This is a genomic window from Actinomadura sediminis, from assembly GCF_042675525.1.
GTDB lineage: Bacteria > Actinomycetota > Actinomycetes > Streptosporangiales > Streptosporangiaceae > Spirillospora > Spirillospora sediminis.
Genome location: NZ_JBHTJA010000047.1, coordinates 1 through 52,955, shown reverse-complemented (window position 1 = coordinate 52,955; position 52,955 = coordinate 1). Strand labels below are relative to the sequence as shown.

Below are 52,955 nucleotides of genomic sequence, written 5' to 3'. Positions count from 1 at the left end.
CTTCGACCGGCCCCAGCACCACCAGCGCGAGGACGAACAGCAGCGCGCCGGCGGCCGCGAGGGACGTCCGCCCGGCCGCCGCGCCGGCCGCGCCCGCGCCCGCCGCGACCGTCCGGAACACGCCGCCGATGATCACGCGGGCCTCCGCGGGGCCGCCCGGCGCGGCCGCCGCCTCCCGCAGGGCCGTCACCGGCGCCGACCGCGACGCGCGCAGCGCGGGGCCGAGCGCGGCGGCGAGCGTCAGCAGCACCCCGGCCGGCGCCGCGATCAGCGGCGTGGTCGCCGCGACGGTGAGGCCGTCCAGCGCGACCCCGATGCGGTACTCGGCGAGCACCCGCCGCAGCAGCGCGGCGAAACCGAGGCCGCCGGCCAGTCCGGCCGCCGTGCCGGTGACCCCGACGATGAGCGCCTCGACACCGGCGATCGCGAGGACCTGCCGGGGTTCCGCGCCGAGCGCGCGCAGCAGCGCCCACTCGCGGGTCCGCCGCGCCGCCGTGATCGCGAACGCGGAGTGGACGGTGAACGCCGCGACGAGCAGCGCGACACCGCCGAACGCGGCGATCACGACGCGGAACGTGCCGAGGACCGGGCCCGATCCCTGGACGAGCGGTGCCGCGTGCGCCACGTCGTCCACGGCCTTCGCCCGGTCGAGGGTCGCCGCGCCGCTCTCGCCGCGCGAACCCCGCGGGGAGTCGCTCGCGTCCGCCGCGTTCGGCACGATGACGTCCGTCCGGCCGTGGGAGCCGGAGTGGGAGGAGTCGAGGCCGCTCGCGAGGGTGTCGCCGAGGACGAGCGTCCCGGTGAGGAACGCGACGCCGAGGAACACCGCGGTCAGCGTGCCCGCCAGGCGGCGCGGGCGGCCCCGGATCTCCCTGAGCGCGAGCCCGATCACGGCCGTCCTCCCGGTTCCCGCGTCCGGTCGAGGACCCGGCGGGGCGGGACCGCCCCGGACGGTTTCCGTGCCGCCGCCGTCGCGCTCATGCCGCGATACTTCCGGGACGTGCGCGGCCCGTCGTCGGGCCGGGAGATGCATCGCTTCTGCATCCTGGGGCGCATCCGGGCGCGTCCGTCTACGTCCCGGGGCGTACGTGCGGCGGGCGGGGCCCGGGCGACCTGCGCGAAGATCAATAAGACGCGTCGTCCAATTGTGATGCGGGCAACATACAAGCAGGCTTGATTGCTTGTTGGTGCGCTCGTACGGTCGAGGTGTGTCAGTAAGCGCTCGCCGACGATCCGGGACGCAGCGCCGCCACGGCGGCGGCCGCCGCACCCAGGAGGAACGCCGGTCGCGGACCAGGACACGGCTCCTGGAGGCGACCATGGAGTGCCTCGTCGACCTCGGCTGGTCCGGGACGTCCACGACCGAGGTCGCCCGCCGCGCCGGCGTCTCGCGCGGCGCCCAGCAGCACCACTATCCGACGAAGATGGTCCTGGTCGCGGCGGCACTGGAGCATCTGCTGGAGGCGCAGCGGCTGGCGTACGAGACGGCCTTCGCGGTGCTGCCCGCCGGGCGGCGCAACGTCGAGGGCGCTCTCGACCTGCTCTGGGAGGTGTTCCGCGGCCGTCCGGCCAAGGCCCTCACCGAGCTGGCCGTCGCCGCCCGCACCGACGACGAGCTGCGGCCCCTCTGCCAGGACCTCAACGAGCGGATCCTGCAGGTCATCCTGGAGACGTTCGAGCGGCTCTTCCCCGCCAACACGCTCCCCGCCGACTTCGTCCCGACGATGCTGCGCGGCGTGTTCGCGATGTTCATCGGCCTGTCCATCCAGAACGCGCTGGACGACGACGCGGACGGTCACCAGGCCGCCGTGCTGCGCCAGATCAAGGACGTCGCCCGGCTCATCGTGCCGGAACCCGGAGCACCCGAGGCCGGCGCGTCCCCCACAACCGCATAGCCCCACCCCCCGAAGTGCCGGCCGGTCCGCCGGCGCGTCACCCCCCAGGGAGCGTCACCATGCCCAAAGCCCCCACCGGCCTCGCCGACGAACTCCGCGAGCAGGTCAAGGACAAGAAGGCGTACCTCGGCGTCATCGACCGCCTGAACAAGGCGTCCGTGGAGAAGCACTGGGAGGCCTACGCCGACATCCCGTGGGACGACCCCGAGTTCAAGGTCGACAAGAACGACCCGCGCTGGGTGCTGCCCCAGTTCGACCGGCTCGGCGAGACCGAGTGGTACCGCTCGCAGCCGCCGGAGATCCAGGCGCAGATCGGGCTGTTCCGGGTCGCGACCGCGATGAAGATCGGCCTGCAGTTCGAGAACCTGCTCAAGCGCGGGCTGCTCAACTACGCGTACTGGCTGCCGAACGGCCGCCCCGAGTTCCGGTACGTCTACCACGAGACGACCGAGGAATGTCACCACGGCATGATGTTCCAGGAGTTCGTGAACCGGACGAAGATGCCGATCCGCGGCATGCCGAAGTCGCTGACGTTCGTCGCGCAGGCCGCGCCGTGGATCCCGCTCATCAGCACCGAGATGTTCTTCGTGTTCGTGCTCGGCGGCGAGGACCCGATCGACTACGTGCAGCGCAAGTCGCTCAAGAACGGGCACATCAAGCACCCGCTCGAAGAGACGATCATGAAGATCCACATCGCGGAGGAGGCCCGGCACATCTCCTTCGCCCGGCACTACCTCAAGCACCGGATCCCGCGCATGCACCCGATGCGGCGCCGCGTCCTCGGCCTGTTCACCCCGGTCGTCCTCGGCGTGATGGCCCGGATCATGCTGGCCCCGCCCGGTCCGATGGTCCGCCACTTCAACATCCCGAAGGACGTCGTGCGCGAGGCCTACCGCAGCGAGGCGTCCCAGGCCGAGATCGCCAACTCGGTCGGCAAGATCCGCGACCTGATGGCCGAGCTGGGCGTCATCGACCCCGTCGGCAAGCAGGTCTGGAAGGCGTTCGGGATCTGGGACGAGCCGAAGAAGCGCCGCCCCGTCCCGTCCGCCGAGGCCGCCTGAGCACGGGCGCGCCGACATGACGCACGAGACGCGCCCCGCCGTGGTCACGCCCGCGGCGGGGCCGGGCGGACCGTACCGGGTCGCCATCATCGGGACGGGCTTCTCCGGGCTCGGGATGGCGATCGGGCTGAAGAAGGCCGGCGTCCACGACTTCGTGATCCTGGAGAAGGCCGGCGAGGTGGGCGGGACCTGGCGCGAGAACACCTATCCCGGCTGCGCCTGCGACATCATGTCGCTGCTGTACTCGTTCTCCTTCGAACCCAAGAACGACTGGTCCCGGATGTTCCCGAAGCAGGGCGAGCTCCTGCAGTACATCAAGGACGTCGTCGAGAAGTACGATCTCGCGCAGCACATCCGGTTCCGCGCGGAGGTGACGGGCGCCGAGTACGACGACGCCACGGGCACCTGGCTCGTCACCGTCGCGGACGGTAACGGGCCGGACGGCGGCGGCCGCGGGGACGAGGTCGTCCGGGCGCGGGCCGTCGTGGCGGGCATGGGGCCGCTGCACAAGCCGAACATCCCGGAACTGCCGGGGCTGGAGTCGTTCGAGGGGGCCGTGTTCCACTCCGCCGAGTGGGACCACGACCACGACCTGACCGGCGAGCGCGTCGCCGTCATCGGGACGGGCGCGTCCGCGATCCAGTTCGTCCCGCAGATCGCGAAGAACGTCGCGTCCCTCACGGTGTTCCAGCGGACGCCGCCGTGGATCATCCCCAAGCCCGATCGCCGCGTCACCGGCCTGGAGAAGACGCTCTTCCGGCGCGTCCCGGGAGTGCAGCGCGGCTACCGCAACGGCATTTACCTGATGCAGGAGAGCTTCGTCGTCGGCTTCAAGAACCCGAAGCTGCTCAAGCTCGCCAGCGGCCTGGCCCAATGGCACCTCGCGCGCCAGGTGCCGGACCGGGAGTTGCGCCGCAAGCTCACTCCCGACTACACGATGGGCTGCAAGCGGACGCTCGTGTCCAGCGACTACTACCCGGCGCTGATGCGGCCCAACGTCGAGCTGACCACCGAGGGCATCGCCGAGGTGCGCCCGAGGTCGATCGTGACCCGGGACGGCCGCGAGCACGACGTCGACACGATCATCTTCGGCACCGGTTTCCACGTCACCGACGCGTTCGACGACGCTCGCATCACCGGTCGCGACGGGCTGAAGATCCAGGACGCGTGGAAGGACGGCATCGAGGCCCACCTCGGCGTCACCGTCGCGGGGTTCCCGAACCTGTTCCTGCTGCTCGGGCCCAACTCCGGGCTCGGCCACAACTCGATGATCTTCATCATCGAGGCGCAGGTCCGGTACGTCCTGCAGTGCCTGGCGATGCTCGACGCGTCCGGCGGGGCCCGCATCTCCGTCCGCCCGTCCGTCCAGGACCGGTTCAACGCCTGGGTGCAGCGCAAGTCCGAGGGCGCCGTGTGGGTGGCCGGGGGCTGCACCAGCTGGTACCTCGACCGCGACGGCGTCAACCGCGCCGCGTGGCCCGCGTCCACCGTCAGCTACTGGCTGCGGACGCGCCGCCTCGACCCGGCCGACTTCGAGATAGAGCCGGACGTGCGGGCGCGCGGAGCGGCGGTTTCGTGACGGGGCGCATATCGGCGGGCGGCGCCCGCCGATACAATCTCCTGCAATTGAACACACCATCTAATTAATCGAGCGGAGCGCGCAATGAGCATCGCGATCGTGACCGGAGGCGCATCCGGCATCGGCCGTGCGATCGCCACGTCCCTGGTGGCGCGCGGCGACACCGTCGTGGTCGCCGACATCAACGAGGCCGGGGCCAAGACCGTCGCCGACCGGCTGAACGGCCTCGGCCGCGGCAAGGCCGCCGCCGCCCGGCTCGACGTCACCGACGCCGACGCGGTCACCGAGCTGTACAAGGGCGTCAAGGACGAACACGGACGCCTCGACCGCGTCTTCAACAACGCCGGCATCGCCGTCGGCGGCCTGGCCGAGGAACTCACCCTCGACCACTGGAACCGCGCCATCGACATCAACCTCAAGGGCGTCGTCCACGGCGTCAACGCCGCCTACCCGATCATGCTCGAGCAGGGGAACGGCCACATCGTCAACACCGCGTCCCTCGCCGGGCTCGTCCCCATGCCCGTCGGGATCCCCTACACCGCCACCAAGCACGCCGTCGTCGGGCTCTCCCTCGGCCTGCGCGCCGAGGCCGCCGGGCGCGGCGTCAAGGTCAGCGTCGTCTGCCCCAGCTTCATCAACACCCCGCTGCTCACCAACGTCAACCCCGACCTGCCCGAGACCGCGCTCAGCGGCGACGCCACCGGCGACATCAAGAAGGCGTCGCCGTTCCTCTACACCGCCGAGAAGCTCGCCCGCGACATCATGCGCGGCGTCGACCGCAACCAGGCGCTGATCGTCGCCCCCCGGCACGGCCGCGCCGCGTGGCGGGGCGTCCGCCTCAGCCCGTCCGGTGCCGTGCGCGTCGCGCAGATCGCCGTCGGCCGCATCCGCGCGGGCAAGTAGCGCGCCCCGCGTAGGCTGGAGCGCGTGGAACGGATCCTGGTCAGCTCCTGCCTCGCCGGGCGGCCCGTCCGCTACGACGGCGCGGCCAAACCGGTCGGCGACGCCCTCTTCGAGCGCTGGCGCGCCGAAGGCCGCCTCGTCCCCTTCTGCCCGGAGGTGGCGGGCGGGCTCGCGGTGCCGCGCCCGCCCGCCGAGATCGTCGGCGGCGACGGCCGGGCCGTCCTCGCCGGCGCCGCCGCCGTCCGCACCGGCACCGGCGAGGACGTGACGGACGCCTTCCTGCGCGGCGCCCGCCTCGCCCTCGACGCCGCCCGCCGCGCCGGCGCCCGCATCGCCGTCCTCAAGGAGGGCAGCCCCTCCTGCGGCAGCGACCGGGTCTACGACGGCACCTTCACCGGCACCGCCGCGCCCGGCGAGGGCGTCACCACCGCCCTCCTCGAACGCGAGGGCGTCCGCGTCTTCGGCGAGGACGACCTCGCGGCCGTCCAGGCGCTCCTGACCGACCTCGAATCCCGCTAGCGCGCCTTCGCCGGCACACCTGCGCGGTACACGCCGGCGGCCGGTACACGCCGGCCGCTAGTACACCTCGGCGCGGCCGTACACGCCCGTCCCCGGCTCGTCGCACTGCGCGATGAACTCGGCCGGGAAGCCGGGCTCGAAGCCCGTCGCCGCCTCCAGCCGCGCCACCGCCTCCGCCGGCAGGACGACGTCCACGGCGCCGAGGTTCTCGGCGAGCTGCGCCGCGCTGCTCGCCCCGACGATCGGATGCACCCGCGGCCACCGCGCCCGCGTCCAGGCCAGCGCCACCTGCGACGCCGGCACGCCCAGCTCCCCGGCGACCTCCACCACCGCCCGCGCCACCGCGTGATCGCGTTCGCCCAGCGTGGCAGCGTCCACCCGGGTGGGGCCGGCCGGCGGCCGCGGTCCGGAGAACTTCCCCGCCAGGACGCCCCGGGCCAGCGGCGCCCCACGCGGCCACGCTCAACCCCAGCTCGTCCGCCATCGGCAGCAGCTCCCGCTCGACGTCCCGGTTCAGCAGGTTGTACGGAACCTGCAGGCCCGCGAACGGCGTCCACCCCCGCCACTCCGCGAGCGTGTTCGCGCGCGCCACCACCCACGCCGGCGCGTCCGAGATCCCGACGTACAGGACCTTCCCCGAACGGACGGCGTCGTCCAGCGCCCGCATCGTCTCCTCGATCGGCGTGCGGCGATCCCACACGTGCACCCACAGCAGATCGACGTAGTCGGTCCGCAGCCTCCGCAGGCTCCGCTCCAGCGACAGCACCAGGTTCTTGCGGTGGTTGCCGCCGCCGTTCGGATCGTCCGGATCACGGGACACCGTGTACTTGGTCGCCAGCACGAACCGGTCGCGGCGCCCCGCGAGCAGCCCGCCCAGCACGTTCTCGCTCTCCCCGTACGCCGACGCCGTGTCGATGACGTTCCCGCCCGCGTCGGCGTACGCGTCGAGCATGGGCCCGCACTCGGGACCGTCCTCGAAGAAGCTCATCGCGCCGAAGAACATCTCGGACACGCGCAGGCCGGTTCGTCCCAGCACTCGGTAACGCAAAAGACCCCTCTCGGTACGCGACGGGCGCACCGCCCGGCCGCGAACCGATTCTGGTGGCCGCCGCCCGGAAGGGGAAGCCGCTTCGCCGCCGACCGGCCGGCGGATCCGGCGACGCGCCGGCCGTACAGGGGTCAGGCGCCCGGAAGACGCCAGGTCATCGAACGTTCTGATGCGTTCCATCGGCAGGACGGATCGCCGCCGGACGGTGCCGCCCCGCGGGCCCTAACCGGCCGCCGCGTCCAGCCGGCGCAGCGCGCCCCGCACGACCTCCGGATCGGTCGTCGCCCAGAACGGCGGCAGCGAGTTCTTCAGGAAGGCGCCGTACCGCGCGGTCGCCAGCCGCGGATCGAGGACCGCGACGACGCCGCGATCGTCCATCGACCGCAGCAGCCGGCCCGCGCCCTGCGCCAGCAGCAGCGCCGCGTGCGTCGCCGCGACCGACATGAACCCGTTGCCGCCCGCCGCCGCCACCGCCCGCGACCGCGCCGACGACACCGGATCGTCCGGGCGCGGGAACGGGATCCGGTCCATGATCACGAGCTGTAGCGACGGGCCGGGCACGTCCACCCCCTGCCACAGCGACAGCGTGCCGAACAGGCACGTCCGCTCGTCTTCCGCGAACCGCGCGACGAGCTGGCTCGTCGAGTCCTCGCCCTGGCACAGCAGCGGATGCGACAGGTGGTCCTTCAGTTCGTCCGCCGCCTGCCGCGCGGCCCGCATCGAGGAGAACAGGCCGAGCGTCCGCCCGCCCGCCGCCTCGATCAGCTCGGTGATCTCGGTGAGGTAGGCGTCGGCGAGCCCGTCCCGGCCCGGCTGCGGCAGGTGCCGCGCGACGTACAGGATGCCCGACTTCGGATGGTCGAACGGGGACCCCACGTCCAGGCCCGTCCAGGCGACCTTGCTCTCCTTCTCGTCCTTGCCCGTCGCGGTGACCGCGAGCCCCTCCGCGGCCGTCCGCGCGTCCCGCGGGGCGCCGCCCTCCAGCGGCGGCAGCCCCCACTGGCGGGCGAGCGGCTCGAACGACCCGCCCAGCGTCAGCGTCGCCGACGTCAGCACCGTCGTGCGCTGCTCGAACAGCGTCGTCCGCAGCAGGCCGCCCACGCCGATCGGCGCCACGTGCAGCGCCGGCGGCCGCCTCGGGCGCCCCTCCGGCACGAACGGCTTCTCCAGCCACACCACGTCGAACCGCTGCGCGATCTCCGGCTGGAACGCCTCCAGGAGCCGCACGGCCGTGTCGTGCACGTCCTCCAGCGACGTCCGCGCCGCCTTCCGCGCGGCCATGTCCCCGGGGTCGTTCTCCTTCTTCTCCGGGCCGAGCGCGGTGACCGCGGCGTGCGCCGCGTCCCGCACGACGGCCAGCGTGTTCCCGAGCGCCGGCGACAGGACGTCCATCCGCCCGCCCGACATGTCCTCCAGCAGGACGCCGAGCCCCTCGCCCGCCTCCTTCAGCCGGTCGGCGAGGCCCTCCTCGATGAGCCGCCCGCAGCGCCGCGCCGCCGTCTCGACGGCCGCCGCGCTCAGCTCGCCCGTCGCCACCGACGTGACCCGGTCGACCAGCTCGTGCGCCTCGTCCACGATCACCACGTCGTGCTCGGGCAGGACCTGGTACTCCTCCAGCGCGTCGATCGCCAGCAGCGCGTGGTTGGTGACGACGATGTGCGCGTCCCCGGCCTGCGCGCGCGCCAGCTCCGCGAAGCACTCCGTCCCGTGCGGGCAGCGCTGGGCCCCCAGGCACTCCTTCGCGCTGACCGCGACCTGCCGCCACGCCTGCTCGCTCACCCCGGGCACCAGCTCGTCCCGGTCGCCCGTCGTGGTCTCCTCGACCCATTCGTTCAGCCGCTTGACCTGGCGTCCCAGCGACGACAGCTGCTGCGGGTCGAACAGCCCGGCGCCGCCCTCCTCCTCGTCCGGTGCGCCCGTCTGCACACGGTGCAGGCACAGGTAGTTGCGGCGCCCCTTGAGGATCGCGAACCTCAGCTCCGTCCCCAGGAGCGGCCCCAGCGCCTCCGCGAGCCGCGGCAGGTCACGGTCGACGAGCTGCCGCTGCAGCGCGATCGTCGCCGTCGACACCACCACCGTGGTCTGCTTCTCCACCGCGTGCCGGATCGCCGGGACCAGGTACGCCAGCGACTTGCCGGTGCCGGTGCCCGCCTGGGCCGCGACGTGCTCGCCCGACTCGATGGCCTCGCGGACGGCCTCCGCCATCCTCGTCTGGCCGGGACGCTCGGCGCCCCCGATGGCCTCGACGGCGGCGGCGAGCAGGGTCGCCATGTCCGGGATCTGGGTATCCAACAACTCTGGGGCGGGCACGTCGCCCGACACTACCGTCCGCCGCGGACAACCGCGTCCCGGTCGGACACCGGGACGTCCCCTTTGCGGGGGCTCGCGTTCAACGCACGGCCAGGGTCGGCCAAGATGGTGGCGTGTCTGCTGAAAGAGAAGTCCTGACCTGGGAGTTGTTCGGCGCCGCGAGCCGGGAGCTGGCGCAGGCGGTCGCCGACAGCGGCTACCGCCCCGACCTCATCCTGTCGATCGCCCGCGGCGGCCTGTTCGTCGCCGGATCCCTCGGCTACGCGCTGGACGTGAAGAACCTGCACGTGATGAACGTCGAGTTCTACACCGGCGTCGACGAGCGCCTCGACCTGCCCGTCATGCTCCCGCCCGTCCCCAACGCCGTGGACCTGTCCGGCGCCAAGGTCCTCGTCGCCGACGACGTCGCCGACACCGGCGCGACCCTCAAGCTGGTCCGCGACTTCTGCGCCGACCACGTCGCGGACGTCCGGTGCGCGGTGGTCTACGAGAAGCCCGCGTCCTCGGTCAAGTGCGAGTACGTGTGGCGGTACACCGACCGCTGGATCAACTTCCCCTGGTCCACCGAGCCCCCGGTCGTCACCAAGCCCCGCCAAGTGCTCGACGCCTGAGTTATCCACAGGCCGCGGATTCCCGACCGGCCCGCGCGCCCGGCTGCGAGGGTCGGTGGCATGAGTCCACTGGTCATCCGCTCGGCCCGAGACGCCATCGCCGCCGTCCCGTACATGCTCGGCTTCCACCCGTCCCGAAGCCTCGTCGTGATCGGCTTCGACGGCCCGCCGAACACCTGCGCCGTCCGCCTGGATTTACCGGTGGACGGCGCCGCCGGCCAGGCGTCCGGGATACTCGCCGCGAACGGCTTCCGCAGGGCCCTCCTGCTCGGATACGGCGGCCCCGACGAGGTCGCCGCCGCCGCCGTCGCCATGCGCGCGGCCCTCGCCGCCGCGGGCGTCGACACCGTCGAGGCCATCCGCGTCGACGCCCACCGGTGGTGGTCGCTGACCTGCGACGACGACTGCTGCCCCGCCGAGGGCACGCCCTACGACAGCAGCGGCAGCGTCGTCGCCGCCCAGGCGACCTTCGCCGGGCACGTCGTCCTCGCCGACCGGGACGAGCTGGTCCGCTCCGTCCGGCCCGTCCCGGACACCCCCTCCCTCCGCGCCGCCACCGAACGCGCCGAGAAACGGTTCCTCGCCAGAGCCCGCGAACCTTCCGCCCGTTTCCGCTCCAGGGCCACGGAAGAGGGAGTGGCGTTCGTCGCCGCCGCCCCCGCGGACCTCACCGACGACGAGGTCGCCTGGCTCGGCGTGCTGCTCACCGACCGCCGCGTCCGCGACGAGGCGTGGATCCGCATCGACGAGGACGCGCCGGGCGACGACATCCGGTTCTGGCGCGACGTCGTCCGCCGCGTCCGCGACCCGTACGCCGCCGGCCCCGCCGCCCTCCTCGCCTACGCGGCCTACGCCGCGGGCGACGGCGGCCTCGCCAACATCGCCCTCGACCGGGCCCTGGACGCCGACCCCGGCTACTCCATGGCGGTCCTCCTGCGCCAGATCATCAACTCCGGCATCCCGCCCTCCAAGGCCAAGATGCGCATGACGCCCCGCCAGCTCGCCGCCGCCTACGAAGAGAAGGAAGCCGGATGATCACCGCAGCCCCCGCCACACGGCCACCACGACGGCGCCCGTCGCGACCGCCGCCACCCAGAACGGAGCCGTCAGCCCGAACGCCCCGGCGATCAGCCCGCCCATGACCATGCCACCGCCCGCACCGGCGGCGTCGAGCAACGCGTGAGCACTGCCGACCCGCCCCATCAGCCGGTCCGGAGTGGCCCGCTGGCGTACGGTCGCCGCGATCGCCCCCCACACCATCGTGTGGACGCCGAACACCACCAGCACGATCGCGGCGACCCACGCCCGCTCCGTCAAGGCCAGCCCGGCATGAGTGAGGGCCTCCACCACGAGCCCGCCCCGCAGCAACGCGGCCGTCCCCACCCGTTTCCGCAGCGCCCGCGCCATCGACGCGCCCGCCAGCCCTCCGACACCGAAGGTGGTGAGCAGCCATCCGTACCCGGCCTCCGACAAGCCCAGCTGCTCCTGCGCGTACAGCACGAACACCGAGAACGCCGAACAGAACGCCAGGTTCGCCAAACCCATCGACACCGCGAGCGTCCGCAGCAGCCGGTGCGACCACAGGAACCGCACCCCCTCCGCGATCTCCGCGCGCAGGTTCCGTTCCCGGGGTTCCACAGGAGCCGGCCGCATCCGCGCCACCAGCGCCGCCGCCACCACGAACGTCGCGGCGTCGAACGCGAACGGCACGGCCGCCGCCAACCCGAACAACGCCGCTCCCAGCGGCTTGGCCAGGAACTGGTTCCCGACCGTGAACGTCGCCATGAACAGCGCGTTCGCCGACGGGAGGTGCCGCGCGGGCACCACCGACGGCAACCGCGCCACCGCCGCCGTGTCCGCGAGCGTCTCACCCGTCCCGAGCAGGAAGAAGACCACGTACAGCAGCGGAATCCCGACCGAATCCGCGGCCACGAGCACGGCCAGCCCCGCCAGCACGCCTCCGCGCAGCAGATCGACCACCAGGATGAGCCGCTGCCGATCCACCCGGTCGACGAGCGCCCCGCTCACCAGCGAGAACAGCAACCACGGCAACGTCTGGACGAACGCCGCCCCCGCCACGAGCACCGGATCCCGCGTCAGCGTCGCCGTCAGCAACGGCCCCGCGACCGCGGTGACCCCGTCACCGACATTGGACACGGCCGAAGCCGCCCAGAGCTTGATGAAGTCCGCGGACCAATAGGCACGCAAGACGAACTCCCATCGAAGAAGGAAAGGACCACGAGAGCCCCACCCACTCCGCGAACACCCGCGCCGACGCCGCGCCCCTGGACACCGGCACGTGACCACAGACGCACAACCGCCGCGCAAACCGGCTCCTGATGCAGGCCCGCGTTCGGCGCCGGTTCCGTGGCGTCCGGACGCCCGCAACAGCCGGAACCAGCACGTCCCGACCACCGCGGCCGGCCCAACCAGCGTCAGCGGGCCCACGAGGCGCGAGCAACCCGGACGGAAACGAGAGGACGCGCGGCTGCCCACGACAAGCCCCGGCCGACGACGCACTACGACACGAGCAGCCGCCGCCCCCTCACGGAGCCGCCGCCCCCACGCACACTCACGCCCGTGCTCCCGCACGGCGTTCGGCGCGCCCGCCGGCGACCGGCGGCAAGGGCCGAGGCACAGTCGCGGCCGTGCTTCCGCTCGGGTGTCGACACGTTCACCGGCAACCCGCCGTGCAGACCGAAAGGACACGCCGCCTGGACGATCATTCGCTCGGCCCCCTGCAACAGGCGGCCAGCCGTCCGTGCCCACCCGTGCCTGGTCGCGCGGCGTCGTGCTTCGCAAAGCAAGCAGAGCGTTGCGCCGCTCTCCCGAACGAACACACACCGGCTGCCAGATCGCGCGCCAGGCATGACCCAGTCGCGAATACTGCGTCCGGTGGTGGCAGCGTGCGCGGCCGGTTGCCATGCGTCTGCCGGGCTGGGGTGCTGGCGGACTTGTGCGGCGTGGCGTCCGTGCTCGGCGCCGTGCGCGTTGGGGCGGGCCGGGTTCGCGCCTGCCGCTCCAGGCGGGCGGCCGTTCGGGGCACCGCGCTTGGACGGGCGCCGCTCGTGGGGCGCTGTGGTGACGGGTGCGGCCGCGGGGCCTACGTGGTGGCGGACCGGGGGCTCGGGGGTGGGCCTGGATCGCGCCTGGGGGGCGCGGAGGACCGTGCCCGGGCGGGGCTCAGCGCGTGGCGCAGGTGTTCAGTTGTGGGCGGAGGCGGTGCCGTGGGTCTCGGTGCGCATGCGGGTCCCCTTCTCCTGGGCGGAGGTGCGAGGGGACGGTAACCCGCGGGGGCGGGCGGCGCAACGGGGTTTCCTCAGGAGGAGACGGCCTCGCCGGGCTTGCCCGGGTCGATGCGGCGGTCGGGGTTGCGGGCGTTCCAGGCGCGCATCCGCGGGGGGTAGCCGACGATCTGGACGTCGTAGACGGGTGCGCCGAGGTCGCGGGCGACCTTGCCGATGACCTCGGGGGCGCCGACGCGGCGGCGGGTCCATTCGCCGTCGTGGGCGACGGCGACCGCGGTGGTGTCGGTGGCGAAGGTCTCCGGCTCGACGAAGAACTCGACGCCGCGGCGGGACCGCGCGAAGGCGATCAGCGCCTCGATGTCGGCGTCGGTGGCCTCGCGGTCGAGCCTTGTCAGCGAGGACCCGCGATGCTTGCGGATCCCGAACCGGTCCCGGAACCTCATGATCTGCCCTGTCGGTGGGTGATGCCCCTTTTCCGGGGCTGGTCTGACGATAAACGATCGCTTGCTCGCGGCGGTTCCCGACACGGCGGTCGCGTCCCGGACGGGCGCGGCTCCGCGATCTAGACTGGCGGGGCTCGAAGATCGGGGGGAGCGGATGGACGGGCCTGGCCTGGTCCGGCGCGGGGCCGCGGCCGTGCTCGCGGCCGCGCTGTGCGGGTGGCTCAGCACGCTGGCGCCGCCCGCCGGACGGGTGGAGCTCGTGGCCGTGCAGGCGGCGCGGGAGGAGCCGAAGCCGCAGCCGAAACGGGAGCCGCCGAAGCCGCCGCCGGCGCCGGACGTCGACTGCGCGCGGGAGAAGTGCGTGGCGTTGACGTTCGACGACGGGCCGGTGCCGGGGACGGCGGAGCTGCTCGACATGCTCGACGCCAGGGGCGTCCGGGCGACGTTCTTCCTGGTGGGGGAGAAGGCCGCGGAGCACCCGGAACTGGTCCGGCGCGAACACCTGGCGGGACACGAACTCGGGAACCACGGCTACACCCACGCGGACCTGGGGGCGGCCTCGCGGGAGCGGGTGCTGTCGGAGCTGCGGAGGACGCAGGACGTCATCCGGGACGTCACCGGGTTCACGCCCGTGCTGCTGCGGCCGCCGTACGGTTCGATGTCGAAGACGCTGACGCGGGAGGCGCGGCGGCTGGGGCTGTCGCAGGTGCTGTGGTCGGTGGACCCGCAGGACTGGAGCGAACGCGACACCGGGTCGGTCGAGGAGCGGGTCGTCGAGGGGACGCGGCCGGGCGCGGTCGTGCTGATGCACGACATCCACGGTTCGACGGTGGACGCGGTTCCGGAGATCATCGACCGGCTGCGGGACGACGGGTACGTGTTCGTGACGGTGTCGCAGCTTTTCGGCGGGCGGCTCGCCCCCGGGGAGGAGTACGTCGAACGGGAATCAGGGCCGCCTCAGGGACGTCCCTGATGGTTCGGCGGGCGGTTCGCGCGGATGATGGGGGCATGAGCACTCATGGCCACCTGCGGGTGTCGGACGCCGAACGGGAACCCGCCCTCGGGCGCCTGAAGGACGCGTTCGCCGAGGGGCGGATCGACCACGACGAGTTCGACATGCGCGCGCACCTGGTGCTGACGGCGAAGACGCGGGACGACCTCGCCGCGGCGACCGGGGACCTGGTGCCCGCGCCCGCGGGGCCGGTGGCGTCCCCGGCGGGCGGGGACCGGATGGCGGCGGCGGTGGCGCACGGGCTGGGCGCGTGGACGCTGTTCGTCGGGCCGCTGGTGGTGATGCTGACGCGGGGCCGCCGGTCGGAGTACGTGCGCCGGCAGGCCGCGGAGGCCGTGAACCTGCAGTTGACGCTCCTGCTGATCACGATCGTGACGTTCGGGGTCGGCGGCATGCTGTACGCCGTGGCGTGGATCGCGTCGATCGTCGGGGCGATCTACGCGCTGGCGGGGGAGCCGTTCCGGTACCCGTGGATCCTCCGGCCGTTGAAGTAGCGCTCGGGTTTGTGGGCGCGCCCCCACGGGGAAAGGTTGACCGACCGCCTCGTAGGGAGATGGATCAGCATGCCCATGCCTTTATTCCCCTCCCTGCCTGTGATGACTTTAACGTCCGGGTTATGTGGACCGTACATGGGATGATCGATTAACTATGTTCGGGAGGGGTACATGACGGAGCTTGGGATCAAAGATGATCATCAGCGGGCGGTAGAGGCGCTCAGGCGGTCCTACGCGGCGATCCCGGCGGGCACGCCGGTGCGGCTGGCGAAGAAGACCTCGAACCTGTTCAGGTGGCGCGACCCCTCGGCGGCCCCGGGCCTGGACGTGTCCGGGTTCGACAGGGTGCTGAGCGTGGACCCGGACGAGCGGACCGCGCAGGTCCAGGGCATGACGACCTACGAGGACCTGGTCGACGCGACGCTCCCGCACGGGCTGATGCCGACGGTAGTCCCGCAGCTGAAGACGATCACGCTGGGCGGCGCGGTGACCGGCCTGGGCATCGAGTCGACGTCGTTCCGCGACGGGCTCCCGCACGAGTCGGTGCTGGAGATGGAGATCCTCACCGGCGACGGCCAGATCGTCACGGCGACGCGCGACAACGAGCACGCGGACCTGTTCTACGGGTTCCCGAACTCCTACGGGACGCTCGGTTACTCGCTGCGGCTGAAGATCGAACTGCGGCCGGTGAGGCCGTACGTCCGGCTGCGGCACCTGCGTTTCGGCGACGCGGCGTCGCTCGCGAAGGCGATGGCGGACATCACCGAGTCGCGGACGTACGAGGGCGAGGCCGTCGACTTCATGGACGGCACGGTGTTCGGCCCGTCGGAGCAGTACATCACGCTGGGGTTCTTCACGGACGAGGCGCCGTACACGTCCGACTACACCGGTCAGGACATCTACTACCGGTCGATCCAGCGGCGTTCCGTCGACTTCCTGACGATCCGCGACTACATCTGGCGCTGGGACACCGACTGGTTCTGGTGCTCGGGCGCGTTCGGGGTGCAGAACCCGCTCGTGCGGCGGGTGTGGCCGGACAAGGCCAAGCGCTCGGACGTGTACCGGAAGCTGGTCGCGTACGACCGGCGGTACCACGTCATCGCCCGGATCGACCGGTGGCGGGGTCTGCGGCCGCGCGAGGACGTCATCCAGGACATCGAGGTTCCGGTGGAGCGGCTGCCGGAGTTCCTGGAGTTCTTCCACGAGAAGGTCGGGATGAGGCCGGTCTGGCTGTGCCCGCTGCGCGCGAAGGAGCAGTGGCCGCTGTACCCGCTGGAGCAGGACCGCACGTACGTGAACGTCGGGTTCTGGGGGACGGTGCGGATCCCGCCGGGGCAGATCCCCGAGTACCACAACCGGCTGATCGAGCGCGAGGTCGCCGCACTGGACGGGCACAAGTCGCTGTACTCGACGGCGTTCTACGGCCGGGACGAGTTCTGGCGCTACTACGACGGGGAGACCTACCGGCGGCTCAAGGGTTCCTACGACCCGGACGGGCGGCTGCTGGACCTCTACGACAAGTGCGTGCGCGGGCGCTGACCTGGCGCCCGCCGTTTTCGGGGGGCCCGGCGGCGAACGGCGGCCGCCCGCGTCGGCGGCCGGCGGCCTCGCCCGTCCGGGTGGAGAGACAGGAGGGAACAAGATGACGCTGGCCAAGGTCTTCGAGCAGCTCGCCGGGCCGCAGGCGCCAGTGGAGTTCACGGCGTACGACGGATCGCGGGCGGGGGCGCCCGGCGCCGACATCCGGGTCCACGTGCGTTCGCCGTACGCGGTGTCCTACCTGGTGCATTCGCCGGGGGCGCTCGGTCTCGCCCGCGCCTACGTGACCGGGATGATCGACGTCTCCGGGGACATGATCACGGCACTGTCCACGATGCAGGCGCTGTTCGGCGAGGTGACGCCGCGGCAGAAGGCGGGGATCCTCACCGAGGTGATGCGCGACCCGCTGCTGCGCGGCGCGGTGTCCCGCCGGCTGGACCCGCCGCCGCAGGAGGCGCCGTTCAGCCGGATCCCGTCGTGGCTGCGGCACTCCAAGCGGCGCGACGCGCGGGCGATCTCGCACCACTACGACGTGTCGAACACCTTCTACGAGTGGGTGCTGGGCCCGTCGATGGCGTACACGTGCGCGTGCTTCCCGAGGGAGGACGCGACGCTGGAGGAGGCGCAGTTCCACAAGTTCGACCTGGTGGCCAAGAAGATCGGGCTGAAGCCCGGGATGCGGCTGCTGGACGTGGGCTGCGGCTGGGGCGGCATGGTGATGCACGCCGCGCAGGAGTACGGCGTGAAGGCGCTGGGCGTGACGCTGTCGAAGCAGCAGGCGGAGTGGGCGCAGAAGGCGATCGCCGACCGCGGCCTCTCCGAGCTGGCGGAGGTGCGGCACCTGGACTACCGGGACGTGACCGAGACCGGCTTCGACGCGGTCAGCTCGATCGGGCTCACCGAGCACATCGGGAAGGCGAACCTGCCGGCGTACTTCTCGTTCCTGTACGGGAAGCTGAAGCCGGGCGGGCGGATGCTGAACCACACCATCACGCGCCCGGACAACCTGGCTCCGCCGCGCAAGGAGAACGGGTTCATCAACCGGTACGTGTTCCCGGACGGCGAGCTCGAAGGTCCGGGGTACATCCAGACGCAGATGAACGACGCCGGGTTCGAGATCCGGCACCAGGAGAACCTGCGGGAGCACTACGCCCGCACGCTCACCGGCTGGTGCCGCAACCTGGACGAGCACTGGGACGAGGCCGTCGCGGAGGTGGGCGAGGGCACGGCCCGCGTGTGGCGCGTCTACATGGCCGGGTGCGTGCTCGGCTTCAACCAGAACTGGATCCAGCTGCACCAGACGCTCGGCGTGAAGCTGGACGAGAAGGGGAACTCCTCCATGCCGCTGCGTCCCGACTGGGGCGTGTGACGGCGGCGACGCTCCCGCGGGATCGACGGGCCGACCGGGTGACCGGCCGGCTCGTCGCGTTCCCGGGGGACGCGGACGGGCGTGCGCGTGTACACGCCGTCTGCCGGGGGACGGGCGTGGCGTGGAGCGTCGCAGAGGGGTAGCGGAGGTCGCCGGGGATCTGCTGGGCGTCCGGGAGCTGCGTCCGGGCCAGCGGGAGGCGATGGAGGCGCTCGCCGGCGGGCGGGACGCGCTCGTCGTGATGCCGACGGGGTCGGGGAAGTCGGCGGTGTACGAGGTGGCGGGGGTGCTGCTGGGCGGCCCGGTCGTGGTGGTGTCGCCGCTCGTGTCGCTGCAGCGGGACCAGGCGCTGGGGCTGCGGGAGAACGGTCTGGAGACGCACGTCCTGAACGCGACGGCGGGACGGGCTCGGCGTGAGCGGGCGCACGCGGCGCTCGCCGCGGACCGTCCGGCGTTCGTGTTCATGGCGCCCGAGCAGCTGCTGCGCGACGACGTGCGGGCGCGCCTGGGGGAGTCGCCGCCGCGGCTGCTGGTCGTGGACGAGGCGCACTGCATCTCCGCGTGGGGCCACGATTTCCGCCCGGACTACCTGCGGCTCGGCGCGGTCGTCGCGGCGCTGCGGGACCGTCCGGTGGTGGCGGCGCTGACGGCGACGGCCGCGCCGCCGGTCCGCGCGGAGATCGTCGAGCGGCTCGGGATGCGCGATCCGGCGGAGATCGTCAAGGGGTTCGACCGGCCGGAGATCCGGCTGTCGGTGCGCCGCTTCGGGGACGCGGACGATCGGGCCGACGCCGTCGTGCGGACCGCGGAGGAGCTGGACGGCCCGGGCATCGTCTACGCGGCGACGCGCAAGGACACGACCCGGTACGCGGAGCGGCTGCGGAGCGCGCGCGCCTACCACGCGGGGCTGCGCAAGAAGGAGCGGGACGCGGTCCAAGCGGAGTTCATGGACGGACGTACGCGCATCGTCGTCGCGACGAGCGCGTTCGGCATGGGGATCGACAAACCCGACATCAGGTTCGTGCTGCACTCGCACGTCACCGGGTCGCCGGACGAGTACTACCAGGAGATCGGCCGCGCGGGGCGCGACGGCGACCCGGCCGAGGCCGTCTGCTTCTACCGTTCCGAAGACCTCGGCCTGCCGCGTTTCTTCACCGGCGGCCTCCCGGACGAGGACACGGTCGCCGCCGTCTACGAGGCGGTGACCGAGGGGCCCGTGACGCGCCGGGAGCTCGCGGCGCGCACCGGCGTGTCCGCGCGCAGGCTGGCGGTGCTGCTGGACCTGCTCGCCGAGGCCGGGGCCGTGCGCCTGCTGCGGCGCGTCCGTCCCGTCCCCGATCCGCCGTCCCGGGACGCGGCGGTCGGGGCGGCGGTGCGCCTCGCGGGGAACCGGCGGGACGTGGAGCGGACCCGCATCGAGATGATGCGGCGCTACTGCGAGCTGACCGACTGCCGCCGCCGTTTCCTGCTGCGCTACTTCGGCGAGGCCTACGACCGGCCGTGCGGGCGGTGCGACAACTGCGAAGCGGGCCGCGCCGAAGCGCGCGCGGACAACCGCACGTTCCCGACCGGCACGCGTGTGGAGCACCGCGAGTGGGGGCCGGGGCAGGTGGTCGAGGGCGAGGGGGACCGCGTCACCGTCCTGTTCGACGACGTCGGCTACCGGGAGCTGCTCGTGGAGTCGGTCCTGGACAACGATCTGCTCAAGCGCGTCTAAACCCGGTCAACATTCCCCCTCCCCGATATCTCCGCAGGTCGAACGGGGTAGGCGGGGAGCAGGGTCGTCGAGCTCGGGGGGACGCGTGGTCATGCACATCCGCTCCCCGGTGAAGCCGATGCTGGCGGCGACGGTCGACCGGGTGCCGGAGCCGCAGGCGTGCCCGGGCGGGTGCCGGTACGAGCCGAAGTTCGACGGGTTCCGCGCGATCGCGATCGTGGACGAGGCGGGCGCGGTCCTGCTGGCGTCCCGCCGCCGCACGCGGTTCAACGAGGCGTTCCCCGAGGTGGTGGCGGCCGTGGCGGAGCTGGTGCCGCCCGCGACCGTGCTGGACGGCGAGATCGTCCGGTGGGGCCCGGGCGGGCGGCTCGATTTCGGGGCGCTGCAGCGGCGCCACGTCGCCGGGCGCCGCCGCCCGGATCTGGCCCGCGCCGAACCGTGCCACTACGTGGCGTTCGACGTCCTGGAGACCGGCGGCGCGGACCTGCGGCCGCGCCCGCTGCGGGAGCGCCGCGCGGTCCTGGAGGGGCTGCTCGGCGACGTTCCGCCCGCCGCGCGGGTGGTGGCGGCGCCGCAGACGGCGGACGTCGCGGAGGCGCGCCTGTGGTTCGAGGCGCTCGCCGAGCAGGGCATCGAGGGGCTGGTCGTGAAGGACGCCGACGGCGCGTACCTGGAGGGGCGGCGCCGCTGGCAGAAGGTGAAGCGGCGGACGACGGCGGAGGGGATCGTCGGCGGGGTCACCGGCACCCGGCAGGCGCCGGAGTCGCTGATCCTGGGCCGGTTCGACGCGGACGGGCGGCTGCGGGTGGTCGCGCGGACGACGCCGCTGCCGCCCGCCGCGCGCACCGAGCTGGCGGCGGTGCTGAACCCGGGGTCGCCCGACCATCCGTGGCCGGCCGAGCTGCCGTCGGGGTTCGCGGGCGGCCTGTACGGTTCGCACCCGCCGATCCGGTACGTCCGCACCGAGCCGGAGACGGTGGTCGAGTTCAGCGCGGACGCGGCCGTGGAGAACGGGCGCTGGCGGCACGCCGTCCGGTACGTCCGGATGCGGGCGGAGCTGGATCCGTCGGACGTGCCGCCGTTCGGCAACCCGTACTGACCGTCCCTCAGGCGGCGAGCCAGTCGAGGATCAGCCGGTTGACCTCGGCGGGCCGGTCCCGCTGCAGGAAGTGCCCGGCGCCCTGGACGAGCCGCGCCCGCGACCCCGGCGGCAGCGCGGCGACGATCGGCTCGAGGTCGCCGCCCGGTGCGACGACGTCCGCGCCCATGCAGCCGTCCTCCTCGCCGTGCAGGTAGAGGACGGGACGGACGCCGCGCGCGTCCGCCGCCTCCTGTGCGGCGGCGTAGCGTTCGACGTGCCGTCCGGGGTCGAGCATCGCGCGGTAGTAGCCGAGCGCGGCGGTGATGTTCGCGGGCGTGGCGAGGCACTCCATGACGCGGTCGACCTCCGGGGCGGGGTCGGGCGCGTCCGGCGGCGACCAGTCGCGCCACAGCCCGTCGACGAACTCGCGGTTCAGGACCGTCTCGGCGAGCGCCGTCTGGAAGACGAACACGTAGAACGACCGCTTGAGCTGCCCGTAGGCGAAGAACGAGCCGACCAGCACCTCGATGGGCGGGACGGCCATCGCGACGGCCCGGCGCCACCGGTCCGGGGCCATGCTCGCCGCCCCGTAGGTCGCGGCCGCGCCCCAGTCGTGGCCGATGATCACCGCGTCCGGGCCGCCGCCGAGGGCCTCGTGCAGCGCGACGGCGTCGGCGGCCAGCGCGCCCGTCTGGTAGGCGCCGTCCGCGGGGACGGACGTGGGCGCGTAGCCGCGCATGAACGGGGCCACGGCGCGGTATCCGGCGGCGGCCAGCTCGGGCAGGAGGGGACGCCACGTGTGCGGCGTGTCGGGGAAGCCGTGCAGGCACAGCGCCAGCGGCCCGTCCGGCGGTCCGGCCTCCAGGTAGCCGAACGTCAGCCCGTTCGCGTCGATCGTCCCGGCGGAGATGTCGGTGAAGTCGCCCATGTGCTCGCCTCCTCGTGGCGCCGCCACCCTTTCATCGCGGCGGTGGCGACGGTGTGACCTGGGTCACCTCTGGGTGAACGGACTCCCGTGCCGCACTTTACTTTGAGAGCCTACGTGTAAACCGAATCCCGTTCGGAACGATGAGGTGGCGAGAGTGCTCAAGGCCGAGGACATCAACCTGACGGACTGGGACTTCTGGCGGCGTCCCCACGACCACCGCCACGAGGCGTTCGGGGTGCTGCGAAGGCACCCCCGCCTCATCCGCTACGACGAGCCCGAGGTCGTCATCGTCGAGCAGGGGCCCGGCTACTACGCGCTGACCCGACACGCCGACGTCGTCGAGGCGTCCCGCCGCCCCCAGGACTTCTGCTCGGGACGCGGCACGATCAGCATCCCCGACATGCCCGGCGACCTGCACGAGTACTTCGGCTCCATGATCAACATGGACGACCCGCGGCACGCCAAGATCCGCCGCATCGTCTCCCGCGCGTTCTCCCCGCGGATGATCCAGCGGTTCGAGGACAAGGTCGAGGCGGTCGCCGCCGAGCTGGTGGACGGCATCGCCGCCGGCCACGGGACGGGCGACTTCGTGCAGGACGTCGCCGCCCGCCTCCCCTTGAAGATTATCTGCGACATGATGGGGATCGGCGAGGAGCACTACGGCGCCGTCCTGGACGCCACCAACGTCATCCTCGCCGGCAACGACGCGGAGTTCCTCCCCACCGGCAGCGCCGAGGAGATGGCGATGGCGCTGCTCGGCGCCGGCGAGACCCTCAAGGGCCTCGTCGAGGAACTCGGGCGCCGCCGCCGCGCCGAGCCCACCGACGACCTGACGTCCGCACTGGTGAACGCCGAGGTGGGTTCGGGCGGCGGAACCGAGCAGGGCGGGGAGTCGCTGACCGACCAGGAGCTCGGCTCGTTCTTCATCCTGCTCGTCGTCGCGGGCAACGAGACGACCCGCAACGCGATCGCGCACGGCCTCGACCTGTTCACCCGGCACCCCGAGCAGCGGGCCCTGCTCACCGCGGACTTCGACGGCCGCGTCGCGGGCGCCGTCGAGGAGATCGTCCGCTACGTGTCCCCGGTGATCTGGATGCGCCGCACCGCGACCCGCGACACGACGCTGAACGAGCACGAGATCAAGGAGGGCGACAAGCTCGTCCTGTACTACTGGTCCGCCAACCGGGACGAGTCGGTCTTCACCGACCCGGAGAAGTTCGACATCCTCCGCGACCCCAACCCGCACGTCGGGTTCGGCGGCCCCGGCCCGCACTTCTGCCTGGGCGCCCACCTCGCCCGCCGCGAGATCACCGTGATGTTCCGCGAGCTGCTGCGCCGCGTCCCCGAGATCCGGGCCGGGGAGCCCGAGCGGCTCGAGTCGAACTTCATCAACGGCATCAAGCGCCTGCCGTACACCTTCTGAGCGCGCGAACGGGCCCCGGCCGGCCGCCGGGGCCCGTTCGCGGACGGGGTCAGCGCAGCTCGCGCTTGAGGATCTTGCCCGTCGCGGTCATCGGCAGCTCGTCACGGAACTCGACGATGCGCGGGTACTTGTAGTTCGCGAACTGCTCCTTGCCCCACGCGACCAGCTCGTCCTCGGTGATCGTGGCGTCCGGCGTGCGGATCACGTACGCCTTGATCTCCTCGCCGTGGCTGTCGTGCGGGACGCCCACCACGGCGGCCAGCGACACCTGCGGGTGGGTCATCAGGACCTCTTCGAGCTCCCGCGGGTACACGTTGTAACCGCCGCGGATGATCATGTCCTTGGAGCGGTCGATGATGTAGTAGTAGCCCTCCTCGTCGCGGCGGGCCACGTCCCCGGTGCGGAACCAGCCGTCGCGGATCGCGGCCTCGGTCGCCTCGGGCCGCTTGTAGTAGCCCTTCATGATGTTGTGGCCGCGGATCGCGATCTCGCCGGGGCCCTCGCCCTCGACGTCCTTCCAGTCGTCGTCGATCAGCTTCATCTCGACGCCCCACACCGGCAGCCCGATCGAGCCGGGCTTGGTCGGGCGGTCCGGCCGGTTGAACGACGCGACCGGCGACGTCTCCGACAGCCCGTAGCCCTCCAGGACGTCCGCGCCGAACTTCTCCTTGATCCCCTTGAGGACCTCCATCGGCAGCGCCGCGCCGCCCGACACCGCGACCCGCAGGTTCTCCCGGATCGTCGCGACGTCCTCCGGGGAGGTGTCGTCGGTCAGCAGCCCCCAGTACATCGTCGGGACGCCCGCGAAGATGTTCACCTTCTCGCGGACCATCAGCGCGACGGCCTCCTTGGCGTCGAACCGCGGCTGCATCACCAGCGTCCCGCGCCGGTAGAACCCGACGTTCATGACGCACGTCTGGCCGAAGATGTGGAACAGCGGCAGCGTCACCAGCGACACGTCGTGCAGCGTCTTCGCGAACAGCGTGTCGTCCACCATCGCGTTCATCAGCAGGTTGCCGTGCGACAGCTCGGCGCCCTTCGGCTGCCCGGTCGTCCCGCTCGTGTAGATGATCACCGCGGTGTCGGTGGCCTCGCTCAGGTGCGGCTCGAACGTGCCGGGCTGCCCGCCCAGCGCCGCCCAGAACAGCTCCGCCCCCTCGATCGGCGACTCGGCCGCCGCGGGGTTCGCCGGGAGCAGGAACAGGTGCTCGCACCCGTCGGCCTGGTCGAACCCGGCCTTGCCCATCTCGCCGAGCGGCAGCTCGGGCGTCCCCTCGAAGCAGAAGAACGCCTTCGCGTCGGAGTCGTCCAGGTGGTAGGCGATCTCGCGCGGCTTGAGCAGGACGTTCAGCGGCACGACGACCGCGCCCGCCTTGAGCGCCCCGAAGTAGACCATCGGGAAGTACGGCAGGTTCGGGCTGGACAGCGCCACCTTGTCGCCCGGTCCGATGCCGCGCGACCGCAGAAGGTTCGCGACCTGGTTCGCGACCGAGTCGATGAAGGAGTACGACAGCCGCAGGTCGCCGAACACGACGGCGTCGCGGTCCGGCGTCTCGCGGGCGGCGTCCTCCAGCAGCACGGACAGGTTGAGCATGGCACTCCTCGCGCGGAACGGGTGACCGGCCGGTTGTTACCGGCGAGTCTACGAATCGTTCCGCTCATCCTGCTGTATCCGCCCGGGTCCGCGCCATGGTGCGACGCCCTTTTTGACGTGCCGTTTTGCGCCAACCGCCCGGTTGCGGGGACGGGCGTGACGGGGAGGTCACGGAGGGTCCGGGCATGCCGCTCGCGTCCGGGCCCGGCTCCGATCGTCCGCGCGCCGGTGCGCCGCCGCCCGTCCGCCCGCCCGGCCCGGTTACGATGACCGTTCCGGGAAAAGGGGGCATTGTCGTGATCATTTTCGGCTGGCGCGTGGTGTTCTTCACCTTGGGCAAGGGCGTCTTCCACTGCCCGCAGTGCGGGGGCGACCGCGAGTACCGCCGCCGGCAGGGACGCAACTTCTTCACCCTGTTCTTCATCCCGGTGCTGCCCCTGAACAAGACCGGCGGCGAGATCGTCGAGTGCGGCACCTGCCGCGGCCGCTGGGCGCCCGGCGTCCTCGAGGTCCCGACGACCGCGCAGCTCGCCCACATGCCCGCGATGCTCCTGCGGATGGCGATCGCCCAGGTCCTGCGCTCCGGCGACTACACCCACGCCCCGGCCCGCTCCCGCGCCGTCGCGGTCGTCCGCCAGGCCGGCGAGACCGGCTACGACGAGAGCGCGCTGAACGCCGACCTCGGCCGCCCGTTCGACGAGGTCCGCCGCGAGATGAGCCGCGCCTCGTCCGCGCTGGCCCCCGAGGCGCGCGAGAGCATCCTGCGCGCCGCCGCCGAGATCGCCCTCATGGACGGCCCGCTCAGCGTCTCCGAGCAGGACACCCTCGGCGCCGTCGGCGCCGACCTCGAACTGACCCGCGTGCAGATCACCGGCGTCGTCTCCCTCGCCCGCCAAGCCTCCGGGCACTGACCGCCCCGCTCCCGGGCGGGAGCCCGCGCAGTCCCCGGGCGGCGGGGGTTGCGGTTGCGCTAGGCTTGTTGTATGCATGCCAGGCTGCTCCTCGAACGGCCACGCTGACGAGAGAAGTCGGCGTGGCGGCCCCTCCTGCGGAGGGGCCGTTTCATTTCGGCGGACGGCCTGGCCCCTTTCCGGGGACTCGCTAGGGACGGAAGAGAGAGAAAGCGTGAGCAGCGACGAGCAGTACGACCCGCGGGCGGTTCAGGACAGGTGGCAGGCCCGATGGGCGGAGCTCGACCCGTTCAAGGCCGCCGAAGGCGACGATGACCGCGAGCGGCGCTACGCGCTGGACATGTTCCCCTACCCCAGCGGTGACCTGCACATGGGCCACGCGGAGGCGTTCGCGATCGGCGACGTTCCCGCCCGCTACTGGATCCAGCGCGGCTACAACGTCCTGCACCCCATCGGCTGGGACTCCTTCGGCCTGCCCGCCGAGAACGCCGCGATCAAGCGCGACTCGCACCCGGCCGAGTGGACGTACGCCAACATCGACACCCAGGCGGCCTCGTTCCAGCGGTACGCGCCGTCGTTCGACTGGTCGCGGCGGCTGCACACCTCCGACCCCGAGTACTACAAGTGGACGCAGTGGCTGTTCCTGCGCTTCTACGAGCGGGGCCTGGCCTACCGCAAGGGCGGTCACGTCAACTGGTGCCCCAAGGACCAGACCGTCCTGGCGAACGAGCAGGTCGTCGGCGGGCACTGCGAGCGCTGCGGCACCCTGGTCGAAAAGCGCGTGCTGACCCAGTGGTACTTCAAGATCACCGAGTACGCGGACCGGCTGCTGGACGACATGGAGCAGCTGGAGGGCAAGTGGCCCGAGCGGGTCCTGCTGATGCAGCGCAACTGGATCGGCCGCTCCACCGGCGCCGACGTCGACTTCGTCATCGAGGGCCGCGACGAGCCCGTCACCGTCTACACCACGCGGCCCGACACCCTGTACGGCGCCACGTTCATGGTCGTCGCCGCCGACGCCCCGCTGGCCGAGGAGATCTGCGCGCCCGACCAGCGCACCGAGTTCGAGGCGTACCGGGAGGAGGTCTCCCGGGAGAGCGAGATCGAGCGGCTGTCCACCGAGCGGGAGAAGACCGGCGTCTTCCTGGGCCGCTACGCGATCAACCCGGTGAACGGCGAGCGGCTGCCGATCTGGGCGTCCGACTACGTGCTGGCCGAGTACGGGCACGGCGCGATCATGGCGGTGCCCGCGCACGACCAGCGCGACCTGGACTTCGCGCTGAAGTTCGGGCTGCCGGTCCGCGTCGTCGTCGACACCGGCGAGGCCGACCCAGCCGCGACGGGCGTCGCCGCCCCCGGCGAGGGACGGCTGGTCAACTCCGGCCCGATCGACGGGCTGGCCAAGGCGGACGGCATCGCCCGCATCATCGAGATCATGCAGGAGCGCGGCACCGGCCGGGCGTCGGTGAACTTCCGGCTGCGCGACTGGCTGGTGTCCCGGCAGCGGTTCTGGGGCTGCCCCATCCCGATCGTGCACTGCGACGGGTGCGGCGAGGTCCCGGTGCCGGACGACCGGCTGCCGGTGCGGCTGCCCGACGGCCTGCGCGGCGCCGACCTGGCGCCCAAGGGCACGTCGCCGCTGGCCGCCGCGGCCGACTGGGTGAACACCGAGTGCCCCAAGTGCGGCGGCGCCGCGAAGCGCGACACCGACACGATGGACACGTTCGTCGACTCGTCCTGGTACTACTTCCGGTACTGCTCGCCGGGATACGAGGGCGGCCCGTTCGACGTCGAGCAGGTCCGCAAGTGGATGCCGGTCGACCAGTACACCGGCGGCGTCGAGCACGCCATCCTGCACCTGCTGTACAGCCGGTTCTTCACCAAGGTCCTGTACGACATGGGCATGGTCGACTTCACCGAGCCGTTCACGCGGCTGCTGAACCAGGGCCAGGTGATCAACCAGGGCAAGGCGATGTCGAAGTCGCTGGGCAACGGCGTCGACCTGGGCGAGCAGATCCGCGAGTTCGGGGTGGACGTCGTCCGGCTGGCGATCCTGTTCTCCGGGCCGCCCGAGGACGACATCGACTGGGCCGACGTGTCCCCGCACGGCATGTCGAAGTTCCTGTCCCGGGTGCACCGCATCGCGAGCGAGGTCGGGGCCGGCCCCGCCGCGGACCCCGCGTCCGGCGACATCGCGCTGCGCCGCGTCACCGCCCGCACCGTCGACGAGGTCACGACGCTGGTCGAGTCGCAGCGGTTCAACGTCGCGATCGCGCGGATCATGGAGCTGGTCACCGCGGCCCGCAAGGCGATCGACTCCGGGCCCGGCGCCGCCGACCCGGCGGTCCGCGAGGCCGCCGAGACGATCGCCGTGCTGCTGTCGCTGTTCGCGCCCTACACCGCCGAGGAGGCGTGGTCGCTGCTGGGCCGCACCGCCCCGGTGATCCGCGCGGGCTGGCCGTCCGCCGACCCGGCCCTGCTGGTCGAGGAGTCGGTCACCTGCGTCGTCCAGGTCGCCGGCAAGGTCCGCGACCGGCTGGAGGTGGCCCCGGGCATCGCGGGCGACGAGCTGGAGAAGCTGGCGCTGGCGTCGCCGAAGGTGCGGGACGCCCTGGGCGGCGCGGAGGTCGCGAAGGTGATCGTCCGTGCGCCGAAGATCGTGAACATCGTGCCGAAGCGCTGACACGCGAAACGGCCGCCGGGGACGCCCCGGCGGCCGTTCGTCCGTCCGTTCACATCTCGCGGTTCACATCTTGCGGAGGACCGCCACGACCCGGCCGAGGACGGACGCCTCGTCGCCGGGGATCGGCTCGTAGGCGGGGTTCTGCGGCATCAGCCAGATGTGCCCGTCCCGCCGCTTGAACGTCTTCACCGTCGCCTCGCCGTCGATCATGGCGGCGACGATGTCGCCCTGCTCGGCGACGGGCTGCTGGCGGACGACGACCCAGTCGCCGTCGGCGATCGCCGCGTCGATCATCGAGTCGCCGGTGACCTTGAGCAGGAAGTGCGTGCCCTCGCCGACGAGCTGCTTGGGCAGCGTGAAGACGTCCTCGACGGCCTCCTCGGCGAGGATCGGGCCACCGGCGGCGATGCGGCCGACGAGCGGCACGTACGCGGGCGCCTGGGCGGACGCCGTCCCGTCCGGGGCCTCGGGCTCGGTGCGCACCGGCGTCGCGCCCGGCACCCGCACCTCGACCGCGCGCGGCCGGTTGGGGTCGCGCCGCAGGAACCCCTTGCGCTGCAGGGTCCGGAGCTGGTGCGACACGCTCGACGTGCTGGTCAGCCCGACCGCCTCGCCGATCTCGCGCATGGACGGGGGATAACCGCGGCGCTGCACGGAATCGCGGATCACCTCGAGCACCATGCGCTGCCGCTGCGTCAGCCCCGACTCGTCCATCGGCCCGTCGGGCAGCTCCCGGACCTTGCTCATCGCTCGCCTCCCGGGCGCCTCGATCTCAACACTCCTGGTCATGCACGTTATCGCGCTTGGGCGCCCCGATCAAACAATTGTTCGAAGTGCCCGGGTGTTTTCTGAGGACGTCCACAGAACATCGTACAGGCGTTCGATCGGGTTTTCTCGCGCCGGGGTCCGAGATGGCCGCTTCACCCGATACGCACCGCACGGTTTGCCCGCCCGAACCCAATGTGCAAGAGGACGTTCCCGGGGGGCGTCTTGGGTGCGTTCTCGAATCGCCCCGCCCGTCCCGGTTACGGCGAACCGGGAGCGATGAAGGTCCGCCCGCGACCGCGATGCGACCCGCAAAAGAACGTCCGGGAGCCGGGCGGGATATCGGCTATGCCGGACGCGCGGACGGCGGCCCGAGTCGGCGGCCGACCGGCAATCGGCGGAGCGGCGAATCGGCGTGCGCCCGACCCGGAGTCGCAGCGTACGGCTGTGCGCGAGTCGCCGCCGAGTGCTGCGGCCGAGCCAAAGGCAAGGGGCGCTGGAGCGGCGCCGGCGACAGGCTGAAGCGGTTTCGGGCCGCGTCGGCGGGACCCGGATTGGCGGTGCCCGCCGGCATAGGGCCGGATTGCATCCGGCGCCCGAGTGGCGGGGTTCGACGGCGATTCCCATTGCGGCGGACGTCCACGGACACGGCCGGCCAAAGCGAGCGCGCCGGGACCGGGCATCGAGGCGTGCCGGATTGGCGAGCGGCCCGGCACGGCCCGCGGGCGGGGCCGATCGAAGCCCCGGTCCGCCGCCCCGAACCCGGCCGGAGCTCCGGCCGGGTTCGGAGTGCGGGGCGGATGCCGCCGGGGTCGATCGCCGCCAGGGTCGATCGCCGCCAGGGTCGTTCGGGGCCGCGGGCCGCGGACGGCCGGGCGGGACTCCGGCCGTGGCGCGCCCGGCCGGCGGACGTGCCGGACGGCGTGCGGACGGGCGCCGCGAGGAGGCCGGGGAGGCGGACGATCCCGGGCCGCCGGCCGGGCAGACGGCCGTCGCGCCGGCGGTCGCGTCGGCCGTCGGGCGCGACACGCCGGAAGCCGGATCCGATGTGGCCGGGCACGGCCGCGCGCCACCAGCGCGTCCGTGGCGGATGTGACTCGGGAGGCAGTCGATCAGGTTGCGTTGGCGTCTGCGGCCCCGTACGGTTGACCACAACATCTAGTAGTTACATCGATGGGATTAACCACAACTTGTGATTGTGGCACTGTTCTCGCGATGATGCTCCAATCGGTTCCGGGGGAGGGGGACACGTGCACTGCCCGTTCTGCCGCAACCCCGAGACCAAAGTGATCGACAGCCGTTCCACCGACGACGGGGGCGCCATTAGGCGGCGCCGCTCGTGCGCCGAATGCGGTCGGCGATTCACCACGCAGGAGAATGTCCTCGTGATGGTCGCCAAGCGAAGCGGCGTCACCGAGCCGTTCTCCCGCGACAAGATCATCGCTGGGGTGCGCAGGGCCTGCCAGGGCCGCCCGGTCGACGAGGACGCGCTCGCGAAGCTCGGCCAGCGGGTCGAGGAGGACATCCGGTCGTCGGGATCCGCGGAGATCCCCTCGCACGAGATCGGCCTCGCGATCCTGGGTCCGCTCGGTGAACTCGACGAGGTCGCGTATCTGCGGTTCGCCTCCGTGTACCGGAGCTTCGAATCGCTCGACGACTTCGCCCGGGAGATCGAGACACTGCGGAATGCCGGTTCCTCGGGGGAGCCCGGCCCGTCCCGATAGGGACGGCGGAAACACAAAGCATCGAACGTGAAGCGCCACCGCGCCGGGCATGGCCCGCGCGGCGGCGGAGTTGTTCCTGGACAGGGCCCGGCGGGAGGGCCCGAGAGGGGGAAGGTCATGACGGAGACGGTGAGCGGCTCGACGGCGCGGCGCGGCAAGGGGGCGCGCAAGGGCCTGAAAGTCGAGCGGATCTTCACCAAGCCCGGCGTGCATCCGTACGACGAGCTGACCTGGGAGCGCCGTGACGTCGTCATGACCAACTGGCGGGACGGCTCGGTGAACTTCGAGCAGCGCGGCGTCGAGTTCCCCGACTTCTGGTCGCTGAACGCGGTCAACATCGTCACGTCCAAGTACTTCCGCGGCGCCGTGGGGACCCCGGTCCGCGAGTGGAGCCTCAAGCAGCTCGTCGACCGCGTCGTGCGCATGTACACGAAGACGGGCCTGGAGAACGGCTACTTCGCGTCGGACGAGGACGCCGAGATCTTCGACCACGAGCTGAAGTACGCGCTCGTGCACCAGATGTTCAGCTTCAACTCGCCGGTCTGGTTCAACGTCGGCACGAAGTCGCCGCAGCAGGTCTCGGCGTGCTTCATCCTGTCGGTGGACGACACGATGGAGTCGATCCTCGACTGGTACAAGGAAGAGGGCGTCATCTTCAAGGGCGGCTCCGGCGCCGGCCTGAACCTGTCGCGCATCCGGTCCAGCCGCGAGCTGCTGTCGTCCGGCGGCACCGCCAGCGGCCCGGTCTCGTTCATGCGCGGCGCCGACGCGTCCGCCGGGACGATCAAGTCCGGCGGGGCCACGCGGCGTGCGGCGAAGATGGTCGTGCTGGACGTCGACCACCCCGACATCGAGGAGTTCATCGAGACCAAGGCGCGCGAGGAGGACAAGATCCGCGCGCTGCGGGACGCCGGGTTCGACATGGACCTCGGCGGCAAGGACATCGGCAGCGTCCAGTACCAGAACGCCAACAACTCGGTTCGCGTGTCGGACGAGTTCATGCACGCCGTCGAGTCGGACGGCGAGTTCGGGCTGCGCGCCCGGATGACCGGCGAGGTCGTCGAGACGGTCAAGGCGAAGGACCTGTTCCGGCAGATGGCGAAGGCCGCGTGGGAGTGCGCCGACCCGGGCATCCAGTACGACGACACGATCAACGACTGGCACACCAACCCCGAGACGGGCCGCATCACCGCGTCGAACCCCTGCTCGGAGTACATGTCGCTGGACAACTCGTCCTGCAACCTGGCGAGCATCAACCTGCTGAAGTTCCTCGGCGAGGACGGCACGTTCGACATCGCGCGGTTCGTGAAGCTCACCGAGCTGGTCATCACCGCGATGGACATCTCGATCACGTTCGCCGACTTCCCCACCGAGAAGATCGCCGAGACGACCCGCGACTACCGGCAGCTCGGCATCGGCTACGCCAACCTCGGCGCGCTGCTGATGGCGACCGGGCACGCCTACGACTCCGAGGGCGGCCGGTCCCTCGCCGCCGCGATCACCTCGCTGATGACGGGCGTCGCCTACCGCCGCTCGGCCGAGATCGCCGGCGTCGTCGGCCCGTACGCCGGGTACGCGCGCAACGCCGAGGGCCACAAGCGGGTGATGCGCAAGCACGCCGCCGCCAACGACGGCGTCCGCACCCTCCACGAGATGGACAAGTCGATTCTCGCGGCCGCCGGGAAGCAGTGGCAGGAGTGCCTGAAGCTCGGCGAGAAGCACGGCTACCGCAACGCGCAGGCGTCGCTGCTGGCCCCGACCGGCACCATCGGCCTGATGATGGACTGCGACACGACCGGCATCGAGCCGGACCTCGCGCTGATGAAGTTCAAGAAGCTCGTCGGCGGCGGCTCCATGCAGATCGTCAACCACACGGTGCCGCGCGCCCTGGAGCAGCTCGGCTACCAGCAGGAGCGGATCGAGGCGATCGTCGAGTACATCGCCGAGCACGGCCACGTCGTGGACGCCCCGGGCCTGCGGCCCGAGCACTACGAGGTGTTCGACTGCGCGATGGGCGAGCGCGCGATCAGCCCGATGGGGCACGTGCGGATGATGGCGGCCGTCCAGCCGTTCCTGTCCGGCGCGATCTCCAAGACCGTCAACATGCCGGAGCAGGCCACCATCGAGGACATCGAGAAGGTGTACTTCGAGGGCTGGCGGCTCGGCCTGAAGGCCCTGGCGATCTACCGCGACAACTGCAAGGTCGGGCAGCCGCTGTCGGCCGCCGGGAAGAAGGAGAAGGCGGAGGCCGTCGAGGCGCCCGCCGAGGTGCGCCCGGTCCGCAAGCGGCTGCCGAAGCAGCGGCCCGCGACCGTCACCCGCTTCTCCGTCGCCGGCGCCGAGGGCTACATGACCGCCTCGTCCTACCCGGACGACGGCCTCGGCGAGGTGTTCCTCAAGCTCGGCAAGCAGGGCTCGACCCTCGCCGGCGTGATGGACGCCTTCTCCATGGCGATCTCCATCAGCCTCCAGTACGGGGTGCCGCTGGAGACGTGGGTGGAGAAGTTCACGAACATGCGGTTCGAGCCGGCGGGCATGACCGACGACCCGGACATCCGCATGGCGACGTCGGTGATGGACTACATCTTCCGCCGCCTGGCGCTCGACCACCTCCCCTACGAGGAGCGCGCGGGCCTCGGCATCTTCACCGCCGAGGAGCGCGCCATGCAGGCCAACGGCGAGGACCCGGCGTCCCTCCACGAGGACGATGTGCGGCACGACGACCTCGCCCAGTCCGCGGCGATCACGCGGCCCGCGGCCCCGCAGGCGGCCCCCGCGGCGGCGAACGGCGCGCACTCGTCCGTCGACGCCATCGAGAGCCGCCAGGGCCGTACCCAGGACGCGCCGCTGTGCCTGACCTGCGGCACGAAGATGCGGCCCGCCGGAAGCTGCTACGTCTGCGAGGGCTGCGGCTCCACCAGCGGCTGCAGCTGACGCGGCGCCCGCCCTGACGGCCGCGGCCGGCAGGGCCGGTGAAGGGGGACCCGGAGATGCTCCGGGTCCCCCTCGGCGCGTTCCGGCCGGTCCCGCCCGCACCGCACCATGTCGCGCACCGTGTCGCGCACCATGTCGCGCGGTGCGGGCGCTTCTCGCCGGCGGGCTTGAGTTTCCAGCGGGTGGAAGGTGCACAGTCGTCTCATGAGCACGAGCGCGGAGCTGTTCACGATCGGGCGGCTCGCCGAGCGGTGCGGGCTGTCCACTCGGACGGTCCGGTTCTGGTCCGACGCCGGGCTGATCCCGGTGGCGGGCCGTTCGGCGGGCGGGTACCGCCTGTACGACGCGGCGGCGGTGGCGCGTCTGGATCTCGTCCGGACGCTCCGCGAGCTGGGCCTCGGCCTGGACACGGTCGAGGCGGTCCTGACGGACGCCGCCACGGTCGCCGAGGTCGCGGCGGCGCACGTCGCCGCGCTCGACGCGGAGATCCGCGTGCTGCGGACCCGCCGCGCGGTGCTCGCCACGGTCGCGAAACGCGCGACCACGACGGAGGAGACGCTGCTGATGCACAAGCTGGCCCAGATGTCCGCCCGGGAGCGGCAGGAGATCATCGACGAGTTCGTCCGGGGGGTCACGGACGGGCTCGATCCGGACTCGCCCGCGTTCGGCATCGCGGAGAACATGCGGCGGCTGCCCGAGCTGCCGGACGACCCCGCGCCCGCGCAGGTGGACGCGTGGATCGAGCTCGGCGAGCTGGTCGCGGACGAGGACTTCCGGCGGCGCGTCCGCGGCATGGCGGTCGCGGGGCGCCCCGCTGCGGAGCCGCGGTACGCCGTCGACCCCGGCGCGGTCGCCGAGCACGCCGGGCGGGCCCTGGCGGACGGGATCGCGCCCGAGTCGCCGGAGGGCCGTGCCGTCCTCGAGCGGATCACCGGCCCGGACGTCCCGGCCGCGGAGCGCGCGGGGATCGCCGACGCGATGGCAAAGTTCACGGACGCGCGCGTGGAGCGCTACTGGCACCTGCTGGCGATCATCGACGGGCGGGAGCCCGGCCCGCCCGCGGTGCCGGCCTTCGAGTGGGTCATCGCGGCGCTGCGGGCGCACTCGGGCTGATCAGGACGGCGCGCCGTCCGTGTCGTCGGCCGGGGGCGTGCCGGGCCGGGTCTCGCCGGCGCGGCGGCGGTTCGCGGCCTTGCGGCGGCCCGCGACGGGCTTGTCGTCCTCGTCCCCGGCGGGCGGGGCCGGGGGCGCTGGGGCCGGTGCGGGGGCGGACCGGCGGGACGGCGCCTTCTTCGCGGGGGGAGGCTCGGCGGGCTCCGCGGCGGCGGGCTTCGTGGAGACGGGCTTCGTGGAGATGGGCTTCGTGGAGATGGGCTTCGTGTCGGCGGGTTTCGGCTCCGCCCGGCGGAGCGATTCCACGAAGCTCTCCGCGTCCTCCTCCTCGTCGGCGTCCCGCGGTCCGTCCGGGCGTGCCGAGCGCCGCCGGACGATCCAGGCGTCGAGCGTCAGCCGCCCGCCGGCGCCCGCGGCGAACAGCAGCGCGGCCATGCCGAGCGCGACGACGAGCTCGTAGCCGTTCTGCGCGCGGCCGCCGTCCACCATGAACAGGCCCCGGTCGGCGTGCACGAACAGGAACGCGCCGACCATGTCGGCGAACAGCAGGGCGCCGGTGACCGGCAGGGCCAGCCCGGCGATCAGCGCGGCGCCGCCGAGCAGCTCGACGAACGCCGCGTACACGGCCGCGGCGGTCGGGAGGGGGACTCCGAGGGCGTCGAAGGACTCGCCCGTCGCGGTGACGCCGGCCTCGATCTTCTGCCAGCCGTGCGCCATGAAGACGACGCCCACGCCGGCCCGCGCGAGGAGCGCCGCGACGTCGTACACCAGTGACCGAGAGCGCATGCCGTCGACTCCTTCAGCACGGGGGTGGGCCCGGGTCGTCGGAGAGTATGACGGCATCCGGACGAATCGCGCGAATGTCGCAGGTGGTCCCGGCGGCGGGCGGCCCGGATCCCGTGAAGGCCCGGGAGAAATCGCTTTTTTTGCACCCTTGTCGGCCCCCTGGTGCTCGATCAGCGTCCAACGCCGGGCCGTTCACCCGGCGGGGCGTCCGTTCGCGAGGGCCTGGACGAGCCGGGTCGAGGCCGTCCGCGCGATGTGTTCGACGGTCTCGATCCCGGTTCGCATGTCCGGCCGGCGTTCGGAGAGGACGGCGATCAGCAGGACGCGGCCCGCCGCGCGGACGATGCCGATGCTGTTGATCGTCCAGAGGCCGCCGTGGGCGTCGCGGGGCAGCCAGCCGTTCTTGAGGGCGGGCATGTCGCCCGCCGCGCCGACGCCCCATGCCTGCGCCGGGGTCACGCCGGCCAGGAGGTCGCGGACGTGGCGGCGGTTCCGCGGGGACAGGGGGCCGTCCGGGGAGACGAGGGCCGCCAGGAGTTCGACCTGGTCGGCGGCGCTGGTCGTCGTGGAGCCCCAGGACCCGCCTTGCCCCGGGACCGTGTCGCGCAGGCCGAACTCCTCGTTCGCGGCGGCGAGGCCCTCGGCGCCGCCGATGGCGCGCCAGAGGGCGGTGGCGGCGTCGTTGTCGCTGACCGTGATCGCGCGCTCCGCGAGGGCCTTCTCGGCGGGCGTCGGCGGGCGGCCGTCGCGCCGGGCCCGCAGGAGCAGCGCCATGACGATGTTCACCTTGACGATGCTGGCCGTCGCGGTGCGCAGCTCGTCCCCGTACGTGTAGGAGATCCCGGTGGTGACGTCGCGCACCGCGAGCGATCCCGAGCCGGGGCGTTCCCGCAGGTAGGCGTCCAGGTCGCGGGTGAGTTCGGCGCGCTCGGCGGCGGTGAACGCGGGGGCCGGCCGGGGCGCGGGGGACGGGCGCGGGGCGATGGCGGGCACGGCGGCGGGCGGCGGGAGCGGGGCGCCCGCGGCGAGGACGGCCAGGACTGCGGTGCACGCGATCACGAGCGCGACGCTAGGCCATCGGCGCCTCATGCGCGGTTCGGCGGGGCGATCTCGTCGGGCATGGCCGGGAGTGTGGCGAGATCGTCGTTTCGCGGCTGTTTCCCCTCTTGCATGCAATGTATGTTTTGCATGCAAAGGAGGCGCATGCAGGCCGAAACGGTGTACCGGAGGTTGCGCGAGCTGATCGTCGCGGGCGACTACCCGCCCGGCGAGCGGCTGACCGAGGCGTCGGTGAGCGCGGCGCTGGCGGCGGGACGGACGCCGATCCGCGAGGCGCTGCGCAGGCTGGAGAGCGACGGCCTGGTGCGCGGCGTCGGCCGTGGCGTCGTGGTCCGCGGGTTCGGGACGGACGAACTGGGCCACGCGTACGAGGTCCGTGCGGCGCTCGAAACGCTCACCGCGCGGCTCGCCGCGGACCGCTGGTCGGCCGGGCTGATCGCTCCCGCCGCCCTCGCCGCCCTGCAGGACGACGCCGAGCTGCTGGAACGCGTGACGGCCGACCGCGACCTCGACCGGGCGATCGAGCTCAACCGCCGGTTCCACCGGGGCGTCGCCGAACTGGCCGGGAACCCGGTCGCGCTGGAGACCCTCGACCGGCTGTGGGACCGGATCGTCGTGTCGACCCGCGCGACGCTCGTCCCGCCGGAACGTCCGGACGCCGTCGCGGCCGAGCACCGGCGGCTGCTGCGGGCGATCGCGGACGGCGACCGGGACGCGGCGGGACGCATCGCGGGCGACCACGTCCGCGCCACCGGCACCGCACTGGAGTGAAGAAGGAGACGGGCATGCCGAAGACCCATCGCTACGAGGTGTCGGTCGTCTGGACGGGCAACACCGGGAGCGGCACGAGTTCGTACCGCGCATTCGAGCGGGCCCACGAGATCCGGGCGGCGGGCAAGCCGCCGATCGCGGGCAGCTCCGACCCGGCGTTCCGCGGCGACCCGGCCCGCTGGAACCCGGAGGAGCTGCTGGTGGCGTCCCTGTCGGAGTGCCACATGCTGTGGTTCCTGCACCTGTGCGCCACCGCGGGCATCGTCGTCACCGCCTATGCCGACGACCCGCTGGGCACCATGGTGGAGACGGTGGACGGCGGCGGCCGGTTCGAGGAGGTCGTGCTGCGCCCCCGGGTGACGCTGGACGACCCCGCGCGGACGGACGAGGCGGCGGCCCTTCACGAACGCGCCCACGAACTCTGCTTCATCGCGAACTCGGTGAACTTTCCGGTCCGCCACGAACCCGCGGACGCCTGAGGGCCCGGGCTCGTGACCCGAGCCTCCCCCGTCCGGGGGGTGGGAGGCCCGCACAGCGGAGGCTGCGCGTCCCGGCTTCACCGCGTCGGGCTCGCTGTCCGCGTGGAGCGCGTGGAAGCTGCCGCTCGTCTTCCTTCGTCCCGGCGACTACGCGCCCGCCGAGCATCCGGCGCTCGTGAAGGCGGTGGGAGCGGCGGAATCGCGGGTGTCGCGGCGGGGTTCATGTTGATGTGATGCACGGTGAGTACAAGGTTCCCGGCGGCAAGCTGGTGGTCGCCGACGTCGATGTCGTGGACGGGCTGCTGCGGGGCCCGCGGATCAGCGGGGACTTCTTCCTCGAGCCGGACGAGGCGCTCGACGCGATCAACGCGGCGCTGGACGGTCTCCCGGCGGGGCTGGAGGCGCGCGAGATCGGCGCCCGGGTGCAGGCGCGGCTCCCGGCGGGCACGGTGCTGCTCGGGCTGACCGCGGAGGCCGTCGGCATCGCGGTGCGCCGCGCGGTGGCGCGCGCGTCGGACTGGCGCGACCACGAGTGGCGGCTGATCCACGAGGGGCCGCAGGAACCGGCCGTCCACATGGCCCTGGACCAGGTGCTGGCCGAGGAGGTCGCCGCGGGCCGGCGGCCGCCGACGCTGCGGGTGTGGGAGTGGGCGTCCCCGGCGGTGATCATCGGGAGTTTCCAGTCGCTGCGCAACGAGGTGGACGCCGCGGAGGCGGCGCGCGCCGGGGTGGGCGTCGTCCGGCGGATCAGCGGCGGCGGGGCGATGTTCGTCGAGCCGGGGAACACGATCACGTACTCGCTGTACGCGCCGCAGTCGCTGGTCGCGGGCATGTCGTTCGCGGAGAGCTACGCGTTCCTGGACGACTGGGTGCTGGGCGCCCTCGGCGAGCTGGGCGTCGAGGCGTGGTACCGGCCGCTGAACGACATCGCGTCCGACCAGGGGAAGATCGCGGGGGCGGCGCAGAAGCGGCTGGCGGCCGGCGCGGTGCTGCACCACGTGACGATGGCCTACGACATCGACGCGGCGAAGATGACGCGGGTGCTGCGGATCGGCCGGGAGAAGATCTCCGACAAGGGGATCGCGAGCGCGAACAAGCGCGTGGACCCGCTGCGGCGGCAGACCGGCATGGCCCGCGAGGAGATCATCGAGCGGATGATCGGGCACTTCCGCGCCCGCTACGGACTCCTCCCGGACCGTCCCACCGAGGACGAGCTGCGGCTGGCCGACAAGTACGTCGCCGACAAGTTCACCACGCCCGAATGGACGGCCAGGGTCCCCTGACCGGCGGAACTACCGTACGCCGCCGAGCGTCGAGGAGTCGGGGCAGGTCGCGGGGCCCTCGCGACCGGCCGTAGGGTTCGAGGCAGCGGCGGAGGAGGATGTGTCATGTCGATGCAGAAGGGTGCCAACACCCCGGTTCAGGCGTCGTCGGTGCGGGTCGAACTCGGGTGGCGGAGCGGGGTGGGGACGCCCGACGCGGACGCGTCGGCGCTCCTGCTGGCGGACACGGGCCGGGTCCGGTCCGACGACGACTTCGTCTTCTACAACCAGCCGGTGCACGGGTCCGGCGCGGTGAAGCACGAGGGCAAGCAGCGCGGCGCGACCGTCCTGGACGTCCTGTCGGTCGACCTCGACCGGGTCGAGGCGGCCGTCGAGCGGATCGTCGTCGCGGCGTCCGCGGACGGCGGCACCTTCGGCGAGATCGACGGGCTCTACGTCCGGCTCGTGGACGCCGCGGGCGGCGCGGAGGTCGCGCGGTTCGACAGTCACGGCGCCACCACGGAGACGGCGTTCGTGCTCGGCGAGCTGTACCGGCGGCAGGGCGCGTGGAAGTTCCGCGCGGTCGGCCAGGGCTACGACTCGGGCCTCGCGGGGCTGGCGACCGACTTCGGCATCTCGGTCGACGACCCCGGTCCGGCGCCCGCCCCCGAACCGGCGGCGCCGCCCGCGCCCGCCGCGCCGCCCGCCCCGGCCCCCGCGCAGGGGCGGGGCGGCACGATCTCCCTCACCAAGAGCGCCCCGTCGGTGTCGCTCACCAAGCACGGCGCGACCTCCGGGCACATGCGCGTGAACCTCAACTGGACGGCGCGCGAGGGCGTCGCGAAGGGGCTGTTCGGCAAGCGCCGCCGCGGCGTCGACCTCGACCTGGACCTGTGCTGCCTGTGGGAGCTGCGGGACGGCCGCAAGGGCATCATCCACGCGCTCGGCGACATGGGCGCCCTCGACCGCCCGCCGTACATCCGGCTCGACAAGGACGACCGGACGGGCGCGGTCGCGACCGGCGAGAACCTGCACATCAACCTGGACCGGACGGCCGACTTCAAGCGCATCCTGGTGTTCGCCGAGATCTACGACGGCGCCGACGACTTCCGCGGCCTGGACGCCATCGCCACCCTCTACCCGGTCGGCTCCGCGCCGATCGAGATGCGGATGGACGACTGCGTGGACCATTCCCGCGACGCGGTCCTGGCGCTCATCGAGAACGTGAACGGCGAATTCGTCGTGCACCGCGAGGGCCGGTTCGTCCAGCCGCCGCCCGGCCGTCCCCGCTGGGGCAAGATGTCGGTCGACCAGGCGTACGGCTGGAACCTGGAGTGGGTCGCCTCGCGCGGCAAGGGGTGACGTCCCGGCGGGCCCGATCTTGGCATTCGTCGCCCGTGCCGCGCCGGTGCGGGCGCGGTAGGAACGAGCGTATGAGCGATCGGCCGCCGTACCCCGTGGTGCCCGCACCCCGTTTCGACGTTCCGGACGGCGAGGCGTCCGGGCGCGTCCGGGCGTTCGCCGACACGATGGCGCTGCGCCGCACCGTCCGGGACTTCTCCTCCCGCCCGATCCCGGACGGCGTGCTCGAGGACGCGATCCGCGCCGCGGCGACCGCGCCGAGCGGGGCGAACGTGCAGCCGTGGCGGTTCGTGGTCGTCACCGACCCGGCCCGCAAGCGGCGGCTGCGGGAGGCCGCCGAGGCGGAGGAACGCGAGTTCTACGAGCGGCGCGCGTCGCGGGAGTGGCTGGACGCGCTCGCGCCGATCGGCACCGACTGGCGCAAGCCGTTCCTGGAGGACGCACCGGCGGTCATCGTCGTGTTCGAAGTGCACAAGGGCCCGCACTCTCCGCGTCCGTACTACGTAAAGGAGTCGGTCGGCATCGCCGTGGGCTTCCTCCTGGCGGGGCTCCACCAGGCGGGTCTCGCGACGCTCACGCACACGCCGAGCCCCATGCGGTTCCTGAACGAGGTGTGCGGGCGCCCGCGGGAGGAGCGCGCGTACGTCGTCGTCCCGGTCGGGTACCCCGCGGACGGGGCGATGGTGCCCGACATCGGCCGCAAGCCGGTGGACGAGGTCATCGTCCGGCTGTGACCGCCTCCTTGAACGAGTCGGCGAGCTTCTTGTCGCGGCCGACGCGGACGAGCGCGGCGGTGAACCGGGCGAGGTCCTTGTCGGCGACCTTGCCGGCGAGGTCGTCCGGATCGGTGGGCAGGCCGAGCCGGTCGGCGCCCTTCTTCACCTGGTCGTCGATGTAGGGGCGCAGCCACGGCCACACGGCCTGCGCCTCGCGGCAGAAGATGTCCGCGCCGGTCGGCCCGATCCCGGGGAACTCCTGGAGCAGTTCACCGGCCCGCCGCCGGTCGCGTTCCGCCTCGATGGCGAGGCGCCGCAGGTCGCCCTTGTACTTGTCCTGGACGATCCCGGCCGTGTCGCCCAGCCGGGACGCGGTGCTCTCGTCGTACCGGACGTAGTGGCCGCGGCCCAGCGCGTCCACGCGTTCCTGCCAGGTCAGCCTGGCCATGCCGCGTGCGGTCCCGCCCCCGGCCGCGAACAGTTCGCGGGCCGCCGACAGCGCGATGCCGGACGAGATGCGGGCGCTGAGCAGGTTGGCGAGGACGAGCAGCTTGAACAGCGCGGAGGGCGTGTCCTTGAGCTCGAACCCCGCCTCTTCGGCGAACGTCTCCCCGGACTCGCGCAGCAGCTTCTTCACGACAGCGTCCATGGGTCCACCTCCCGTTCAACCGGCCTTACCCGGGGTTCGGGAGATGACGCATGCCGCGCGGGAGGGCGGCGCGGGCCGGGTCAGAGGAGGCTGAGCTGCCCTTCCCCGGCGAGCGGGTCGCGATGCTTCTTGAGGTGCCGCCAGCGCGGCAGATCGTCCAGGTACGACCACGAGAGCCGGTGGTGCGGCGTGGGCCCGGACTCCCGCAGCGTCCGCTGGTGGGCGGGGGACGGGTACCCCGCGCTGTCGGCGAACCCGTACCCGGGGTGCTCGCCGTCCAGGTCGGCCATGAGCCGGTCCCGGTGGACCTTCGCCAGGACGGACGCCGCCGCGACCGTCACCGACCGCTGGTCCGCCTTGACCTCGCAGCGGACCCGCCAGGGCGGCCGCAGGAAGTCCTGCCCGCCGTCCAGGATCACGGCGTCGGGCGGGACGGGCAGCGCCTCGAGCGCGCGGACGGCGGCGCGCCGCAGCGCCTCGGTCATCCCGACCTCGTCGATCTCCTCGGGGGCCGACGCGCCGACGGCGTGCCCGGTGAGCCAGCCGGGCAGGACCTCGGCGAACGCCTCGCGGTGGGCGCGGGTGAGCAGCTTGGAGTCGGTCAGCGCGACGGTGCGGCCGCCGCGGCCCGGCAGGACGGGCGGGGCGCTCAGGTCCGTGATCGCCGCGCACACGACGACCGGTCCCGCCCAGGCGCCGCGGCCGACCTCGTCCACCCCGGCGATCCGGACGGGACGCCCGCCGGCGGCGAGCGCCGCGCGCAGTTCGTTCTCGATCTCGTACCCGGCGGCGCGCGGGACGCCCGCCGGTGCGGCCGTCGCGGGATCCGCGCCGGCGGCGGAGTCGTCCAGGCCCGGCAGGGCACCGGTCGGGTCGGTCACGGAAGTCCCCCTGGGTGGTGCGCGGTCGGCGGGCCGCATCGGCGCGGCCCGGCGTCCAGATCCTAGGGCGCGGACCGGCCCGCCCGCGTCCGGGCGCGTCGCGGGCGACGAATGTCCTGGTCCGGGCGGCCGGGCACGCTCCATTCGGTTGCCGGGAGGTGATGCAAGTGTCTTTGTAAGAGACGACGAACCGCGCCAGGGGAGTCCCGTTCCGCGCGCCACTGCGCTTTACTCGCTTTTGATGGATTCGTTCGACAGGTCCCGCTCCCGCCCGGCGTCCGGCGTCGCGGCACGGGATCTTTTCGAGCGCCTGCGCTGGCGCTATTTCCAGGTCCCGCCCGGGGTGCGCTTCCTGGGCGGGCTGCTTCTCGTGGGTCTCGTGCTGTCGGCCATGGTGGTGCTGGACGGCCCGGTGCTGGGCACGGCCGCGTTCGCCGTGATCCTGCTCGTCGTGGTGCACCTGACGTTGCGTTCGCCGACGGGTATGGCGGTCGTCGCGGTGGTGGCTTCCTGGCTCGCGCTGTCGGTCCCCTTGGGACGGCTGTACCCGGACGGCGGCCGCCCGCCCTACCTGGCGTCCGAGTTCCTGCTGGCGTTGCTGGCCGTCCCGGTCGCGGTCGTCGCGTTCCGGCTGCGCGGGTACGCGCCGTGGCGGACGGCGGTGCTCGCGCTGGGCGCGGCGGGCGTGGTCACGGCCGCGGCGGCGCAGCCGCTGCCGGACGCGAGCGCGGCCCCCGCCTGGCTCGCCGCACTGGCCGTCCTCGCCTACCGGTGGGACCAGGCGCGCCGCAGCGTGCCCGCGGACGAGTACGAGACCGGGTGGGTGCAGGAGCAGGCTGGGACGAAGCCCCCGAAAGAGGATGCCCCGCCCGCCGCCGGCTCCGGCGGGCCGCGCCCCGATCGCCCCGACCGGCGGGACCGGCGGGACCGGCGGGACCGGCGGGACCGGCGGGACCGGCGGGACCGGCGGGACGACGACGGGGCGGCCGGCGGGGACGGCCCGGCGCAGCCCGCCGGGGTGCCCGCGGCGACCCGGGCGGCCTACGAGCAGCGCGCGGCGGCCCGCGCCGCCGACCCGGCGGATCCCCCCGAAGCCGACGCGCCGGGCGGGCGCGGCACGGACGACCGTCCGGACATCTCGGTCGAGGAGGCGCTCGCCGAGCTCGAGGCGATGGTGGGGCTGGAGCCGGTCAAGCGGCAGGTCCGCTCGATCGCCGCGTCGATCGAGGCCGCGCACCTGCGCGCCGCCGCCGGGGTGCCCACCGAGAAGCCGATGCGGCACTTCGTGTTCGTCGGCCCGCCCGGAACCGGCAAGACGACCGTCGCCCGCGTCCTCGCGAAGATCTTCTACGCGTTCGGGCTGCTGCCCGAGGCGGCGGTCGTCGAGGCGCACCGCGCCGACCTGGTGGGCGAGTACCTCGGCGCCACCGCGCTCAAGACGAACCGGCTGATCGACTCCGCGCTCGGCGGGCTGCTGTTCATCGACGAGGCGTACGCGCTGGTCAACTCGGGGGAGGGGCAGCCCGACCGGTTCGGCGACGAGGCCGTGCAGACGCTGCTCAAGCGCGCCGAGGACGACCGCGACAACCTGGTGATCATCCTCGCCGGGTACGACGCGCAGATGGCGGAGTTCCTCGACTCCAACCCGGGCCTGGCGTCCCGGTTCGGCACCCGCGTCCGGTTCCCGTCCTACCGGCCGGACGAACTGCTCCGGATCGCCGAGCACCACACGTCCCGGCGCGGAGACCGGCTGGACCCGGACGCCCGCCGCCGGCTCGCCGCCCGGTTCGAGGAGGTCGAGCGGCGCGGCATCGTCGACGACCTCGGCAACGGGCGGTTCGTCCGGTCGCTGATGGAGGCGGCGGCGCGCGCGCGGGACGTCCGCGTGGTCGACGCGGCGTCGTCGTCGGGGGCGGGCGCGGGGCCGAGCGCGGACGACCTGACGACGCTCCTCGCGGAGGACGTCGAGGCCGCGTTCGCCGAGGTCACCGAGCGGTTCCGCGGTTACGCCGAGACGCCCACGCTGGAGGAGGCGCTCGGCTCGCTGGACGCGATGATCGGGCTGGAGCCGGTGAAGCGGCAGGTCCGGGAGATCGCCGCGCAGCTGCAGGTCGCCCGGATGCGGCAGGAGCAGGGACTCGTCACCCGCCCGCCGACCCGGCACTTCGTGTTCACCGGGCCGCCCGGCACGGGCAAGACGACGGTGGCGCGCGTCCTCGGCCGCATCTTCGCCGCCTTCGGGCTGCTCGCCCGTCCCGAGGTGGTCGAGGCGCAGCGCGCCGACCTGGTGGGCGAGCACCTCGGCGCGACCGCCCTCAAGACGAACAAGGTCGTCGACTCGGCGCTCGGCGGCGTGCTGTTCGTGGACGAGGCGTACGCGCTCAGCAACCCGGGCTACTCGGGCGGCGACGCGTTCGGGCAGGAGGCCGTGCAGGTCCTGCTCAAGCGCGCGGAGGACGACCGCGACCGGCTCGTCGTCGTCCTCGCCGGCTACGAGGACGACATGGACCGTTTCCTGTCGTCCAACCCCGGCCTGGCGTCCCGGTTCGACGTCCGCGTCGACTTCCCGTCCTACGGGCCCGACGAGCTGCTGCGCATCGCGCAGCTGATCGCCGAGCAGGGCGGCGACCAGTGGGAGGACCGCGCCCTGGACGACCTGGCGCTCGTCTTCCAGCGGGCCTGCGGCACCGGCCGCATCGACGAGCTCGGCAACGGCCGCTTCGCCCGCTCGCTGTACGAGAAGGCGTGCGCGTGCCGGGCGCTGCGGGCCGCCGAGCTGGGGCCGGCCGCGACCGCCGCCGACCTGACCGTCCTCACCGCCGAGGACGTCCGCGACGCGTTCGCGGAGCTGTCGCACCGGCTCGCCTGAGCTGTCGGCGGCGTGCGGTTGAATCGGGGGATGACCTCGGTGATGTGGGAGCAGGTTCTCGCGTGGCGGATGCGGCGGCAGTTCGTCGACCGCCCGGACGCGGCGTCCGCCGTGGCGGTCGCGCGCCGCCTCGGCGGCGTGCAGGCGCAGGTGGCGTCGTCCGCCGAGCTCGCCGTGGCGGTCCGGCGCGCGGCACCGGAGCCGGGCGAGGCCGCCCGGGCCCTGGGGGAGGAGCGCACGCTCGTCAAGACGTGGGCGATGCGCGGCACCCTGCACCTGCTGCCCGCCGACGAGGCCGCCGCGTACCTGGTGCTGTGCGGCGCCGCCCGGCACTGGGAGAAGCCGAGCTGGCAGCGGGCGTTCGGCGCCACGCCCGCCGACCTGGAGGCGATCGCCGAGTCGGCCGCCCGCGCGCTGGCGGGCGGCGCCGTCCTCACCCGCGACGAGCTGACCCGGACCATCGTTGACGACACCGGTTCCGCGCATCTGGCGGAGGTCCTGGGGTCCGGGTGGGGCACCCTTCTCAAGCCCCTGGCCTGGTGGGGCGTGCTGTGCCACGGGCCCGCGCGGGGCGGCCGCGTCACGTTCGCGTCCCCGGAGGGGCGGCTGCCCTCCTGGAAGGGGCTGCCGCCGATCGACGAGGCCGCGCGCACGGTCGTCCGCGCGTTCCTCGGCGCCCACGGCCCCGCCACGCCCGACATGTTCGACAACTGGCTCATGCGGAAGGCGAACCGGAAGAAGGACGTCAAGGGCTGGTTCGCCGCCCTCGGCGACGAGCTGTGCACCGTCGACGTGGACGGCGTCCCGATGTACCTGCTCGCCGAGCACCGCGACGAACTGCTCGGCACCGGGCCGGCGGCGCCCGTCCGGCTCCTGGGCGCCTTCGACCAGTACGTCCTGGGCGCCGGGACGGGCGCGACGTACCTGATCCCGGCCGAGCACCGGAGCGAGGTGAGCCGCACCGCCGGATGGATCTCCCCGGTCGTCCTGCACGAGGGGCGCGTCGCGGGCGTCTGGCAGCCCGAAGACGGCGACGTGGCCGTCACCACCTGGGAGGACGTCCCCGCTGACCTGCTCGACGCCGAACTCGCGCGGGTGCGGCCCCTGCTGCCCTGACCGGCGGGCCGCCCGGTGAGGCCGCCCGGTGAGGCCGCCAGGCGGGGCCGTCAGGCGTCCGGCGGGGGGTCGGCGGGCCGGCCGCCGGGGAGGGCGCCGAGGGCCGTGTCCACGACGCGCTCCAGGTCCTCGCGTGCCGCGCCGCCCGCCGCCTGCACCGACAGGCCGTACGAGACGGACCAGACGTACCGGGCCAGGGCGGCGGTGTCCGTGCCGGGCGGGAGGTCGCCCTCGACGCGCGCGCGCTCGAACCGTCCGGTGAGCATCTGCTCCGAGAAGCGCCGCCGCGCCTCGGTCTCCCGGCGCGCGGTCTCGTTCTGCCGCCCGGTGACGAGCGCGCCCTGGACGAGCAGGCAGCCGCCGGGGCCGCCGGTGACGACCTCGATCGCGCCGCGCAGGATCGCCTCGGCGACGGCGCGCGCGGAGGGCTCGGCCACGGCGGCGCGGACGTACCCGGCGGGGCCCTCGGTGTACCGGTCGAGCACCTTGCGGAACAGCTCCTCCTTGTTGCCGTACGCGGCGTAGAGGCTCGGCCGGTTGATGCCCATCGCGGCGGTCAGGTCGGACAGGGCGGTGCCCTCGTAGCCCAGGCGCCAGAAGACGTCCATGGCGCGGTCGAGCCGCTCGTCGACGTCGAACTCGCGGGGTCGTCCGGTCGGCATCCGCTCGTTCCCTCCCTGGTTTGTGTATCGATCAGTATAGTAAGGTCGCGTTCAATACCGATCGGTACACAATAGGGGCTCGCATGGAACTCGAAGGCAAGACGGCACTGGTGACGGGCGGGTCGCGGGGCATCGGCGCGGCGATCGCGCGGACCCTCGCGGCGCGCGGCGCGGACGTCGCGGTCGGCTACGTGGCGTCCGCCGACGGCGCGGCGGAGGTCGTGCGCGACGTCGAGGCGGCCGGCCGCCGGGGCGGCGCCTACCGCGCGGACATGGCCGATCCGGCGCAGGTCGCGGACCTGGTCCGGACGGTCGCGGCCGACTTCGGGCGGCTGGACGTGCTGGTCAACAACGCGGGCGTGATCTCCTACGGTCCGGTCGGCGGGGAGGGCGACGACGTCGCGGCGTTCGACCGCATCTACGACGTGAACCTGCGCGGGGTGGTCGCCGCCGTCCGCGCCGCCGCGCCGCTGCTGGCCGACGACGGCCGGATCGTCACGATCGGCTCCAACCTGTCCCACCGCACCGCTTCCCCCGGGGTGGCCGACTACGCCGCGACCAAGGCCGCCGTCATCGGCTACAGCCGGGGCGCGGCCCGCGACCTGGCCCCCCGCGGGATCACCGTGAACGTCGTCCGGACGGGGTCCACCGACACCGACATGAACCCCGCGGACGGCCCGACCGCCGAACACCAGCGGAGCCTCAACGCGCTCGGCCGGTACGGGCGCCCCGAAGAGATCGCGGCGGGCGTCGCGTTCCTCGTCAGCCCCGGGGCGTCGTTCGTCACCGGGACCGTCCTCGACATCGACGGGGGCGCCCTGGCCTGACCCGGCGGGCCGCCCGGCGCGGGCGGCGGGGCGGACGTTAGTGTTCGGACCGTGGACGAGCGGGATGAGCCGGTCGAATACCGGCAGACGCGGTACAAGGCCCCCGACGGTGCGACGGAGGTGCTGCTCATCCGGCACGGCGCGTCCGCCCCGGCCCGCGCCGGCGTCCCCTTCCCGCTGGTGGACGGGCAGGGCGACCCGGAGCTCGCGCCGGAGGGGCGGGAGCAGGCGGAGCAGGTCGGCGAGCGGCTCGGCGGCGAGACCTTCGACGCCCTCTACGTGACGACGCTGCGCCGGACGCACGAGACGGCCGCGCCGCTCGCCCGCCGGCTCGGCATGGAGCCCGCCGTGGAACCGGGGCTGCGCGAGGTGCACCTCGGCGAGTGGGAGGGCGGCGCGTTCCGCCGCAAGGTCGCCGAGAACGACGCGATCGCGCAGCGGATGTTCGCCGAGGAGCGCTGGGACGTCATCCCCGGCGCCGAGCCGTCCGAGGCGTTCGCCGCGCGGGTCGAGGAGGCCCTCACCCGGCTCGCCGCGAAGCACGCGGGCGGGCGCATCGCGGTGTTCACCCACGGCGGCGTGATCGCGCAGGCCCTCGCCGCCGCGACCGGCTCCCGGCCGTTCGCGTTCCTCGCCCCCGACAACGGGTCGATCTCCCGGCTGGTCCGGATCGGCGACCTCGCGCAGGTCCGCGGGTTCAACGACGTCTCGCACCTGGACTGGTCGGCGCCCGCCCCGCTCACCTAGACGCCCGCCCGGGTGCCGGCCTGGGCCGAGAACCGCACCCGCTGTCCCGGGCGCAGCTGCGCGGCGTCCGGGACGGACGCGGCGGCCAGCACCGCGATGACGGGGTAGCCGCCGGTGGTGGGATGGTCGGCCAGGAAGACGATGGGGAGCCCGCTCGGCGGAACCTGCACCGACCCGGTGACCATTCCCTCGCTGCCCAGTTCACCGTGGCGCGACCGTTGCAGCGCCGGGCCGTCCAGGCGGACCCCGACGCGGTTGCTGTCCGGCGACACCCGGTACACGGCGGACGTGAGCGTGCGCAGCGCGTCCGGCGCGAACCAGTCGTCCCGAGGGCCGGGCAAGACCCGCAGTACCGGTGTCTCCGGCATGGACGGCCCGGGCGCCACGTCGACGGTGAGCGGGTCAAGCCCCCTGACGGAACCCAACGGAATTCGGTCTCCGGCCTTCAACGGCGCCGGACCGAGCCCCGACAGCAGGTCCGTGGAACGGCTTCCGAGCACTGCGTCCACCGCGACCCCACCGCGCACGGCCACGTAACTGCGCAGTGCGGAGACGGGCATGCCGAACTCGACGACCGCACCCGGCGGAACATGGCACGGCGCGTTCGTCCCGTACGGGCGGCCCCCGATGCTCACGGGGAGCGTCGCGCCCGTGACCGCGATCCACGCCGCACGGTGGAAGCGAAAAGCCGCCCCGCCCAACGTGAGCTCCACGCCCGCCGCGCCCTCGGGGTTGCCCACGAGCCGGTTCGCGAGCCTGAACGCGCGCCCGTCCGCCGCACCCGACCGGGGAACCCCCAGATGCGCGAGGCCGGGCCTGCCGAGGTCCTGCACGGTCGCCAGCGGCCCCGGCCGGACGACCTCGATCAACGGACGAACCGGACGCGCGTCCCCGGCCGCAGCAGCGACGGCGGATCGCGCTCGACGTCCCACAGCACCGCCGCCGTCCGCCCCAGCAGCCGCCACCCGCCCGGCGACCGCGACGGGTACACCGCCGCGTACCGTCCCGCGATCGCCACCGAGCCCGCCGGGACGGCCGTGCGCGGCGACTCCCGCCGCGGCACGTGCAGCACCGGATCCAGCCCCGTCAGGTACCCGAAACCGGGCGAGAACCCCAGGTAGGCGACCGTGTACCAGGCGTCCGAGTGGCGGCGCGCCACCTCGTCCGCCGAGAGCCCGGTCAGTTCCGCGACCTCCTCGAGATCCGCCCCGTCGTACACGACCGGGATCTCCACCGGCTCCGCGCCCGCCTCCGCGTCCTCCGGCGACGGCAGAGCCGGCAGGGCACCGGCCAGCCGGTCCATGTCCGTGCCCGGCTCGGCGACGACCAGCACCGTCCGCTCACCCGGCACCACGTCGACCACCCCCGCCGGACGGGCGTCCCGCAGCGCCGCGTCCAGCCGGTGCGCGCTCGCCAGATCGTCCGTCTCCACCAGGAGAGCCGCGTCCCCCGCCCGCAGCACCCTCACGCGAACGGCTCCAGCGCGACGCCCGCCTCCGTGAGCGCCGCCCGCACCGCCCGCGCCAGCTCCACCGCGCCCGGCGTGTCGCCGTGCACGCACATCGACCGCGCCCGCAGCTCCACATCCGTCCCGTCCGCCGCCGCGACCCGGCCGTCCACCGCCATCCGGACCGCCCGCCGCACGACCTCCCCGGCGTCGTGCACCACCGCGCCCGCCTCCCGCCGCGGCACCAGCCGCCCCGCCGGCGTGTACGCGCGGTCCGCGAAGCACTCCGCCACCACCGTCAACCCCCCGGCGACCTCGTGCACCACCGACCCCGGCAGCGTCAGCAGCGGCAGCGACGCGTCGAACGCCCGCACCGCGTCCGCCACCGCCCGCGCCTGCGCCTCGTCGCGCGCCACCCGGTTGTACAGCGCCCCGTGCGGCTTCACGTACGCGACCCGCCCGCCCTCCGCGCGCGCGATCCCGTCCAGCGCCGCGAGCTGGTACAGCACCTCCGCCGTCAGCTCCGGCGCCGCCACGTCCATCTCCCGGCGGCCGAACCCGGCCAGGTCCCGGTACGACACCTGCGCGCCGATCGTCACCCCGCGTTCCACCGCCGCCGCGCACACCCGCCGCATGATCAGCGGATCGCCCGCGTGGAACCCGCACGCCACGTTCGCGCTGGTGATCACGTCGAGCAGCGCCAGGTCGTCGCCCAGCTCCCAGATCCCGAACCCCTCACCGAGGTCGGCGTTGATGTCGATGACCGCCATGCCACGACCTTCTCAGACGATCTCCTCGCGGACGTCCTCGACCTCGTGCCGCGACGCCCACGCCTGGTAGACGCCCCGGTCGAACCTCTCCAGCCCGAGCCGCTCCGCCACCGGCGCCCTCCCGCCCGTGTACTCCACCCGCAGCCAGCCGTCCTGCTCGCCCAGCACCACGAACGGCTCCCCGCGCCAGACGCACCGGGTCGTGACGTAGTGCAGGTGATCGACCTCCGCCGCCGGAACCACCCGCAGGTACCGGTCGGGCATGACCCGCCGGAACCCCTCGGCCTCCCGCTCCGCGTACAGCCGCACGAGGTCCCCGTCCGGGCTCGCCTCGAACTCGGCCCCCCGCCACCTCGCGTAGAACCCGTGCCTGATCACGCGCGTCCTCCCGGCAGCTTCACGTGCCACCTGCGCAGATCGGCGTCGAACACGGCCACGAGCCGCTCCGTCCCCTGCGCGTCCAGCCGGTACAGCTCCGCGCCGTGCGGCAGCCGCTGACTGTCGATCTTGAACTCCGGGATCGACGGCCCCTCGCCCGGCGCGTACCCCGACCCCGGGAACGGCGCCTTCTCGATCACCCAGCCGCCCGGGACGATCCCCATGCTCCACTCGTCGATCCCGCCCAGCGGCCGCCGGAACAACCCGGGCTTCACCGCCGCCCAGCGGATCACGAACACCTGCTCGTCCGCCGGGCTGAACGGCGACCCCTCGTACACGAGCCCCAGCGCCCGCACGACCGCCGCCGGAGTGCCGAGCCCCCGCACGTCCTCGAACCGGTGCACGTACCCGGCGACCAGGTCGTACCCGCCCTCCAGGTAATGCCGGACATGGTCGCCCCGCACGACCTTCTGCATCACCACGACCGGCCGCCCCGCCGCGACGTCCTCCCCGCCCGCGTCCGGTACATGCCCGGGCGCCGCGCCGCCGGGCGCGGCGCCCGGGGGCGGTACCGACCGCCCACCGGCCCCGACCACGAGCACGTCACCCGGATCGTCCCCGCGCGCGCTCGCAGACGGCCGCGGGCCGGGAGCAGCGGGCCCGCCGGGAACGCCCGGTTCGGGCGCGGCGGGTTGCGGTGCGCCCGTTGCGTGTACCGGGGCGCCCGGGTACCCGGACGGCGCGTCGCCCGTGGCCGCCTCGTGCCCGCTCGGCCCGCCGACGTTCGGACGCGGGGAGCCGTGCGCGTGCCCGGACTGGAACTTGCCGCCGCTCCCCACGCCGATCGGCCCGGTGCCGCCCGGCGCGGCACCGGGCGCCGCCGGGGCCGGGTGTTCGCCGGGCGGGCCCTCGAGCGGGTTGCGCGGGTCGGCCCGAGGTGTGTTCGGAGTGCTCGCCGGTGGTCGGGGTGTGTCGTGAGCGCGTGCGGGGGCGGTGGGGGGCACGTCCGGGACGCCGCCGGACGGCGCCGGGACCGGAGGTTCGCCGGGTACGCGACCGTGCGCGGCGTGGGGATCGGCCTGGGACGGGCCGGGAACGCTCGCCGGTGGCCGGGGCGTGCCGTGTGCGTGTGCCGGGGCGGCGGGGGGTGCCGCCGGGGCCGGGCGCTCGCCGGGTGGGCCGCCGAGCGGGGCGTGTGGGTCGGCCTGGGACGGGCCGGGAACGCTCGCCGGTGGCCGGGGCGTGCCGTGTGCGTGTGCCGGGGCGGCGG

At 73.2% G+C, this 52,955-nt stretch carries 46 protein-coding genes and 1 pseudogene; 28 read left to right on the top strand and 19 right to left on the bottom strand.

The genetic code is table 11. The features are described 5' to 3' along the window. The coding region (locus ACFQ11_RS22045; RefSeq protein WP_378301548.1) for an ABC transporter permease at window positions 1-892 on the bottom strand (892 nt) is incomplete at its 3' end. Between the two features lie 316 nt (window positions 893-1,208). Here ACFQ11_RS22045 and ACFQ11_RS22040 point away from each other — a divergent pair. From ACFQ11_RS22040 to ACFQ11_RS22020, 5 genes are all read left to right on the top strand, one after another. Beyond that, entirely contained in the window at window positions 1,209-1,895 is a 687-nt protein-coding gene (locus ACFQ11_RS22040) for a TetR/AcrR family transcriptional regulator (protein WP_378301546.1), read from the top strand. Window positions 1,896-1,954: 59 nt separating this feature from the next. Beyond that, complete coding sequence (locus tag ACFQ11_RS22035) at window positions 1,955-2,956, top strand: AurF N-oxygenase family protein (RefSeq protein WP_378301544.1); 1,002 nt, start codon at window positions 1,955-1,957, stop codon at window positions 2,954-2,956. Between the two features lie 16 nt (window positions 2,957-2,972). Continuing rightward, on the top strand, window positions 2,973-4,535 hold the full coding sequence (locus ACFQ11_RS22030) for a flavin-containing monooxygenase (RefSeq protein WP_378301542.1): 1,563 nt from the start codon (window positions 2,973-2,975) through the stop codon (window positions 4,533-4,535). 84 nt (window positions 4,536-4,619) lie between these two features. Then, a complete protein-coding gene (locus tag ACFQ11_RS22025) occupies window positions 4,620-5,438 on the top strand; it encodes an SDR family NAD(P)-dependent oxidoreductase (RefSeq protein ID WP_378301540.1) in 819 nt (272 codons plus the stop codon). A 24-nt stretch (window positions 5,439-5,462) separates the two neighbouring features. Beyond that, window positions 5,463-5,957: a 2-thiouracil desulfurase family protein gene (locus ACFQ11_RS22020; protein ID WP_378301538.1), complete on the top strand. Its 495-nt coding sequence runs from the start codon at window positions 5,463-5,465 to the stop codon at window positions 5,955-5,957. Window positions 5,958-6,014: 57 nt separating this feature from the next. Here ACFQ11_RS22020 and ACFQ11_RS22015 read toward each other — a convergent pair whose 3' ends face one another. The 3 genes and pseudogenes from ACFQ11_RS22015 to ACFQ11_RS22005 form a co-directional block, all read right to left on the bottom strand. Next, complete coding sequence (locus tag ACFQ11_RS22015) at window positions 6,015-6,383, bottom strand: aldo/keto reductase (RefSeq protein WP_378301555.1); 369 nt, start codon at window positions 6,381-6,383, stop codon at window positions 6,015-6,017. Window positions 6,384-6,465: 82 nt separating this feature from the next. Further along, window positions 6,466-6,909: pseudogene (locus ACFQ11_RS22010) on the bottom strand (aldo/keto reductase); the annotation flags it as partial. 318 nt (window positions 6,910-7,227) lie between these two features. After that, a complete protein-coding gene (locus ACFQ11_RS22005) occupies window positions 7,228-9,276 on the bottom strand; it encodes an ATP-dependent DNA helicase (protein ID WP_378301536.1) in 2,049 nt (682 codons plus the stop codon). A 152-nt stretch (window positions 9,277-9,428) separates the two neighbouring features. Between ACFQ11_RS22005 and ACFQ11_RS22000 the strand changes: the two genes are divergently transcribed. Beyond that, window positions 9,429-9,926 (top strand): phosphoribosyltransferase, encoded by a 498-nt coding sequence (locus ACFQ11_RS22000; protein ID WP_378301533.1) that lies wholly within the window; start codon window positions 9,429-9,431, stop codon window positions 9,924-9,926. A gap of 60 nt (window positions 9,927-9,986) precedes the next feature. Continuing rightward, complete coding sequence (locus ACFQ11_RS21995; protein ID WP_378301531.1) at window positions 9,987-10,961, top strand: DUF4192 domain-containing protein; 975 nt, start codon at window positions 9,987-9,989, stop codon at window positions 10,959-10,961. Here ACFQ11_RS21995 and ACFQ11_RS21990 read toward each other — a convergent pair whose 3' ends face one another. Beyond that, the gene (locus ACFQ11_RS21990; protein WP_378301529.1) at window positions 10,962-12,134 is read right to left on the bottom strand and encodes an MFS transporter; all 1,173 of its coding nucleotides are present in this window, start codon (window positions 12,132-12,134) and stop codon (window positions 10,962-10,964) included. Between the two features lie 1,111 nt (window positions 12,135-13,245). Then, window positions 13,246-13,617, bottom strand: coding sequence for a hypothetical protein (locus tag ACFQ11_RS21985; protein WP_378301527.1), 372 nt, complete (start codon window positions 13,615-13,617; stop codon window positions 13,246-13,248). A 154-nt stretch (window positions 13,618-13,771) separates the two neighbouring features. Between ACFQ11_RS21985 and ACFQ11_RS21980 the strand changes: the two genes are divergently transcribed. From ACFQ11_RS21980 to ACFQ11_RS21955, 6 genes are all read left to right on the top strand, one after another. After that, complete coding sequence (locus ACFQ11_RS21980; protein WP_378301525.1) at window positions 13,772-14,590, top strand: polysaccharide deacetylase family protein; 819 nt, start codon at window positions 13,772-13,774, stop codon at window positions 14,588-14,590. 35 nt (window positions 14,591-14,625) lie between these two features. Further along, a complete protein-coding gene (locus ACFQ11_RS21975; RefSeq protein ID WP_378301523.1) occupies window positions 14,626-15,123 on the top strand; it encodes a DUF1707 and DUF4870 domain-containing protein in 498 nt (165 codons plus the stop codon). Window positions 15,124-15,294: 171 nt separating this feature from the next. After that, window positions 15,295-16,662, top strand: coding sequence for an FAD-binding oxidoreductase (locus tag ACFQ11_RS21970; protein ID WP_378301521.1), 1,368 nt, complete (start codon window positions 15,295-15,297; stop codon window positions 16,660-16,662). A 103-nt stretch (window positions 16,663-16,765) separates the two neighbouring features. Next, on the top strand, window positions 16,766-18,031 hold the full coding sequence (locus ACFQ11_RS21965; RefSeq protein WP_378301518.1) for a class I SAM-dependent methyltransferase: 1,266 nt from the start codon (window positions 16,766-16,768) through the stop codon (window positions 18,029-18,031). Window positions 18,032-18,152: 121 nt separating this feature from the next. Beyond that, the gene (locus ACFQ11_RS21960) at window positions 18,153-19,748 is read left to right on the top strand and encodes a RecQ family ATP-dependent DNA helicase (protein WP_378301516.1); all 1,596 of its coding nucleotides are present in this window, start codon (window positions 18,153-18,155) and stop codon (window positions 19,746-19,748) included. A 91-nt stretch (window positions 19,749-19,839) separates the two neighbouring features. Further along, entirely contained in the window at window positions 19,840-20,847 is a 1,008-nt protein-coding gene (locus ACFQ11_RS21955; protein ID WP_378301514.1) for an ATP-dependent DNA ligase, read from the top strand. A gap of 7 nt (window positions 20,848-20,854) precedes the next feature. Here ACFQ11_RS21955 and ACFQ11_RS21950 read toward each other — a convergent pair whose 3' ends face one another. Next, a complete protein-coding gene (locus ACFQ11_RS21950; RefSeq protein WP_378301512.1) occupies window positions 20,855-21,757 on the bottom strand; it encodes an alpha/beta fold hydrolase in 903 nt (300 codons plus the stop codon). Window positions 21,758-21,911: 154 nt separating this feature from the next. Between ACFQ11_RS21950 and ACFQ11_RS21945 the strand changes: the two genes are divergently transcribed. Further along, window positions 21,912-23,180: a cytochrome P450 gene (locus tag ACFQ11_RS21945; protein WP_378301509.1), complete on the top strand. Its 1,269-nt coding sequence runs from the start codon at window positions 21,912-21,914 to the stop codon at window positions 23,178-23,180. Between the two features lie 49 nt (window positions 23,181-23,229). On the opposite strand, the gene ACFQ11_RS21940 is transcribed toward ACFQ11_RS21945, so the two are convergent. Continuing rightward, window positions 23,230-24,774, bottom strand: a complete 1,545-nt coding sequence (locus ACFQ11_RS21940) for a long-chain-fatty-acid--CoA ligase (protein WP_378301507.1) — start codon at window positions 24,772-24,774, stop codon at window positions 23,230-23,232. A gap of 296 nt (window positions 24,775-25,070) precedes the next feature. On the opposite strand from ACFQ11_RS21940, the gene ACFQ11_RS21935 reads away from it, so the two are divergent. Beyond that, window positions 25,071-25,685 carry a hypothetical protein gene (locus ACFQ11_RS21935; protein ID WP_378301505.1) on the top strand — a complete coding sequence of 205 codons (615 nt, stop codon included), beginning with the start codon at window positions 25,071-25,073 and terminating at the stop codon, window positions 25,683-25,685. A 214-nt stretch (window positions 25,686-25,899) separates the two neighbouring features. Beyond that, window positions 25,900-28,368: a leucine--tRNA ligase gene (gene leuS / locus ACFQ11_RS21930; RefSeq protein WP_378301503.1), complete on the top strand. Its 2,469-nt coding sequence runs from the start codon at window positions 25,900-25,902 to the stop codon at window positions 28,366-28,368. A gap of 63 nt (window positions 28,369-28,431) precedes the next feature. On the opposite strand, the gene lexA is transcribed toward leuS, so the two are convergent. Beyond that, window positions 28,432-29,115, bottom strand: a complete 684-nt coding sequence (gene lexA / locus ACFQ11_RS21925; protein ID WP_378301553.1) for a transcriptional repressor LexA — start codon at window positions 29,113-29,115, stop codon at window positions 28,432-28,434. A 1,268-nt stretch (window positions 29,116-30,383) separates the two neighbouring features. On the opposite strand from lexA, the gene nrdR reads away from it, so the two are divergent. The 3 genes from nrdR to ACFQ11_RS21910 all read left to right on the top strand — a co-directional run bounded on the left by nrdR (window position 30,384) and on the right by ACFQ11_RS21910 (window position 34,904). Continuing rightward, complete coding sequence (nrdR, locus tag ACFQ11_RS21920) at window positions 30,384-30,857, top strand: transcriptional regulator NrdR (RefSeq protein WP_378301500.1); 474 nt, start codon at window positions 30,384-30,386, stop codon at window positions 30,855-30,857. Between the two features lie 117 nt (window positions 30,858-30,974). Continuing rightward, window positions 30,975-33,791 (top strand): vitamin B12-dependent ribonucleotide reductase, encoded by a 2,817-nt coding sequence (locus ACFQ11_RS21915; protein ID WP_378301498.1) that lies wholly within the window; start codon window positions 30,975-30,977, stop codon window positions 33,789-33,791. 204 nt (window positions 33,792-33,995) lie between these two features. Beyond that, entirely contained in the window at window positions 33,996-34,904 is a 909-nt protein-coding gene (locus ACFQ11_RS21910) for a MerR family transcriptional regulator (RefSeq protein WP_378301496.1), read from the top strand. Here ACFQ11_RS21910 and ACFQ11_RS21905 read toward each other — a convergent pair whose 3' ends face one another. Then, window positions 34,905-35,690 carry a DoxX family protein gene (locus tag ACFQ11_RS21905; protein WP_378301494.1) on the bottom strand — a complete coding sequence of 262 codons (786 nt, stop codon included), beginning with the start codon at window positions 35,688-35,690 and terminating at the stop codon, window positions 34,905-34,907. It lies immediately after the preceding gene. A 192-nt stretch (window positions 35,691-35,882) separates the two neighbouring features. Next, window positions 35,883-36,749, bottom strand: coding sequence for a serine hydrolase (locus tag ACFQ11_RS21900; RefSeq protein WP_378301492.1), 867 nt, complete (start codon window positions 36,747-36,749; stop codon window positions 35,883-35,885). A 144-nt stretch (window positions 36,750-36,893) separates the two neighbouring features. Between ACFQ11_RS21900 and ACFQ11_RS21895 the strand changes: the two genes are divergently transcribed. The 5 genes from ACFQ11_RS21895 (at window position 36,894) to ACFQ11_RS21875 (ending at window position 41,357) form a co-directional block, all read left to right on the top strand. After that, a complete protein-coding gene (locus tag ACFQ11_RS21895) occupies window positions 36,894-37,520 on the top strand; it encodes a GntR family transcriptional regulator (RefSeq protein WP_378301489.1) in 627 nt (208 codons plus the stop codon). Between the two features lie 14 nt (window positions 37,521-37,534). Further along, window positions 37,535-37,999: an OsmC family protein gene (locus tag ACFQ11_RS21890; RefSeq protein WP_378301487.1), complete on the top strand. Its 465-nt coding sequence runs from the start codon at window positions 37,535-37,537 to the stop codon at window positions 37,997-37,999. A 233-nt stretch (window positions 38,000-38,232) separates the two neighbouring features. Beyond that, on the top strand, window positions 38,233-39,282 hold the full coding sequence (locus ACFQ11_RS21885) for a lipoate--protein ligase family protein (RefSeq protein ID WP_378301485.1): 1,050 nt from the start codon (window positions 38,233-38,235) through the stop codon (window positions 39,280-39,282). A gap of 105 nt (window positions 39,283-39,387) precedes the next feature. Then, complete coding sequence (locus ACFQ11_RS21880; RefSeq protein ID WP_378301483.1) at window positions 39,388-40,623, top strand: TerD family protein; 1,236 nt, start codon at window positions 39,388-39,390, stop codon at window positions 40,621-40,623. A gap of 71 nt (window positions 40,624-40,694) precedes the next feature. Next, window positions 40,695-41,357 carry a nitroreductase family protein gene (locus ACFQ11_RS21875; protein WP_378301481.1) on the top strand — a complete coding sequence of 221 codons (663 nt, stop codon included), beginning with the start codon at window positions 40,695-40,697 and terminating at the stop codon, window positions 41,355-41,357. Here ACFQ11_RS21875 and ACFQ11_RS21870 read toward each other — a convergent pair. Continuing rightward, the gene (locus ACFQ11_RS21870) at window positions 41,341-41,988 is read right to left on the bottom strand and encodes an HhH-GDP family DNA glycosylase (RefSeq protein ID WP_378301479.1); all 648 of its coding nucleotides are present in this window, start codon (window positions 41,986-41,988) and stop codon (window positions 41,341-41,343) included. The two genes, ACFQ11_RS21875 and ACFQ11_RS21870, sit on opposite strands and share 17 nt — an antisense overlap. Before the next feature lie 80 nt (window positions 41,989-42,068). Continuing rightward, complete coding sequence (locus ACFQ11_RS21865) at window positions 42,069-42,764, bottom strand: ribonuclease HII (RefSeq protein WP_378301550.1); 696 nt, start codon at window positions 42,762-42,764, stop codon at window positions 42,069-42,071. A 346-nt stretch (window positions 42,765-43,110) separates the two neighbouring features. On the opposite strand from ACFQ11_RS21865, the gene ACFQ11_RS21860 reads away from it, so the two are divergent. Beyond that, window positions 43,111-45,738: an AAA family ATPase gene (locus tag ACFQ11_RS21860; protein WP_378301477.1), complete on the top strand. Its 2,628-nt coding sequence runs from the start codon at window positions 43,111-43,113 to the stop codon at window positions 45,736-45,738. A gap of 30 nt (window positions 45,739-45,768) precedes the next feature. Continuing rightward, window positions 45,769-46,854 carry a winged helix DNA-binding domain-containing protein gene (locus ACFQ11_RS21855; protein ID WP_378301475.1) on the top strand — a complete coding sequence of 362 codons (1,086 nt, stop codon included), beginning with the start codon at window positions 45,769-45,771 and terminating at the stop codon, window positions 46,852-46,854. 50 nt (window positions 46,855-46,904) lie between these two features. Here the strand turns inward: ACFQ11_RS21855 and ACFQ11_RS21850 are convergent, their stop codons facing one another. Then, window positions 46,905-47,516 (bottom strand): TetR/AcrR family transcriptional regulator, encoded by a 612-nt coding sequence (locus ACFQ11_RS21850; protein WP_378301473.1) that lies wholly within the window; start codon window positions 47,514-47,516, stop codon window positions 46,905-46,907. Window positions 47,517-47,599: 83 nt separating this feature from the next. On the opposite strand from ACFQ11_RS21850, the gene ACFQ11_RS21845 reads away from it, so the two are divergent. Together ACFQ11_RS21845 and ACFQ11_RS21840 are read left to right on the top strand one after the other, a co-directional pair. Beyond that, window positions 47,600-48,343, top strand: a complete 744-nt coding sequence (locus ACFQ11_RS21845) for an SDR family NAD(P)-dependent oxidoreductase (RefSeq protein WP_378301470.1) — start codon at window positions 47,600-47,602, stop codon at window positions 48,341-48,343. A 51-nt stretch (window positions 48,344-48,394) separates the two neighbouring features. Next, complete coding sequence (locus ACFQ11_RS21840) at window positions 48,395-49,090, top strand: histidine phosphatase family protein (protein WP_378301468.1); 696 nt, start codon at window positions 48,395-48,397, stop codon at window positions 49,088-49,090. Here the strand turns inward: ACFQ11_RS21840 and ACFQ11_RS21835 are convergent. Genes ACFQ11_RS21835 through ACFQ11_RS21815 form a run of 5 tightly spaced genes read right to left on the bottom strand, consistent with a single transcriptional unit; the run spans window position 49,087 to window position 52,287 of the window. Then, window positions 49,087-49,959, bottom strand: coding sequence for a 5-oxoprolinase subunit C family protein (locus ACFQ11_RS21835; RefSeq protein ID WP_378301466.1), 873 nt, complete (start codon window positions 49,957-49,959; stop codon window positions 49,087-49,089). The two genes, ACFQ11_RS21840 and ACFQ11_RS21835, sit on opposite strands and share 4 nt — an antisense overlap. Further along, window positions 49,956-50,558, bottom strand: a complete 603-nt coding sequence (gene pxpB, locus ACFQ11_RS21830) for a 5-oxoprolinase subunit PxpB (protein WP_378301463.1) — start codon at window positions 50,556-50,558, stop codon at window positions 49,956-49,958. Before pxpB ends, ACFQ11_RS21835 begins: the two co-directional genes overlap by 4 nt. Beyond that, a complete protein-coding gene (locus ACFQ11_RS21825; RefSeq protein ID WP_378301461.1) occupies window positions 50,555-51,307 on the bottom strand; it encodes a LamB/YcsF family protein in 753 nt (250 codons plus the stop codon). Before ACFQ11_RS21825 ends, pxpB begins: the two co-directional genes overlap by 4 nt. A gap of 12 nt (window positions 51,308-51,319) precedes the next feature. Further along, complete coding sequence (locus ACFQ11_RS21820) at window positions 51,320-51,685, bottom strand: hypothetical protein (protein ID WP_378301459.1); 366 nt, start codon at window positions 51,683-51,685, stop codon at window positions 51,320-51,322. Further along, entirely contained in the window at window positions 51,682-52,287 is a 606-nt protein-coding gene (locus ACFQ11_RS21815; RefSeq protein WP_378301457.1) for a hypothetical protein, read from the bottom strand. Before ACFQ11_RS21815 ends, ACFQ11_RS21820 begins: the two co-directional genes overlap by 4 nt. Window positions 52,288-52,955 lie beyond the last annotated feature (668 nt).

Coding starts and splice junctions, on each gene's coding strand:
- ACFQ11_RS22035 (WP_378301544.1), top strand. CDS start 1,955: ATGCCCAAAGCCCCCACCGGCCTCGCCGACGAACTCCGCGAGCAGGTC.
- ACFQ11_RS22030 (WP_378301542.1), top strand. CDS start 2,973: ATGACGCACGAGACGCGCCCCGCCGTGGTCACGCCCGCGGCGGGGCCG.
- ACFQ11_RS22025 (WP_378301540.1), top strand. CDS start 4,620: ATGAGCATCGCGATCGTGACCGGAGGCGCATCCGGCATCGGCCGTGCG.
- ACFQ11_RS22005 (WP_378301536.1), bottom strand. CDS start 9,276: ATGGCGACCCTGCTCGCCGCCGCCGTCGAGGCCATCGGGGGCGCCGAG.
- ACFQ11_RS21995 (WP_378301531.1), top strand. CDS start 9,987: ATGAGTCCACTGGTCATCCGCTCGGCCCGAGACGCCATCGCCGCCGTC.
- ACFQ11_RS21985 (WP_378301527.1), bottom strand. CDS start 13,617: ATGAGGTTCCGGGACCGGTTCGGGATCCGCAAGCATCGCGGGTCCTCG.
- ACFQ11_RS21980 (WP_378301525.1), top strand. CDS start 13,772: ATGGACGGGCCTGGCCTGGTCCGGCGCGGGGCCGCGGCCGTGCTCGCG.
- ACFQ11_RS21975 (WP_378301523.1), top strand. CDS start 14,626: ATGAGCACTCATGGCCACCTGCGGGTGTCGGACGCCGAACGGGAACCC.
- ACFQ11_RS21970 (WP_378301521.1), top strand. CDS start 15,295: ATGACGGAGCTTGGGATCAAAGATGATCATCAGCGGGCGGTAGAGGCG.
- ACFQ11_RS21965 (WP_378301518.1), top strand. CDS start 16,766: ATGACGCTGGCCAAGGTCTTCGAGCAGCTCGCCGGGCCGCAGGCGCCA.
- ACFQ11_RS21955 (WP_378301514.1), top strand. CDS start 19,840: ATGCACATCCGCTCCCCGGTGAAGCCGATGCTGGCGGCGACGGTCGAC.
- ACFQ11_RS21950 (WP_378301512.1), bottom strand. CDS start 21,757: ATGGGCGACTTCACCGACATCTCCGCCGGGACGATCGACGCGAACGGG.
- ACFQ11_RS21940 (WP_378301507.1), bottom strand. CDS start 24,774: ATGCTCAACCTGTCCGTGCTGCTGGAGGACGCCGCCCGCGAGACGCCG.
- lexA (WP_378301553.1), bottom strand. CDS start 29,115: ATGAGCAAGGTCCGGGAGCTGCCCGACGGGCCGATGGACGAGTCGGGG.
- ACFQ11_RS21915 (WP_378301498.1), top strand. CDS start 30,975: ATGACGGAGACGGTGAGCGGCTCGACGGCGCGGCGCGGCAAGGGGGCG.
- ACFQ11_RS21910 (WP_378301496.1), top strand. CDS start 33,996: ATGAGCACGAGCGCGGAGCTGTTCACGATCGGGCGGCTCGCCGAGCGG.
- ACFQ11_RS21905 (WP_378301494.1), bottom strand. CDS start 35,690: ATGCGCTCTCGGTCACTGGTGTACGACGTCGCGGCGCTCCTCGCGCGG.
- ACFQ11_RS21895 (WP_378301489.1), top strand. CDS start 36,894: ATGCAGGCCGAAACGGTGTACCGGAGGTTGCGCGAGCTGATCGTCGCG.
- ACFQ11_RS21890 (WP_378301487.1), top strand. CDS start 37,535: ATGCCGAAGACCCATCGCTACGAGGTGTCGGTCGTCTGGACGGGCAAC.
- ACFQ11_RS21885 (WP_378301485.1), top strand. CDS start 38,233: ATGCACGGTGAGTACAAGGTTCCCGGCGGCAAGCTGGTGGTCGCCGAC.
- ACFQ11_RS21880 (WP_378301483.1), top strand. CDS start 39,388: ATGTCGATGCAGAAGGGTGCCAACACCCCGGTTCAGGCGTCGTCGGTG.
- ACFQ11_RS21875 (WP_378301481.1), top strand. CDS start 40,695: ATGAGCGATCGGCCGCCGTACCCCGTGGTGCCCGCACCCCGTTTCGAC.
- ACFQ11_RS21870 (WP_378301479.1), bottom strand. CDS start 41,988: ATGGACGCTGTCGTGAAGAAGCTGCTGCGCGAGTCCGGGGAGACGTTC.
- ACFQ11_RS21860 (WP_378301477.1), top strand. CDS start 43,111: ATGGATTCGTTCGACAGGTCCCGCTCCCGCCCGGCGTCCGGCGTCGCG.
- ACFQ11_RS21855 (WP_378301475.1), top strand. CDS start 45,769: ATGACCTCGGTGATGTGGGAGCAGGTTCTCGCGTGGCGGATGCGGCGG.
- ACFQ11_RS21850 (WP_378301473.1), bottom strand. CDS start 47,516: ATGCCGACCGGACGACCCCGCGAGTTCGACGTCGACGAGCGGCTCGAC.
- ACFQ11_RS21845 (WP_378301470.1), top strand. CDS start 47,600: ATGGAACTCGAAGGCAAGACGGCACTGGTGACGGGCGGGTCGCGGGGC.
- ACFQ11_RS21825 (WP_378301461.1), bottom strand. CDS start 51,307: ATGGCGGTCATCGACATCAACGCCGACCTCGGTGAGGGGTTCGGGATC.